This window comes from Buttiauxella izardii, assembly GCF_003601925.1.
Lineage (GTDB): Bacteria > Pseudomonadota > Gammaproteobacteria > Enterobacterales > Enterobacteriaceae > Buttiauxella > Buttiauxella izardii.
In genome coordinates, this window is record NZ_QZWH01000059.1 from 1 (window position 1) to 47,731 (window position 47,731).

The window sequence follows — 47,731 nt, forward strand, 5'->3', positions numbered from 1 at the left end:
CCTTGCTTACTACGACAGACGTAAGCAAAGTATCATCCGGATAGATTAGGCAGAATGTGTTACCTGTGTGACCGGTCTGATCTGTAACCTATGTGGCCGGTCGTACACTGCGCTTATCCGACCACCATAAGCGCAAGCGACATCCATTTTTTTGTTACTCGGGGTCAGGGATCCCCAACGTCGTATTCAACACGCCGCGTGATTTATTAAAAATCTTATTCCCGTTTTCACGGCCTGCACGGCGGCGGCGCTGCTCTTCGGGTGTAAGCGCCAGCTCATCACGGCAAATGTCACTACAGCATCCAGCAAACTTCTCAGCACAGCTCGGGCACTGAATAAACAGCAGATGGCAGCCGTCATTTTTGCAGTTGGTGTGGCTGTCGCAAGACGTGCCGCACTGGTGGCAATGGGCGATCACATCTTCGGAAATACGTTCGCCCATACGCTCGTCAAAGACAAAGTTTTTACCGACGAAGCGCACCGGGATCCCTTGCTCACGCGCACGACGGGCGTATTCAATAATCCCGCCTTCAATGTGGTAGACGTTCTTGAATCCGTTATGCATCATCCAGGCGCTGGCTTTTTCACAGCGAATCCCGCCGGTGCAATACATGACGATTTTTTTGTCTTTATCGTCCTGCAACATATCAACGGCTTTCGGTAACTGTTCGCGGAAAGTATCTGCGGGAATTTCCATCGCGTCCTGGAAATGGCCCACTTCGTATTCGTAATGGTTACGCATGTCGATAAACACAGCATCCGGGTCATCGAGCATCGCGTTAACGTCTGCGGCTTTCAGATAAGCGCCGACATTGCTGGCGTCGAATGACGGGTCATCAATCCCATCGGCCACGATACGGTCACGCACTTTCATGCGCAGAACCCAGAACGACTTTCCGTCATCTTCAAGAGCGATATTCAGGCGCACGCCGTTAAGCGCGGCATGGAAACCGTAAAGCGTTTCGCGGAAGGCATCGACACGGCTTTGCGGCACGCTAATTTGCGCGTTGATCCCTTCATGGGCGAGATACACGCGACCAAAAACATTCAGCGCGGTAAACGCCAGATACAGCGCATCACGCGTGGTCTGAGGTTCTTCAATATGGAAATATTTATAGAATGAGATTGTGGTGCGTGGCTCGGTTTCAGCCAACATGCGCACGCGCAATTCATCATTCGATATGCGGTTGTGTAACACTGGCATGGTGTTCGCTCGGCAATCGTTGAGAAAAAAGTGGGCTGCATCATAAAGCAATTAACGTTAATTTACATCCCTGCATTTTGCGCTACATTTCACTTATTACTTCGCATTTAATTCAACAAACGCTGAAATATCAAACACTCTACACCTGTTAATTTTGGAAGATTCTTAATTAATGTCACAATAGTCTGACTCAAGAAGATCCGGCATTTGCCGTCACTATAGGTTTTACATGACGAACTTACCGCAATTCTCGCGCGCATTACTCCATCCCCGCTATTGGGGAACCTGGTTTGGCATTGGATTGCTGTATGCAATTACCCTGCTCCCCTACCCAGTGATTTATCGGATTGGCTGCGGCCTTGGCCATTTAGCTATGCGGTTTATGAAACGCCGCGTCAGAATCACCCGCCGTAATATCGAACTCGCTTTTCCGCACGTCACGCCTGAAAAGCGTGAATATTATCTGGTTAAAAATTTCGAGTCCGTCGGCATGGGCCTGATGGAAACCGGCATGGCCTGGTTCTGGCCGACCTGGCGAATTCAGCGCTGGTGTGATGTCAGCGGCGTGGATCAAATCCATGCGGTGCAGGAAGCCAAACGCGGCGTGCTGTTAATCGGCATCCACTTCCTGACGCTGGAGTTAGGCGCACGCATGTTTGGGATGAACACCCCCGGCATCGGCGTTTATCGCCCCAACGACAACCCTCTTCTCGACTGGCTGCAAACCTGGGGCCGGATGCGCTCGAATAAAAGCATGATTGATCGCAAAGATCTCAAAGGGATGATTCGTGCGCTCAAACAGGGTGAAATTATTTGGTACGCGCCGGATCACGACTACGGCCCGCGCGGCAGCGTTTTCGTGCCATTCTTTGGCGTTGACGAAGCGGCCACCACAACCGGGACATACACACTTGCACGTATGTCAGGGGCGGCGATTGTGCCCATGGTTCCGCGCCGCAAGCCTGACGGCAAAGGCTACGAGCTGATTATTCTGCCCGCTGAATTTTCCCCTCCGCTGGAAACCCCGGAAGGCACCGCCATCTGGATGAATAAAATCATCGAGCAGTGCATCATGATGGCGCCTGAACAATATATGTGGCTGCATCGCCGCTTTAAGACACGCCCGGAGGGTGTGCCGTCGCGCTACTGATTCGCTATTCGATTAAGTCATAGGGCGGCGTAAAGTCGCCTTTAATCGTTCTAAAACTGCATTTCATAAACATTGCCACTCTCCATTCAACAGGCGCATAATTAGCAAGGTAATAATTCCCCCGCATATCTTCTCTGCACTAAACTGGAGCGTTATGACTCTCCCCGAGAGCAACATCAACTGGAAACGAAATCTCACCGTCGCCTGGCTTGGGTGTTTTCTGACCGGCGTCGCCTTTAGCCTGGTCATGCCTTTCCTGCCCTTGTACGTCGAAAGTCTTGGCGTGACAGGCCACAGCGCACTGAATATGTGGTCGGGTATCGTTTTCAGTATTACGTTCCTTTTCTCCGCGATAGCATCGCCTTTCTGGGGCGGCCTTGCCGACCGTAAAGGCCGCAAAATCATGCTGCTGCGTTCAGCGCTTGGCATGTCTATCGTGATGGTGTTGATGGGTTTTGCGAGCAATATCTGGCAATTCTTAGCACTGCGCGCCCTGCTCGGTTTGCTGGGTGGTTTTGTCCCCAATGCCAACGCGCTGATTGCGACCCAGGTTCCGCGCCATAAAAGCGGCTGGGCGCTCGGTACGTTATCTACCGGTGGCGTGAGCGGTGCGCTGCTCGGCCCGATGATCGGTGGTTTTCTGGCGGATACATACGGCTTACGCCCGGTGTTTTTCATCACCGCCGCCGTGTTGTTTACCTGTTTCGTTTTCACTCTTTTCTGCATCCGCGAGCAATTCACGCCGGTTAACAAGAAAGACATGCTGCACGCGCGCCAGGTTCTCTCCTCCCTGAAAAACCCCAAACTGGTGCTGAGCTTGTTCGTCACCACAATGATTATTCAGGTGGCGACGGGGTCGATTGCGCCGATTCTGACGCTCTATGTGCGCGAGCTGGCGGGGAATGTCAGCAATCTGGCATTTATCAGCGGCATGATTGCATCCGTTCCCGGCGTGGCTGCGTTGATTAGCGCACCGCGTCTTGGAAAGCTGGGTGACAGAATCGGGCCGGAGAGAATTTTAATCTGCGCGCTGGTGGTTTCAGTGCTGCTGTTAATCCCAATGTCGATGGTGCAAACGCCATGGCAGCTCGGCGTATTACGTTTTCTGCTCGGTGCCGCCGACGGTGCGCTGCTGCCAGCGGTGCAAACGTTGCTTATCTACAATTCCAGCAATCAAATTGCCGGGCGTATCTTTAGTTACAACCAGTCTTTCCGCGATATTGGTAACGTCACCGGCCCGCTGGTCGGTGCCGCCGTTTCGGCTAACTATGGCTTCCGCACGGTATTTTTAGTCACCGCCTGCGTCGTGCTTTTCAACGCACTTTACTCGTGGATTAGTTTGCGAAGCCCTACTGAACGCCCCCGTATTTTGGAAGAGTAACGCCGTAATCCTCTAAATAATTCTAGTTGTATCGCGGCGGCAAGTGAACGAATCCCCTGGAGCTTACTAAAGTAAGTGACAGAGGTGAGTGAACGCAGCCAACAAAGAGACAACTCGAAGTATGACGAGGATTAAATTTCATACTTGCAACTTTGCACACAGCGTCAACAATTAACTTGAAATTGCACCGGAGCGCGTGCTCCCTGACCTGTAACAAAAGGAGATGAGTATGAGTCTGTACGCAACGCTGGAAGAGGCCATTGATGCCGCACGCGAGCTTTTCCTTGTAGACAACCCTGAACTTGATGAAGAGAGTGCCAGTGTTCAGCAACTGAACATTCAGAAGTACATTCTTCAGGATGGCGACATCATGTGGCAGGCTGAATTCTTTGCCGATGACAGTGAAGATGGCGAATGTTTCCCGATGCTGAGCGGTGAAGCGGCACAAAGCGTGTTTGATGGTGACTTTGATGAAATCGAGTTACGTCAGGAATGGATTGAAGAAAACACGCTGCATGAATGGGACGAAGGTGAATTTCAACTTGAGCCGCCGTTAGATACCGAAGAAGGGCAAACTGCGGCTGATGAATGGGATGAGCGGTAACGCTTATTCGTACGGGCCGTGGCTGGCATCTATCGGCAGCAACAGAGTGTCGAAGACCAGCGAAAACGGTAAGTCTAAGACCGTGATATAGCGCCATGCACTATCACGCACGTCCCACTGCACACCGGGGTAATACTGATTACCATGTCCCTGCCCCGGTACAGCGCGGCTGATAATACTGCCGCAGCCGCTGAGCAAGCACGCAACCATTATCACAGCCATCATTCTTAACATTCTTTGACTCCAAAAAAATACCGGCCCGAAGGCCGGCATGGTGAGCGCGTTTGCCGGATTACTTAGTCGGCAACGCCTCAGGGTTCAGCTCAACCGTTTTGTAGCTATCAACCCACGAAGAGTAACGCTGCGGGTTGGACCACACACGGTAATGCAGACGAGACATGGTGACCGGGTCGCTTAACAACACCAGGCGACGATCGCGATTCAGCTTATCAGGCGTTTCGTTCAGTGCCTGTTCAACGTGACGATCGCGAGCGATTTCCAGCACCTGGCTTGCACGGTGACGCGCCGTCGCCATTGCTGTTGCCAGTGCGTTATACGACGGGTTAAACACCGCGTGCATAAAGCCATCGTCCAGCGTACGGCTGCGGTTCAGCTTCAGGTAATTGTCGGTATCCACCAGCACCTGCGGAGGAGAATACTCTTCCGGGATCAGGAACAGCTTCCAGCGCTTGGTACGCAAACCGAGTGTCGCGCGGCTCGACAGCACCGAAACAAACGGCGACAGGATCAGCGAGAATACGATTGGCGCAAGCCAGAACAGGAAGCGTAAATCCAGCCATGCCATACCCACTGCCCACACCAGCCCTAACAGAAGCTGGGAACCGTGGCGCATAAACGCTTCGCCCCAAGGGGTGGAATCGTCATCACGCTGCGGCGAATTCCAGACCACTTCCCAACCGAGGAACGCGCTGACCACAAATACGGTGTGGAACAGCATACGCACCGGAGCCAGCAGCACTGAGAACAGCACTTCGAGCAGCAGGGACGCGGTGACACGCAAGAAGCCACCAAACTCTTTCGAGCCTTTGCACCAAATCAAAATGATGCTCAGAAGCTTCGGCAGGAACAGCAACACCATGGTGGAAGCAAACAGTGCGATTGCCAACTCTGGACGCCACTGCGGCCACACCGGGAACAACTGGCGTGGTTGCAGGAAGTATTGCGGTTCCGTCAGCGCGTGTACCACCTGCAAAGCAGTCGATAACGCGAGGAACATAAACCACAACGGCGCGGATAAGTAAGACATTACGCCTGTCAGGAATACCGCACGGTGAACCGGGTGCATGCCTTTGACCAGGAACAGACGGAAGTTCATCAAGTTACCGTGGCACCAACGGCGGTCACGCTTGAGTTCATCCAGCAAGTTCGGCGGCAGTTCTTCATAAGAACCCGGCAAGTCATAGGCAATCCACACGCCCCAACCTGCACGGCGCATCAATGCCGCTTCCACGAAGTCGTGGGACAGGATTGAACCGGCGAATGAACCTTCACCCGGCAGCGGCGCAAGCGCACAGTGCTCGATGAATGGCTTCACGCGAATAATCGCATTGTGGCCCCAGTAGTGGGATTCACCCAACTGCCAGAAGTGCAGACCCGCGGTAAACAGCGGCCCGTAAACACGCGTCGCAAACTGCTGGCAACGTGCATACAGGGTGTCCATACCAGACGCTTTTGGTGAAGACTGAATGATGCCCGCATTCGGGTTAGCATTCATCAGGCGAACCAGGTTGGTCAGGCAGTCGCCGCTCATGACGGAGTCAGCATCCAACACCACCATGTAGCTGTACTGGTTGCCCCAACGACGGCAGAAGTCATCGATGTTGCCGCTTTTACGCTTCACACGACGACGACGACGACGGTAGAAAATCTGCCCTTCGCCCTGCACTTCGTTGATCAACTCCATCCACGCTTTTTGCTCGGCAACACAGATATCCGGGTTGTAGCTGTCGCTCAGGATGTAAACGTCGAAGTGCTGCTGTTGGCCCGTCGCTTTTACCGATTCCCACGTCGCACGCAGACCCGCAAAAACACGGTCAACGTCTTCGTTACAGATAGGCATAATCAACGCGGTGCGGTTCGCCGGGTCAATAGGTTCATCGCCCACCGTTGAAGCAGAGATACTGTATTTATCTTTGCCCATCAGCAGTTGCAGGAAGCCCATCAGCGCAGTCCAGAAACCGGCTGAAACCCAACAGAACAAGATAGCGAACAGAATCAGGATCCCGGTTTGCAGCACGTACGGTAGCAGTTGCATAAAGGAAACCCATAAATCCTGGCCGATCATGTCGGAAGGATTAATCAGCGCCCACCCCTGGTAAGGAAGAATGGTCTTCATATACCAGGTCGCTACGACAGTCTGAGCAATGGTCAACACCAGCAGAATGTAACGGCGGATAGTCCCGACGGTACGCCATTTCTGCTCGGCTTCGGCCTCTTCTTTCGACATGTAGCGAGGGTTAACTTCACGCCCGCGTAAACGATCCCAGAAACGACCAATCGGGTTGGTGCGCCACGGATCGGGGAACATCGAAGCGCGCGTTGCTTTTGGCATCGCCTGCAACTGAGTGCGCCCTTCTTCGTCCTCGATCAGTTGTTCACCGCCCAATGATCCAGGCCAACTCGCTTCGAGCCGGGCCTTTACCGAGGCTAAAGGAGAATCATCGGCTCTGTCATAATGGTGCCCTTTCGCGTCAAGCGCCTCATGCACCGCTTGTAGATCCGATGCAGGAAGAGCCGCCTTCTGCTCAGCAGAAAGCGGAAGAGCATCAATATAATCAGACGCAGTATCAGTAATCTTATTCATTGGCAGGTAGCTGGTAGCTCCAGGTTTCGCTCAACGTTTGGTCACCATTGACCAGCGCTGCACGCATTTCAGTCGGTTTCTTATCGTCTTTGACTTTCACACGTACCGTCAAACGCCAGCCTTTAGTGACCGGGTTGTAACGTACCTGGCTGTCTACGATTTCACCGTTGTCACCAATGCTGGTTTGCGCGGTAACTGGCGTATCCTGCGGCAGTTTTTTCATATCTGCGCCGACATAATCCAGCACAAACGCGATGGTGCCATCAGGCTGACGAATCAGATTAGACTGCTTCACATCACCGGTTGAACGGCGAGTCTGCGCGACGTATGCGTTATCAGGCGCATGCATTTTGTCTTCATCACGACTGAAGGTAATGGTGTACTTGAAGTTCATTTCTTTGCCTGGTTCCGGCAATTGATCCGGTGTCCAGTAAGCAACAATGTTGTCGTTAGTTTCGTCATTGGTTGGAATTTCAACCAACTCGACGCGACCTTTACCCCAATCACCTTGTGGTGCAACCCAGGCGCTTGGACGCTGATCGTAACGATCGTCTAAATCTTCAAAGCGAGAGAACTGACGGCCACGTTGCAGCAAGCCAAAACCAACTGGGTTTTCTGTCGCAAACGAGCTGACAGCCAGGTGTTTCGGGTTGTTCAGCGGACGCCAAATCCACTCACCGTTCCCCGCATGAATAGACAGACCGTTAGAGTCATGCAATTCAGGACGGAAATTGGTCGAAGGAGACGGCTGGTTTGGCCCAAACAAGAACATACTTGTCAGCGGTGCCACGCCCAGTTTGCCCACTTTATCGCGCAGATAAACCTTCGACTGCACGTTAACCACGGTGTCACGCCCAGGGGTAATCACAAAGCGATACGCACCCGTTGCACGTGGGGAATCGAGCAACGCATAAAGAGTCAGCGTTTTATCGCCAGCTTTAGGACGTTCAATCCAGTATTCACGGAAACGTGGGAACTCTTCGCCAGATGGCAAAGCGGTGTCGATTGCCAAACCACGAGCAGACAGGCCATAAACCTGACCTGAGCCAATCACACGGAAATAACTCGCCCCGAGCATGCTGACAATTTCGTCGTTCTTATCTTTGCTGTTGATCGGATAGAGCACTTTGAACCCGGCAAAGCCGAGATCTTTCACGGTGTCTTTATCGTGTTTAACATCACCGAAATTAAAGTAATCCGGGTTGTACTTGATCTTATGAACCGCAGTGGCTGTCACTTCGTTGATAGCAACCGGGGTGTCGAAGTACATACCCTGATGATAAAATTCAAGCTTAAATGGGGTCTTTAACTTGCTCCAGTAGGCTTTATCATGATTGAACTGGATCTGCTGGTAGTCCGCATATTTCATGTCGCGGAACTGCGATGGCAGATTAGTTTTAGGTGCTTCGTAGCTTTTGCCCGCTAATGTTTTCGCTTGTTTTGCGACATCATCGATGTTGAAAGCCCAAACCGAAGTGGTATAAAGCGACAGCATCACAGCAGCACCAAGCCCACACATTTTCATCATTTTTAGTTTATGTTTCATATTAACCAGCACATCCCCCTTTGTGTGCTTAAATCAATCCAATCCATTTTAATGGAAACTTCTGCTTTCCGACAACCAATTACCCGCATTGTTCAGCGCGCCGGCTCAGGCTTTAAGCAAAAAAAGACAACTGCTTACGCTTTCGGAGTGCATCCTGGAGACAGGATGTCACGGTTAGTGTAGGGTTGCCACGGAATTGATACCGTTCGGGACTTCAAGCCTATTGGGATATGTTCTTAAGGATAAGGCGATTCGTCCGATAATGTCTGGAGTATTATGAGTAAAGCACCACAGCAACGCGAGTTTTTCCTGGATTCTATCCGGGCCTGGTTAATGCTTTTAGGCATCCCGTTCCATATCTCGCTCATCTATTCAAGCCATACCTGGCATGTCAACAGCGTTGAATCTTCCTGGGGATTAACTCTCTTCAATGACTTCATTCACGCCTTCCGCATGCAGGTATTCTTTGTTATTTCAGGATATTTTTCCTACATGCTGTTTCTGCGTTACCCGCTAAAACGCTGGTGGAAAGTGCGTGTGGAGCGTGTCGGCATCCCTATGTTGACGGCCATTCCCCTGCTCACTTTGCCGCAATTTTTAATGTTGCAACACGTTAATGACAAAGCCAAAAATTGGCCGGGTCTGACGCCATACGAAAAATACAACACTCTGGTGTGGGAGCTGGTTTCTCACCTGTGGTTTTTATTAGTGATGGTGGTGCTGACGACCGTTGGTTTATTTTTGTTTCAACAAATGAAAAGCCGCCTTGCTGAGCCGTCAGAAAATAGCCAAACCAGTCTCACTTTAGGAAAGCTCTCAATCGCATTCCTGGGTTTCGGTATTTTATACGGCGCGATTCGCCGGACGATTTTTATTATTTATTCGCCAATTTTAAGCGATGGCTTATTTAATTTCGTGGTGATGCAAACGCTGTTCTACCTGCCATTCTTTATGCTCGGCGCGTTAGTGTTTGTGCGCCCCCAGTTGAAAGCGTTATTCACCACGCCGTCGCCAGGGTGCGCAGTGGGCGCGGCACTGGCGTTTTGCGCTTATCTCGCCAACCAGCGTTACGGCAGCGGCGATGCGTGGATGTATGAAACGGAAAGTGTGATCACCATGGTGATGGGCTTGTGGATGGTCAACGTCGTGTTCTCGCTGGGCCATAAGCTGCTGAACTTCCAGTCAAAACGCGTGACCTATTTCGTCAATGCGTCGCTGTTTATTTATCTGGTGCACCACCCGCTGACGCTGTTCTTTGGCGCTTATATCACTCCACATATTGCGTCTAACACGTTGGGCTTTATTACCGGACTGGTGTTTGTGGTGGGCATTGCGGTGATTCTTTATGAAATCCACCTGCGAATCCCGTTACTGCGCTTCCTGTTCTCCGGCAAGCCGCAGAATGTGGCAGTTAAAGTGACGCTATAAGAGCCATTCAATCGGCAAACGATAAACTAACCGCACCAACACCCGTTGCCAAAAACGGGTGTGCGGTTCTTTCTTCCAGACAATCTCTTTACCGTTATTATTCTCAACCCAATTCACTCGCCCCCAACGATCCAGACGCAGCGACCACGCCGCCTCTTTCTGGCTTTGGGTAAAACGCTGGTGAATATTTTGCGCCAGCGCTTCGCTCTCAATGACAAATCCCATCTCGGTATTCAGCATCGCCGAGCGCGGATCAAAATTGAATGAGCCGATAAACACCTTCTGCTTATCCACGCTAAATGTTTTGGCGTGCAGGCTGGAACCTGAATTACCGGTTAATCCGCGGTCATGCGGCCTGCGAACGCCCTCGTGCTCGGGCTTAAGTTCAAACAACTCCACACCATGACGCAGCAACTTTTTACGCCAGCGCGCATAACCCGCATGCACCACCGCCACATCATTAGCCGCCAGTGAATTAGTCAGAATGGCGATTTTCACCCCTTTGCGCACCAGCCCCAGAATCTGGGCAATTCCGGCACGCGTCGGTACGAAATAGGCGGAGATGATGTCAATTTCCTGTTTCGGCATGCCAATGACGTTGATCAGGCGCTGCGGCAATAGCGTGTGATTGCGCGCCCTGCCCTGCCCTTTGCGCGGGTCATCGCTCAACAGGCGCGTCTTCGCCCAATACATTTCCAGAGTGCGTGAAACCAGGTGCGTGGCGAACTGGCTGGTCGTCAGCCGATCAAGGTAACGCCGAGCCGTCGGATCATCGCGCCAGTCATCGGGAAGTTGCACACGGTTATGCAAAACATCCGGGTCAACATCCAACACCTTTTCCAGCGTCGATACGCACTGACTGTTCCAGTAGCGCTCAAAATCCTGGCTTACATCACTGACCACCGGGCCGATTGCCAACACGTCTAAATCTGAAAACAGCGGTTGTTTCCCGACGCCAAAATAGGCATCCCCCACATTGCGCCCACCAATAATCGTCGTTTCGCCATCCACGGTGAACGATTTGTTATGCATGCGACGGTTCAGGCGCGCAAAGTCGGTCAGATAGCCGATGGCGCGAAACAGTCGAAATGAAAAGGGATTAAACAGGCGAACTTCAATCTGCGGATGAGAATTGAGCAGTTGTAAAATATCATCAAGCCCATTGGTGTTGTTATCGTCCAGCAACAGGCGAACTTTCACCCCACGTTCAGCCGCCGCCAGCAGCGCACTGAACATCAAGCGTCCGGACATATCGTCCTGCCAGATGTAATACTGCACATCGAGGGTTTTCTCGGCCATACCGCACAGCAAATAACGCGCCGCAAAGGCGTCGAGGCTATCCGACAGTGGGTGGATCCCGCTAAAACCTGGATGCTCGGCAAGCGACGGAGTAATCGCCCTTCCCAGGCGTGTGGCGTGATGATTTTTCAAATTAGAGTTGAGCAACAAGTTGTTGATAGATTTGGGTATTTTCGTCATCAAAGCAGACAAAAACCACCTCTTCAGGTAACGGGCGTATGCCTATATAGCGGTAAACAGTATCAACGGCGATTTTCGCGGCCTCCTCTTTAGGATAACCATAAGCACCGGTGCTTATCGCCGGGAAAGCAATGGTGCGATAACCATTGGCAGCGGCTAAATCCAGGCAGTTGCGATAAGTTTGTTCGAGCAATTCGGCCTCGTGTTTTTCGCCACCATGCCACACCGGACCAACGGCGTGAATCACCGCTTTAACCGGAATATTCCCAGCTTCAGTAATCACCGCGTGTCCCGGTGCACATTCGCCTTGCTGGCGCACGATCACTTTACAGGCTTCCAGTAATGCAGGGCCCGCCGCACGATGAATCGCGCCATCAACACCGCCGCCTCCCATCAGGGATGAATTCGCCGCGTTGACAATAACGTCAACCTCGACGCGGGTGATATCACCTTGTATCACCGACATTCTTTCGCTCATTGGGAAATCTCCAGTTAGTCTTTGATAGTAGTCTAAACTTACCGAACAGCAGACGTATATCACTTCCTAAGGATTTATCACCACCACACCCCCAGCTTTTTTCTCGTTAACTCCAACAAAGTTTCTTCGTTTCAGGAGAGGTTCTATGGCTAGTGAAGCGCAAAAAGTCGGGCTGGTCCCGGTGATGTTAATGGTGGCTGGCAATATCATGGGTTCCGGGGTTTTCCTGCTCCCGGCAAACCTCGCCGCCACTGGCGGGATTGCCATCTTTGGCTGGATGGTGACGATTATCGGCGCGTTGTCGTTATCAATGGTTTACGCCAAAATGTCCTCGCTCGATGACAGCCCCGGCGGCTCTTACGCCTACGCCCGGCGGGCATTTGGCCCGTTCCTCGGTTATCAAACCAACCTGCTTTACTGGCTAGCCTGCTGGATTGGTAACGTCGCGATGGTGGTGATTGGCGTCGGGTATCTCAGCTACTTCTTCCCGATGTTAAACCAGCCGTGGCCGCTCACCGTCACCTGTATCGCGATTCTGTGGCTGTTTGTCGGGCTGAATATTGTTGGCCCGAAAATGATCACTCGCGTGCAGGCGGTCGCCACTATTCTGGCGCTCATTCCGATTGTTGCCGTGGCGGTTTTAGGCTGGTTCTGGTTTAAAAGCGACACTTACATGGAAGCGTGGAACGTCAGCGGCAAAGGCACTTTTGGCGCGATTCAGAGCACATTGAGCGTCACGCTGTGGTCGTTTATCGGCGTTGAAAGTGCGTCGGTGGCCGCAGCGGTGGTGAAAAACCCCAAACGTAACGTGCCGATTGCCACTATCGGCGGCGTATTAATCGCTGCGGTTTGTTACGTGCTTTCCAGCACCGCGATTATGGGCATGATCCCCAACGCCGACCTCAAAGTTTCCGCCTCACCATTCGGCGATGCCGCGCTCATGGCGATGGGGCCGACGGCGGGGGCGATTGTTTCATTCTGTGCCGCAGCCGGGTGTTTAGGTAGCCTCGGCGGCTGGACGTTACTCGCCGGGCAAACGGCGAAAGCCGCCGCCGACGACGGCCTGTTCCCGCCAATATTTGCCAAAGTGAACAAAGACCAAACTCCGGTCGCGGGCCTGATTATCGTCGGTGTGTTGATGACACTTTTCCAGCTCGCCAGTATTTCCCCGGACGCCACTTCGCAATTCGCCGTGGTTTCCTCGGTGTCGGTCATCTTCACGCTGGTGCCTTACATTTATACCTGTGCGGCGTTGATGCTGCTCGGCCAGGGGCATTTGGGCAACCAACGCCTGCCGTTCTTGTTTATCACGCTGATTGCCTTTGTTTACTGCATTTGGGCGGTGGTGGGAACGGGTGCGACAGAAGTGATGTGGTCGTTCGTCGCCATCATGGTGATTACCGCGATGTACACCGTTAACTATAACCGTCGCCATAAAAACCCCTACCCGCTGGATAAACCCGTGGTTAACGATTAAGACAGGAGTGGCTCATGCTTGATCTCGGCACGCATCAAAAGCGCAAAATTCTGGTGGTCGACAGCAGCATTCAGGACGTTAACACCGCCAACGGACGCGCAGTGGCGGAACTGATTGAAGCTCTGGAAGAAAACAACTTTGCGGTGATTTCCGCCGCTACCTTTGAAGATGGTATCGCCACGGTCACGTCCGATGCTTCGTTGTGCTGTATTTTCGTGGACTGGACTTCCGGCGGCAACGACGACGCCTCACACAGCCAGGCGTTCACGCTGCTGCAAACTATTCGTCGGCGCAATAAAAGCGTGCCGGTGCTGTTGATGGCAGAACACTCCTGCGTCGATACGCTAACGCTGGATTCGATGCGGCTGGTGAATGAGTTTGTCTGGATGCACGAGGACACCGCCGAATTTATTGCCGCGCGCGCCCGTTCGTTGATTCAGCGTTATTACCAACAATTGCTGCCGCCGTTTACCCGGGCGCTATTTAATTACACCCTCGAAAACCCGGAATACTCATGGGCGGCACCGGGCCATCAGGGCGGCGTAGCGTTTACCAAATCGGCAGTCGGGCGTGAGTTTCTGGATTTCTTCGGTGAGAATTTATTCCGCACCGATACCGGTATTGAACGCGCCGCAATGGGTTCTTTGCTTGATCACAGCGGGCCGATTAAAGCCTCGGAAACTTACGCCGCCGAAGTGTTTGGCGCACACAAAAGTTACTCGGTTTTAAACGGCACCTCCGGCTCCAACCGCGCGATTATGCAGGCGGTGGTCGGCGAGCTTGAAATCGCGCTTTGCGACCGCAACTGCCATAAATCCATTGAACAGGGCTTAGTGATGACCGGGGCGCTGCCGGTTTATTTTGTGCCGACGCGCAACCGTTTTGGCATCATCGGGCCAATCCCCAAACGCCAGTTCACCCCGGAAAGCATTCGTGCGGCCATTGACGCCAACCCGCTCAAGCATGAAGTGGTGAGCGATAAACCGGTGTACGCGGTAGTCACCAACTGTACTTATGACGGCATGTGTTATCACGCCGAAGCGGCGCAAGAATTGCTGGCGCAAAGTGTTGACCAGATTCATTTCGATGAAGCCTGGTACGCATATGCCCGCTTTAACCCGATGTACAAAGGCCGCTTTGCGATGCGCGGCGACCCGAAGGATTTCGACAGTAACGGGCCGACGATTTTTGCCACGCACTCCACGCACAAACTGCTGGCCGCCCTTTCGCAATCGTCTTACATCCATATTCGTAACGGTAAAAAGCCCGTCGAGCATTCACGTTTTAACGAGTCGTATATGCTGCAAGCCACCACTTCGCCGCTGTATGCGATTATCGCTTCCAACGAAATTGGTGCGGCAATGATGGACGGCGGCCAGGGCGAAGCGTTGACCCAGGAAGTGATTGTCGAAGCGGTGGATTTCCGTCTGGCGCTGGCAAAAGTGCATGCGGCGTTTGCTAAAAAAGGCGAGTGGTTCTTCTCGCCGTGGAACGCGCCGACGATTACCGACGCATCCGGCGCGGAGGTGCCATTTGCCAAAGCGTCGCGGGAACAGCTCACCACCGATCCTTCCTGCTGGACGCTAAAACCCGGCGACAAATGGCATGGATTTGAACAACTTGAGGACGAATGGTGTCTGCTCGACCCGATCAAAGCGGGGATTTTAGCCCCCGGCATGGGCGATGACGGCAACCTGCTGGAGGCCGGTATTCCGGCGGCGATGGTCACGGCGTATCTTGGCGAGCGCGGCATTGTGCCGTCGCGCACCACCGATTTTATGGTGTTATGCCTGTTCTCCATTGGCGTCACCAAAGGCAAATGGGGCACACTGATTAACGTGTTGCTGGAGTTCAAAACCGATTACGACAACAACACGCCGCTTAAACGTTGCCTGCCGGATTTGATCAGCGCCGACGCGGCACGTTATGCGGGAATGGGGCTGAAGGATCTGTGCGATGAAATGTTTAACTACATGAAAACCAGCCAGATGGACAAACTCCAGGCCGAGGCTTTTGGCAATATTCCCGTTCCGGTGACGCGCCCGCGCATTGCCTTCCAGCAGCATATGGCGGGTAAAGCCGACCATTTGCCTATCGACCAGTTACCGAACCGGATTTCCGCCGTCGGCGTGATCCCTTATCCGCCGGGGATTCCGATTGTGATGCCGGGCGAAAGTTTTGGTGACGCTGATGGGCCGTGGCTGAAATACATTCGCAGCATCGCGCAATGGGGCGAGAAATTCCCCGGTTTTGAGAAAGAACTGGAAGGCGCGGAGTTAATTGATGGGGTTTATCACATTTGGGCGTTGAATCAGTAAACGGGCTTCGCAAACCGTCGGATAAGCCGCAGGCATCATCCGACAAAATTACAAAATCACCCATTCCGCTGCAAAATCATCGGGAAATGGCTGTTCGCCGCAACAGGCGATCAGCCGGTCTTCAACGGTCACGTGATGCAAAAAACGGTCTGGCGGGCACAACGTCTGGAGCGGCAAATGCAGCTGATCCATTTGCCAGACCGTTCCTGCGCGCTGTTTCAGCACCGCTTCGTGGGCCGTCCACAATCGCCAGAACTGCGGGATGTGTTCCACTTCGGGCAATGATTCCAGCCAGTCGCACAAATCCGCAGCAAAGCTGTGGCGGGCAATAGCCATAAACCTCGCGCGCGGGCGAACTTGCTCAATATCGCAGCCGACTTCACCCACCCCAATCAACACCGCAACGCTGGATCCACTGTTGCTGATATTAAATTCAGGCAGCGCCGGATGATACGGTTTACCCTGTGCGGTGCGTTCGAGTTTAGGCAACGCGCCGTTATTAAGCAGCATCGCCAACAAGACTCGTGCGGCAATCCAGTCCAGGCGGCGATGCCCGGCTGGCGCGTCTTGCAGTAATTGCGCCGACAGCCAGCGATTGGCGAGCGCGTCATCAGACAAACGCGCCACTTCGCCCACCGCCAGCCGATAACCGTTTACTGCCAACGGCGCAGCACCAGCGACGTGTTAATGCCACCGAAAGCGAAGTTATTGCTTTGCACAAATTCGGTGTCGATTTTGCGCGCCGTACCCATGATGTAATCCAACTCGCCGCAGGCTTCGTCCGGGGAGGTTAAATTCAGCGTTTCGGCAAACCAGCCTTCGCGCATCATTTCGATACTCATCCACGCTTCCAGCGCACCGCAAGCCCCGAGCGTATGGCCAAAATAACTTTTCAGCGAAGAGATTGGCGTATTCGCCCCGAAAACTGCCGCCGTGGCGTGGCTTTCGGCAATATCGCCGCGATCGGTGGCGGTGCCGTGAGCATTGATATAGCCAATGTCGCTGGCTGCCAGCCCCGCCGATTGCAGGCCGCGCTCAATACAAATCTGCATGGTTTCTTTCTGCGGCTGGGTAATATGTGCCGCATCGCAGTTGGTGTGGAAGCCGACGATTTCAGCATAGATCGTCGCACCACGCGCCAGAGCGTGATCCAGATCTTCGAGGATCAACGTCCCCGCCCCTTCGCCGATCACCAGGCCGTCACGCTGTTTATCAAAAGGCGATGGCGTGGTTTTTGGCTGGTCATTGCGCTGGCTGGTGGCAAACAGTGTGTCAAACACCGCCGCTTCTGATGGACATAATTCTTCCGCACCGCCCGCCACCATTACGGTCTGGTAGCCATGGCGAATTGCTTCCCAGGCATAACCAATCGCCTGGCTGCCCGATGTACAGGCGCTTGAGGTTGGAATCACACGCCCGCGCAAACCAAAGAACAACCCGGCGTTCACCGCCGCAGTGTGCGGCATCATCTGCACATAAGTGGTGCCGGTGATATTACGGGTGTGTTTTTCGGTAAGCATGGTGGCAAATTCACTCACCGGCCCGGTGCTCCCGGTGGAAGACCCGTAGGCAATGCCGGTTTCACCGCTTGTGAGAATCGGGTCGCCGAGCAAACCGGATTTTATTAACGCCAGTTCAGTGGCGCGAGTGGCGAGTAGCGAAACGCGCCCCATCGCCCGAATGCGTTTGCGGGTGTAATGTTCAGGCAAAGTGAAATTATCCACCGGTGCGCCGAGCATAGTGTTGAGGCCGTCGTAAATTTGCCATTCCGGCATATTCCGCACCGCGTTTTGGCCAGACTTCAAACCCGCCGCCACAGCCTGCCAGTTTTCACCCAGTGCCGTTACGCCGCCCATTCCAGTGACTACTACGCGCTTAATCACAGCATGCCTCCATTGATGGAGATCACCTGGCGTGTGACATAACCCGCCACGGGCGACATCAAATAACGCGCAAGCCCAGCCACTTCTTCCGGCTGGCCCATTCGTTGCAACGGAATCAGGCGCATCGCTTCATTTAATGCGGCTTCTTCCATTTCAATCATGCCGGTATCGATTAAACCGGGTGCGATGCAGTTGACGGTGATTTTGCGTTTCGCCAGTTCAATAGCCAGTGCTTTAGTTGCACCGATAATTCCGGCTTTTGCGGCGCTGTAATTCACCTGCCCACGGTTGCCCATCAGGCCTGAAACCGAGGAAAGCGTGATAATTCGCCCGCCTTTGCGCAGGCCAATCATCGGCATCACACACGGCTGGATAACATTATAAAAACTGTCGAGATTGGTACGGATGACGCCGTCCCAGTCCTCGTCGGTAAGCGCCGGAAATGCGCCGTCGCGGGTCATTCCCGCATTGTTGACCACGCCCCAGTATGCGCCGTGCGTTTCAATATCGGCTTCAATCACGCTGCGGCATTGCTCGCGGTTGGCGCTATCAAATTGCATCACGCGCCCGGTTCCGCCCTGAGCTTTAATATCCTCAAGCGTTTGCTGTGCGCCTGCTTCGTCACGATGGTAATGCACCACCACGGCAAATCCGTCGGCGGCGAGGCCCAGAGCTATCGCCTTGCCAATTCCTTTGCTGGCTCCGGTTATGAGTACCGTTTGTTTCATCTTGCTGCTATCCCATTAAAATAATTATTCTAGTTTTTAATTATCAACGTCGTCGGGGGCGCTGCGCTTGCCCGAGCTAAAAAAGCTGTGCTAATTCATTATTATCGGGCTGATAGGTATTCACTCGCCCGCTCGCCAGTACGTTGCCGTCTGCGAGAATTTGTCCTTCAAAACTACCGATTTTGTCATCACGCATCAGCAGCGTGACGTAACAATCCAACACCAAACCGTTTGGCAGATTTCCCGCTGGGCAGCGCAAACCGCGCCCACCGAGCAACATCCCCACGCGGCTGGCTTCTTCGCCGTTATTCATCGAATGCCAGCCAGACCAGACACCGACAGTCTGCGCAATCAGCTCAACGGCAAACCACCCCGGCAGATTGCCATCCGCATCTAAAAACGGGGCCAGCACGCCATTTTGGCTCACCGTCACTCGGCAATGCGCATTTTCTTGTCCAACCGCCACCACCGTTTCGAGCAAGCACATCGGCGCTTCGTGCGGCAAATAGTGGTGAGGGGCAAGAAAATCAGTCATGAGAAACTCCTAAAATCAGGCAGGCATTATTGCCGCCAAAAGCGAACGAGCTCGACAGCATTGCAGGTTTAATGAGTGGTTTTGGCGCGGTGAGTAAACCACAAACCGCCAGGCTCGCGTCTTGATGCGCGTCAGTGAAATCCTGTGCGGGCAACGGCAAATTTTGCGACAACAATAAATAGCAAAGCGCGGCTTCACAGGCTCCAGCGGCCCCTAAAGTGTGGCCCGTCAGATGCTTAGTCGAGCTGGAAGGAATGCTGTCGCCAAAAAGTTGATTCACCACTTTGGCTTCGATTTCGTCATTCAGCCGCGTGGCGGTGCCGTGCATATTAATATAGCCAATATCATGCGGCTCAAGCTGAGCTTCCCGCAGCGCCATTTCTATTGCACGAATCGCCCCCGCGCCTTCAGGGTGTGGAGCCGACATATGCCACGCATCCGATGATTCGCCCACTCCTAACAAACGCACTTTCCCCGGCTCTTTGGTGAGCAAAATCAACACGCCCGCTTCGCCGATGGTGATCCCGTCGCGCTCGGCGCTGAATGGCTTGCAGCGCACGTCGCTTAAGGATTCCAGGCTGGCGAAGCCGTTAACCGGCATGCGACTTAAAGTATCCGCACCGCCAACAATCGCCGCATCCACCATGCCGGATTCAATCAGCCGTTTGCCGGTAATAATCGCCCGTGCGCTCGACGAGCAGGCGGTAGAAAGAGTTAATGCCGGGCCAAACAGTTGCAGATAATCGCTGAGAAAACGCGACGGATCGCCCAGTTCTTGCTGCCCGTAACGATAAGCGTCTGGCGGGTTTCCGGCGTGGCTGCCGCTGACCATGCGGTCGCCTTCATCCAGCCCGGAGGTGCTGGTGCCGAGGATCACCGCCACGCGAGAATCGCCGTATGTCGCTATCGCTTGATTAACCTGCGGGCGAATTTGTGCCAGCGCGGCCAGCAATAAACGGTTGTTGCGGCTGTTGTATCGCGCCATTTCCGGGGCAATCTCAGGCAACTCTGCGGTCACGCGTCCAACCCAACATTCACCTTGCTGCCGCCAGCCGTCAGTATCCGGCCCCATGCCTGGCGCAACGCCTGTCTGCAAATTTGCCGCGATCTCATCCAGGTTGTTGCCCAGCGCATTGACCATGCCCACGGCTGAAAATGTAATCATGATTAGCTGTCCAGATGCTGAATACGGATGACATAACCAAAACGAAGATGATGCACGATCACCGGCTGGCGGATTCCGTCGCGCATCAGATATTGAATGGTTTCAATCAACTCGCCCTGGTCGTCACGCAGCTCGCGCCGCGAATCGATATCTTTTAGCGTCCAGCCCTTTGGCAATTGCGGCTGCCAGGCGCTTATCGGCCAGTAGCTCAACATAATATCGGCAAGAACCTGGCTGGCTGGAGGCAATTCTGGCAGCGTGATGGATTGTTCGGTTTTAATCCCCGAGGGATCGTACGTCAAACGGAATAAACGAATCCCCAACGGCGACAAACCTGCCAGCATGATTTTCTGCTGGTCGGCATTCAGCAGCACCATCAGCGATTGTGTTTTGCCCTTCACTTCGGCGCTTAAAAGCTGTTGCTCGGTGATAGACGGCGAAATCCCCGGCGCGGGTAACGTCACTAAGGTGCCTGGTTTTAACCATGCTTGTGGGCGCGTGTCGTCTGGTTTTTTGCTACTGCACGCACTGAGTAATAAGGCGCTAAACAGTAAGGCGAGGGTCGGTAGTTTTTTCATTATTCTCTCTTTCCGTGAGGCGGTAAGGCTAAGGGAGCGGTTAAGAAGGCGCAGAAGATCCCGCAGCTCAACACAATGCCAAAACTGGCGATGGCTTGTGTCTGGCTAAAGACCAGCATTCCCAGCGTAAAAAGCGTGGTCAGTAAGGCAATGCAAATTGCCAGTAGCGAAGTCAACGGCGTGCCGCGAGGGTTACTAAAGAATAAGGTGTAGTTGATGCCGATGCCGAGCACCAGCACCAGGGCCAGCAAAGAAAACAGGTTCAACGCATGGCCGCTAAAGGCCAGTGCCGCAAGGCCGCCGCCGAGCGATAACAACGACGGCACCACACTCAGCAAGCCACGTTTCACGCCCAGACGCAGCACATAACTGGCGGCAATCGCCACCACTGCCGCCGCCAGCAGCGTTGCCAGCAAGCTGCGGAAATGGCTGAACAATTCGTTGAACATCACTTTGCGATCCACCCAACTGACACCCGGAATTTTTGCCGCAATCTGGCCGAGTTGTTGGCTGTCGTGAACGCCGCTAACGGGAACCAGCGCGCCGCTTTTGCCATCCGGCAACGTCAGCCACAGCAAACGCCAGCCGCTACTGATAACGCTTTTTTGCCAGAGATCCGGTGTCACCGCCATTTGTTGCAGGTTTGGCGCGCTAATCGTGATGCCACTTTCCGCGAGGCGTTTTTGCAAAATGGGAGCCGCTTCGCGCAGCAATTGCAAATCTGCCTGTTGCTGTTCAAGGGAGGCGAGCGGGATCAGGCGGTAGCTGTCGAGGAGTTTGTTGGCTTTCGCTTGCGACAAAACCGGTGCCAGTTTCTCAAGCCGTTGCAGGGTTTGCTCGGCGCTATCGCCGTAAACCACGAACCATTTTTGGTCCATGCCCTGCCCGGTTAATGCGGTTATCGCCTGCTCTTCACGCACTAAATCCTGCGGCAAGGCCTGGAAACTGGCGATATCGTCATTGATTTTTAGCGTAGAGATTCCAGCAACGCTAATCGCCAGCAGCGCCAGCGGCACGCCAAACCGCACCGCTTTGTTGTGTTGCCAGGCGTTCAGCCAGCCATTCAGAAAACCCCGCAAAGGCACGGGTCTGACGGGCAAACCGCGCACCGCAAAGGGATACCAGCACACCACCGTCAGGCAGGAGGCAATCAACCCGCTGGCGGCGAAAACCGCGAGCTGGCGAATACCGGGGAATGGCGCGAGGATCATAATCAAATAAGCGATGGCGGTGGTCGCCAGCGCCAGCAGCAAAGCGGGAAGCACTTTGCGCAAACTGGCGATTGGCGAATTTTCTGCGCCATGCACCATACGTTCGGTGAGGTAATAAAGAGTGTAATCCGCCGAAACGCCGACGATGCTCATGCTCATCACCAATGTCATCAGATGCAATTCGCCAAAACAGAGCAGCGTGATGGCGGTGCCCGCTAACGCCCCGATGGCAACGGAAGTGGCGCATAAAAATAACGGGCGAACCGAGCGGAAGACCAATAACACTAACAACAACACGCCAATCACCGTGGCGAGGCCGAGTGTTGAAACATCGTGTTTCGCCTGCTGGCTGGCGTAATCGCTATAAAACAGCGTACCGCGCGACATCACTTGCGCCTGCGGGAATTTTTGTTGCAGATTTTGCTGCAAGGCTCGCAACTGTTCGACCGCTGCGCGTCCTTGTTTCATATCAAATGAGGAACCTTTCAGCTCACCGTGCAGCAAATACCAGTAACGCCCCTGCTTATCGCGCGCCACCAGCCAGCCGTTGATAAGCCGCATCTGGCTGGCAGTTTGTTGCAACGCCAGTTGCGAACCGCGCACCAGCATCAACGGATCGTTAGTTAACTCTTTGCCGCTGACGCCGGAAAACGCCGAGTAGAGCTGCGCCAAAACCCACTGTGCCTGCGCTTCACCGCCATTTTGCAGGCGGCTACGGGTCTGGTTGTCCACCAGGCCATTGCGGTGTTCGAAGTAGAATTTCCCCCACTCCTGCTGGCCTTTGACATCCATCGGCCCTTGCACGTCTTGCAGGAACGGCTGCTGTTGTAGCTGCGCCTGCCACCATTTAGCCGCGTCGTCATTTGGCTTATCGCCGGGGCTGACCATCCACATCATTTGCCGGTCAAGACGTTGCAGAAAACCGTTCTCGATTTGCGGGGGAATATTCCCCAGGCTGCTGGCAGGCAGTAGCGAAAGCACGCTGCTGTCGAGCTTTGCCTTTGGCAGCAATGTGGCCAGCAACGCCACCAGCAACATGACGATCACCAGCCAACCCCATGCGAGGCGACGATGCACGTCAGAAAGCGAAGCGCTGTTGCTCTTCATGTGTCAGTTTTCGCGGTTCCAGTCGGTGGTCACTAAAGGTGATTTCGGTGAAATCGCCCTGCAAATCATTGAGCGCAATACGATTCAGATATTTATCGCCCTGCAACGTAATGGTGCTGAACAGCTTATCGAGCGGCGTGGTAATCGGCGTTAACACCAGTTGCCACTGGCCATTGCCCTGGTCGGTAAACTCGCTGGAAAAGTTTTCATCCAGCACTTTGCGGTCGGCCTGGAATAACGCTCGCAATAAATGATTGAACTGGAACATTTGCGGGTTGCTGTCGGCGGTGATGATTTGCGGAGCCTGATTGCCCATGATTTGCGCCATGTGGCTGTCATCGAGCACCAGCGTCATCGGGAATGGATGCTGCTGTTGCCACCATAAACCTTTGCTTTTGGCGATCAGCACTTCGCCGCTGGAGTGCAGCGGTTGCGCCATGCCGCTGATTTGGCGGTCTTGCTGGAATTTCGCCCGCACCACCGGTTGCGACGCAAAGCTGCGTTGCACGTCATCAAGCGTCACGGCACTCGCCGCACAGCTGATCAACAGCAAGGCCAAAAAAATGATTCTATTCATAACTCAAGCCCATGCGTTCAAAAAGGATCTGTGGGGAAACAAAGCACATTTCCCCCGTTGTTGCCTCAACGGCAACCTGAATGGTGTAACCCGTGGTGGTGCGTTTTCCGCTTTCGGCATCGACAATTTCATAGCCAATTTTCAGGCGGTTTTCATATTCCATCACCGTGGCGCGCACCAGAATTTGCTGTTCAAACTTCACCACATCGCGGTATTTAACCCGCGTATCGACCACCGGCCAGACGTAACCTGACTCCTGCATGGCGCGATAACCGTAATCAAACTGCCCGAGCAGCGCTTCACGCGCCACTTCAAAGTAGCGAAAATAGTTTCCGTGCCACACCACGCCCATCGCATCAACATCATGGAATGGGACTTTGATACTGATTTCCACGGAAAAACGCGGATCGCTTAACATCCGAACTCCTTTCCTGGTTCTGGCGGCAACTGCCAGAAATCATAAAAATTAAACCAATCGAGTGGCGAACGCAGCGCATAAAACTCAAGGCGCTGCGCGTAAAGATCGATATTTTCTTGCAACGCCTGCTGGCGCGTGGAGCGTGGCAGCAATAACGGGTCAGCAAAATGTTCCGCATGAATGCGCAGTTTGCCCTGTTCACGCAACACCATCATCAGAATGACCGGGCATCGTAATGCGGCGGCGAGAATAAACGGCCCTTGCGGGAATGGCGCCGGGCTGCCCATAAACTGGCTCCAGCATACACGCCGTTCGCCACCGCGCTGCGGGTTAACCGCAATGCGGTCACCAACAATCGCCACCCATTCGCCGGCTTCAAGTTTTTCTTGCAGCATCATGGCGGTTTCCGGGCCAATGTGACTCACCGGTAATAAATTCACGCCCGCTTGTGGGGCGATCTCTTCAATGATCTGGCGAAAACGCTGGGCGTTGTCGGTAAAGACTAGCGCATTAATGATTAACCCGGCCTCAACCTGCGCCAGTGCGCGGCTGGCTTCGATGTCACCCAAGTGTGCGGCAAGAATGAGTTTCCCCTGCCCCGCCTGCGGCTGTAAAACCTCACGGCTGCCTGGCGCAAATTCAATGTCACGGCCCCACAGAATATCACCACGCCAGGCGGCGATTTTGTTGAGCATTGCATCACCAAAACGTAAGAAATGGCGATAGCTGTTCAACCCTTTTGGCAACGAGATTTGCTGGATTTCCGCCTGCTGACGAACCCGCGCCAGCCAGTGTTGCGACGCTTTTCGCTGGGTGCTTCCCGTCAGCCACATCCACGCCACCACCGGGTAGAGCAGCGCGTTAAAGGCGCGACGCCCCAGGCGCTGATAAATGTTAAGCATCAGGCGCATTCCCGCCAGCCCTTTGCGTTCAGGCACTTGCGCCCAGTGGGCGGTTTTACGACGCCGGGCCAGCAGCGCCGGAATACGCGGCAACATGCTGAAAAACAGTCGCGTATGCATCCAGGAAATGCGCACGTTGTCGCGCAGCGCATCAAAATGCGAAATTCCATCCGGCGGGTAAATCACGCGGGTGCGCAAAAAACGGCTGTCGGTGCCTGCCCAGTACAAACGCACCATGATTTCCGTGTCGAAATCCATGCGTTTACCGGGGCGGTGCTCGGCAACCACCGCCAGCGTCGCCGCCAGCGGATAGACGCGAAAACCGCACATGCTGTCTTTTAATGACAGCGATAACGTTTCAATCCACACCCAAAAGTGCGTGATGTAGCGCCCGTAAAGGCGCGATTTCGGCACCGATTCGTCGTATTCTGGCATGCCGGAAACCAGGCTTTCAGGATGGGCGCGGGCTTCATCTAAAAAGCGCGGCACATCTTCGATGCAATGTTGCCCGTCCGCATCAAGCTGAATGGCGTGAGTAAACCCCGCCTGCGCAGCCGCTTTCAGCCCGGTTATCACCGCCTCGCCTTTGCCCTGATTGGTTTCAAGTTCAATCACGGTGACGCCGGTTAATTGCGCCAGATGCTGTTTGGTCGCCGATTCGCTGCCATCGTCAACAATAATGCAAGGCAGTTCATAGGGTTGCAGCCGCGCCAGCACTGCGGCCATCGTCGCGCCGTGGTTGTAACAAGGGATCACCACGCAGGGGTGAAAAGCCGAAGGCGCTACGGACATAGTTTAATCTTTCCGCTACTCGCTGGAATCTCGCCCTGGTCAGTCAGCAAGGTGTAAGAAAAACTCAATACGCTGCGCTGTGCGTCCCAGTTTAAAGTCAGATTCAGTGTGGTGTCAGGCACAATCGGGCGCTGGAATTTCACGCTGTCGATGGCGCTAAAACGCAGACCCGGTGCGAGTTGCGCGCCGTAAGCCATCACCCAATCCAGTTGCGCGACGCCGGGTAAAATCGGCTGCGTGGGGAAATGCCCCGCAAACCAGCCTAAAGTTGCCGGAATCGCCAGGCGCAAACAAAGTTTGTTTTCTTCGGGTTGTGAGCGCTGTAACTCAACGGGTTTCATCAAATAATTCCTGTAATTGCGTCCATGCGCGTTTGCTTTGGCTATTGAGCGGAATGCGCTCGACGATGCGCCAGTAACGCGGAATGGCGACCGGTTCAAGCCAGGCGCGAAGCGCTTCTCGCCACAGTTGCTTGTTGCCGTCTTGCCCGCAAGGGACAACGACCGCGCCCAGCACAATACGATTGCCGCGCAGTATTGGAACCACTGCCGCATCTTCAATGCCGGGTAACGCCTGCAAACGGCGTTCAATTTCAGTCAGTGAGATGCGCTTTTCTTCTATTTTTACGATGCGGTCACGACGCCCGGATAAACGAAAACTGCCCTGCGGCGTAAATTCGAGAATGTCATCCAGTTGCACAGGATTACTGCCAATTAATGGCGATTCAACCCACCAGCCATCTTCATGGGCAATAAAATTCACCAACGGGAATGGCAGCCATTTGGGCGCGGGTTGAACATGTTCTCGCCACGCTAGTACTCCGGTTTCGGTGGTGCCGTAGATTTCTGAAACCGGTGTGTTAAGCCAGGCGCGGGCGGTTTGCGCGGTGTCGTCATCGAGTTTTCCGGCAGCGGAAATGACTCTCTTAAAGTCAGGTGCCGCCAGATTTGCATCGAGACGCTTTAAAAATGCCGGGCTGCTGATAAACAGCAGCGGAGTGGATGTGTGGGCCGCGAGTTGTTCCGGGAAGTGAATCATCGCTGCATCGGTTGCTAAACCGAGCGCCATCGGCAGCATCACGCGGAAGGTGAAGCCATAAAGATGCTGATGGGAAACGGAACCGACCACGCGGCAATCACCTAAACTTTCGCCCCACAATGCGGCAAGCCACGCAATTTCTTCATCCAGTGCGGATAACGATTTAACGATTTGTGCCGGTTCGCCGGTGGAACCCGAGGTAAACAGCGCCACGCCTGCATTGGCAGGAATCGACTCAAACGGTTGAATCGCCGTGCAGGCTAAACCCTTCGGGTTGATGACCGGGCAAATGAGGTTCAGTGCCGCATCGCTCAACACGCCATAAAAATGGATTTGCTGCTCGCGCAGTTGTGCTTCACGGCTATGGCCGGGTATAACTGGCGTTTTTCCGGCGTGGAGCGTGGCTAATAGCGCGGCAATAAAATCGTAGCTGTTGTCAAAACAAAGCGCCCAACGCTCGCCGGGCTGAGTTTTAAGCCAGCTGTAAATACGATGAACGTCGTTGATTAAATCGGCCTGCGTCCAACGCGTCTGCCCTTCAAACGCCACAACATGCAGCGGATGACGGTGGGAATTTAGCCAGTTTGCGAGAGGTAAAGGTTTATTCATAGCGACGTTTCACCCGTTGCCTGACCAGCCATTCGCCAGCAAATAATAGCCCCATCAACACATAGCTCATCATGCCGTTCCACAGCGTCCACCAGTGAATATTGCCCGCAAGGCTTGTCCACAGCGCAATACTTCCGTTAACGATAAAGAACACGCACCAGACTTGCGTCACACGGCGGGTATAACGCACACCGGCGGGTGGGAGATCCCCTTCGCGCCAGCGGGCCAGCCGCTCCACTATCGACATGCGGCTAAACAGCGACGAACCAAATAACGCCAGCATCACGCCATTCACCACCACCGGATACCACAGCAAAAGTTGTGCTTCACGCATCCAGATGCTGGCAACGCATAATACCGCTCCTGCAATTGCCAGCCCTTTAAAGGCGCGGCTTAAGGCTCCGGTTTTGCCCCGTAAGGTACACAAACGCAGCACAAAGCACAGCGCCAGAATCGGCAGCAAAATGTGTAAATGGGGATATGCGATGACGAGCCAGACGGCAAAGGGCCAACCGATGACGGCCAGCCCTCCAGCAATACTCAGCGCTCGTTTTGCCAGCACGCGATTAAGACCCGCTATGCAGACGCTCTACCGCGTCCACGACATCCTGTACGGTGCGAACCGTTTTGAAATCTTCCGGTTTGATTTTTTTGCCGGTGCGTTTTTGCAGATGAACGACCATATCGACCGCATCAATGCTGTCGAGATCCAGGTCTTCGTATAAACGTGCCTGCGGGGTAATTTGTTCAGGAGACAGTTCAAATAACTTCACCAGTAACCCGGTGACTTCCTGATAAATATCTTCTTTATTCATAACGTACTCGTGGTTTTAATCAGGCGCTGTGCGCAGGGTTTTGGCTCGAAATAAATGCAGCGAGGTTGGCGACGGAATAAAAATGTTCGCGCATCGCTTCATTTTCAGCGGATAACACCACGCCGAAACGTTTTTTTACCGCAAGGCCTAATTCCAGTGCATCAATGGAATCAAGTCCGAGGCCATCGTTACCAAATAACGCGGCATCACTTTCAATCTCATCAACACCGATCTCTTCGAGATTCAAGGTGTCGATAATGAGTTGTTTAATATCAGTCTCTAAAGATTCCATATAACCATCCGAGTCTTAACGAGAATCAGGAACTAACTCCTGACACAAAAATTGGCTCAGACGACGCGCCGCAAGTGCGGGGGCTTCATCGTGATTTGCCATAAATTCCTGGCTGTCGATCCGTTGTTTAACACTCACGGTGATCATCGGTTTACGCTTGGGTATCTGATACCAGCGGCTGTGTTTATCCAGATAACGTTGGTCACAATAAATATGGACTAAACGTAGAGGACAGCCACTGCGCACGGCAATATTGGCCGCGCCACGCTGAATAACCAGCGGTTCGCCAGGTTTGGTGCGCGTCCCTTCAGGGAAAATCAGTATCGCCTCCCCTTCCGCCAGGCGTTTTTGGCTCTCCGGGAGTAATGTTTCGCCCTGGCTGTTGACCAGATAATCCGCTGCCTTTATCACACCCCGGAAACAGGGATTGTGTTTCAGGCTCGCTTTCACCAGGCACCCTATATGCGGCGCCTGGGAGGCGATAAATACGTAGTCCAGCAGCGTCGGATGGTTAGCCACAATCAAACATCCACGATCGTTTGTTAACTGTTCGCAACCTTCAAAACGGTAGTCGAACACGCCCAGCCCGCGCCCGATGCGTAAAAATAACCGGAAACTGGCGGCAATGCTACGGCGCGCAATCTCGCGGCGCTGGCGAGTATTACGCACGATCAGTATCAGTAAATTAAACCACACCAGTGAAAGAATCAGTCCGCCGCTGCCAAATAGCACAAACAAAAAGCCGGTCATTAGCACTCGCCAGTACCATTTAATGCGCGACCACATTAGTTGCGGCTCCAGCGCCAGGACATACGCTCGCCTGCCAGGGTAAACGCCGCTTGCTGGCCGAGCCAGCCGTGCAAAAACGTCAGACTTTGTGGTAAATCTTGCGATTCGCTGTTTTGACGAGGAGTCGTTTCACAACAAATTTGCGAGCCGGCTTCCAGTAATAACGCGACGGCGAACGGGATTTTGACGGCTTCACCAGCAAGATGCGAGTGGTAAAATTCTGGAATCAATCCATCGAAATCCACCAGCAAAACACGCTGATAACCCGCGTGATGCAAGGAAGTCACTTCGACTAATGCCTGAGCAAAGCTGTCGTATCCGGCTGAAACGGACGAGGAAACAAGCGCTTGTTGCGCAGCGATTGTCGTGTTGCCCACCGCTGAGTTATGTACCGACATCGCAAAATCTGTTGGCGAAAGACTTTCGTTTTCGGCAAGTGCAGTCAAAATTCGGAAATTTCGCTCCAGTTCGCCATGACGGCTGGAAAAGACCAGGGCGTCAACTTTATGGCGCGACAGGATGGCTAACGCGCAATCAACAGCGAGACGACTCCCGGAAGCCAGGCGACGCGCGGTCATCATCGGCAAATGGCGGCATTTAGCTATAGGGGCGCTCAACGCGATTTCAGCCGGGACCTGGCTCCACGCCTGCCACTGGTCGCTTTCGCATAAACCGGGTGCGCTCGCCTGCCAGTCGATAATGTTAAACGTTAACTTCATGCTCAGTACCATTTTCCATCTACGACGACCTGCCAGATTTATCTCGCGAGGGACGTTCAGACAACGATATTAGTCTTAATTTATAGAGATTTTTCTCAATACGCTTATATTTCGCGCGCCATTAATTCACAGGCGGCGGGAATAGTAACAAAATCGACGGTAAATTAAAAAATGATAAGATAATTCTAATGGCCCGCAATTCTCGGGCCATTAGATCTAGCGGTAAGTGACTTCCAGAATAGCCAGTTGGCGTTTCGCATCAAGATAATGAATCTTTGTGGAAACTGGGGCATCGCCAGCAGAGGAGAATTGATTAATTTTGTTGAAAGCCACCGTTTGCACGACAGGCTTTCCGTTTTGCGAGCAGGTGAATTCAACGCCTTTCTGCTGAGGTGACATACGACATCCGTCTTCTACTATTGCACCTCGAAAGTGAATAACACCCCCATCCGCATGGGCATTAAGTAAAGGGAAAGCGAGTATGACGAATGGCAACAGCATTGAACGTCTTAGGCTTGATGTTTTCACTCTTTGGACTCCTCAACTAATTGGTATGAGGGTTATCGGCAAGGAACACTCGGAACTACAGTTAAAACCTGGTATTTTTAATTAATAAAATCCACATTTTAACAACATTTATTTAACGAATGTTTTGCACGACTAAACACGTCCAGGCGGAGCCCATTGTTTTTCCAGATGAATATCTTTTCCATCCGTAACGGTGACGGTGATCGTCACATTGTCTCCGGGTGAAATATTGAGGCTTAAGCGCGATAATTTAGCGGGTTCATTGGCTTTGATAAAAACCTGGCTGCTTTGGCTACTGTTGCTTTGGCCATTCGAACCCGAACGTTTTGCGGTAAGTTTGTACTGGCACTGGCAGTCCTGAGTTAAAGTTGCCACCGGCACAATGGTGTAGATATCCCCCTGCTGCTGCGTATCAAAAGTGAGCTGATTACCGAGAGCCGCCAGCAATAATAAGGTGTGCATTTTATTTACCCTCCCGAATAAAAAGAAAAACAGGGCATAAGCCCTGTTTTTATAAAGTGCAGAATCTTGATTAATGCTGTTGAAGATTCGCACCGTTGCGGTAGCCAACCTGGGTCAACTCAATTGAAGAACCAGCCGCTGTTTGGTTAACAGTCGCACCGTTTCTTGAACCATATTGGCTAACATCAATGGTTGAGCCTTTCGCTTCCCATTGATCAATTGTTGCGTTGTTATTAGAACCTTTTTGCAGCAGGTCAATAGAGGCGTTATCAGCACCCTGGCCAACATCGGCACCGTTGCCAACACCATATTGTTTAATATCTACAGTAGATTTTTTCGCATCAGCTTGTAGTGCAGTGACGTTGTTATTTGCACCGTGTTGGTACACTTTCATTTCTGATTCTGGGCCGTTGTCATTACCGCCACCGTGACCTGGATTCCAAGGGAATTGAAGGCCTGATGCCATTGCACTGCTTGAAACCACCACTACTGCGATTGCTGCGATTTTGAAAAAGTTCATGGTGAAACCCCCATTGTATTGAGAATGTTAGTCCAAATAGTCATGTATTAGCGTTGAATTACGCGTACTGCCATTTGCGACTGTTTCTGTACAACAACTGCTGATTTTTGCGTGCCCTGTTGAATAATGCTTGCCCTATTAGCAGTACCTTTCTGAATAATAAGTGCGGCATTACCCGACGATTGTTGCTGAATATCCGCGTCATTGCCGTAGCCTGTTTGCGCGATATATGCAACGTTGTAACTCCCTGATTGATCGACGTTCGCGCGGTTTCCAGCACCTGTCTGATTGACCACCGCTAACTGCCGGGTTCCATTTTGATCAACATGTGAATTATTATTGTTCCCATATTGACCGACTATTGCTGCCTGATTGAATGAACTTTTGCTTAATTCATTTCTAGCAAAGTTATATTCTGATTTTGCGAGGTCAGGATTATTCGCAAATACATAACCAGGCGCACCCAGCAATGCTAACATCATAAATAACGATCTGTTTTTCATGTTGTCACCCTGAGTCTGGATGCAGCCATTGAAATATTTCTTCCAATTTAAACTGCTGCTTGCTTGTTAACGCTAACGATGAAAAGTTATTGCTGCGTTACGGAAATGAGTATGTCCTTCGAAACATTTAAAATATCTCACCCGCACGTTGTATTTTGATATTTCCACTCATTACAAAGCATGAGTTAAATAAAAAAATCCAAACACAACAAAGGCTTCCCTAATGAAAATTTTAATTAGCCTGCAAGCATTCAAAATAACCTCGTTAATCAAGCCTGACTTTGCCGTCTGGCTGAGTTTTTAGAGTCATCTTTGGCAATTTTTAGCCGCCTCTGTCACGAAGATGAGTTTTCTTAAGAGAGTCTTGAAAGGAGAGTGTAACCTTCACTATTTACATGTGTTAAGTTCCAGTAAGCAGAAAAACAAAATCAAATATTACTTTAAAATCAAAAAGATAAAATCATTTGTATGATTTTTAAAACTGTGCAATTTATAATATGTGTACAACTTTAGTATTAAAACTAAATAGCAAAAACATTGAGTTGCAACATTTTAATATCTACAGTTACATTCTGTAACAGCTTTAACACTTGCTTTAAGATTAGTAACCGCTAGATTGAAATCAGCAGTAACATTTTGTTTAACACAATAAGTCAGGGCGCAACTTAGCGTTATTTGACAGTGTTATATTAATTTCAAACACAGCAGTGCAGCACCAATCAGTACTTCTGGTGGATTAACTTTCTGTTAATCCAGCTGATCGATGCGCAAACTCGGATGGAGTTTCATCATGTTTAATGAAGTCCATACTATGAATAGTCAGGCGTTAAATGCTCAAACTTTATTGTTGATCACGAAACCCTCGCTACAAGCAACTGCGTTATTACAGCATCTAAAGTCTTCACTCTCTATTAATGGGAAACTTCATAACATTCAACGCTCTCTTGAAGATGTCGTCGGTAATGTTGTGGTGCTTTTCGATATGGTTGAAGCCGATAAAAAGCTGATTAACTACTGGCAAGATAACCTGGGTCGCAAACATAACAGCATTAAACTGTTGTTGTTAAACACCCCTGAAGAGTATCAATTCCGTGACATAGAAAATTGGCCGCATATAAATGGTGTGTTTTATATGTCCGAGGAAGAACCCCGTGTAGTAGAAGGGATTCGTGGCGTAATGGATGGAGAATGTTACTTCTCGCAAAAATTAGCCAGCTACCTTATTAATCACTCAGGGAACTATCGTTTCAATAATGTTGAGTCATCACTCCTGACTCACCGTGAAAAGGAAATACTTAATAAATTGCGTATTGGCGCTTCAAATATTGAAATTGCTCAGTCGTTATTTATAAGTGAAAACACGGTAAAAACGCATCTCTATAATCTTTTCAAGAAAATATCTGTAAAAAACCGCACTCAGGCGGTTTCCTGGGCAAACGACAACCTCAGGCGATAAAGCGATGAAATTTCCTGCTGCTTTACTGCTGGCGTCAGCTTTACTCAGCGCCGCCGGGGGCGCTCGCGCCGTGGAAGTTGAAGTCCCCGGATTATTAACGGATCACACCGTTTCTTCCGTGGGGCATGACTTTTATCGCGCCTTCAGCGACAGGTGGGAAAGCAGTTTTACCGGCAATTTAACGATAAATGAGCGACCCAGTGCCCGTTGGGGAAGCTGGATCACGATAACGGTCGATCAGGACGTTATTTTTCAGTCCTTTTTATTCCCCTCAAAACGTGATTTTGACCGTAACGTCAATATCGCACTGGTTCAAACCGAAGAAGCGATTAATCGCCGGCAAATTGACAAGACATTGTTGAGCACCGGCGATTTAACCACCGACGAATTTTAGGAGGCTGCCATGCGTATCACTCATGCAGTTTTGTCTTTACTGCTAATATCGCCCCTGTCGTGGGCGGGCAATATGACATTTCAGTTTACGAACCCGAACTTTGGCGGAAACCCCAATAACGGGTCTTTTTTACTTAATTCTGCACAAGCACAAAACTCATATAAAGACCCGAGCTTCGATGACAACTTTGGTATTGAAACTCCGTCCGCACTGGATAACTTTACTCAGGCCATTCAGTCACAGTTATTAGGCGGTTTGCTCAGCAATATTAATACCGGCAAACCAGGGCGCATGGTAACCAATGATTTTATCGTTGATATCGCCAACTCTGATGGGCAGCTGCAATTAAATGTGACTGACCGTAAAACAGGGAAGACATCAACTATCCAGGTTGCCGGCTTACAGAACTCATCTACTGATTTCTAGTGGCTCTTAAATAATCAAAAAGTATTTAAGGATAAACATCATGCAGCGTTTACTTCTCATCGTAGCGGTGTGTTTATTAAGTGGTTGTTTGACAGCGCCACCAAAAGAAGCTGCGAAACCTACACTTATGCCTCGGGCACAAAGTTATCGTGATTTGACCCATTTGCCGGAATCCAAAGGGAAACTGTTTGTCTCGGTTTATAATATTCAGGATGAAACCGGGCAATTTAAACCTTATCCAGCAAGTAACTTCTCAACGGCGGTTCCACAAAGTGCGACTTCTATGCTGGTAACAGCATTAAAAGATTCACGCTGGTTTGTTCCGTTAGAACGTCAGGGTCTGCAAAACCTGTTAAACGAACGTAAGATCATTCGTGCAGCACAGGAAAATGGCACGGTTGCCGAGAATAACCGTAGGCCGCTGGATTCGCTAATCGCCGCAAACGTGATGGTTGAAGGTTCGATTATCGGATATGAAAGCAATGTGAAATCAGGTGGTGTGGGAGCTCGCTACTTTGGCATCGGTGGCGAAACGCAATATCAGCTGGATCAAATTGCGGTGAACTTACGTGTGGTTAACGTCAGCACTGGCGAAGTTTTATCTTCAGTGAATACCAGTAAAACCATTTTGTCTTATGAAGTTCAGGCCGGGGTATTCCGCTTCGTGGATTATCAACGATTGCTGGAAGGTGAAATCGGTTATACGACGAACGAACCCGTCATGATGTGTTTGATGTCGGCCATTGAAACCGGCGTTATTTATCTGGTTAATGATGGTATTAACCGCGGCTTGTGGGATCTGCAAAATCCGCAGGATATTAATAACCCGATACTGGCGAAATACAGAGAGATGTCCGTCCCTCCTGAATCCTGATAATCATCAGATAATAAAAAACCTCGCGATGGCGAGGTTTTTTCATTTATAGGTGGCTGACTTTATTCGGCAATAACCTGAGATTCAGGTTTTGCTTTTCGCGCTGCTAACCACAAACCACTGTTCTTCATGGCGAAGCCGAATACCAATCCAAGCAGCAACGAAGGCACCACAATTCGCCATTCGCCCTGGTTTGCAAAGGTCGCGCAAGCCCCGATAAATGTGCCCGGCACAAACGACAACAACATGTGTTTCGCCTGCACGCACATCAGAAACGCCACCACGCCCGTCACCATATAGCCGATGATTTCCAGGTGCGGAGCCAGTGCGCTGCCGTGAATGATCACCTGCGCCCACAATACACCGCTACATAGCGTGCATGCAGAAATGAAAAGCCCCTTGATACCGCCCTGCGGACACGCAAAATATGCGGTACAACCGAGGAAGCCAGCCCAACTAAGAAGGCCGAGACTCACCGCAACCCAGCCCCAAAGGCCAGAGAGAATACCGGTGGTCAATGCCAGAGAAATAAGTATGTTCATGCGGCGTATCATAGCAGAGCCTTATAGCTCGACCACGATCTACCGCACATTTTTTGTAGATCTAAATTGATTGTTGCAGTTCAAATGTGATTTAAATCACAAAACACTACTCTTCGTTTTCTTCTTCCAGCTCATCGCGCATCGCCTGAATGGCTTCGCGGCTTAACAGTGCCAGAGTGCGATAGAACGGGGTTGTCGAGTGAGCTTCGACTTTACCGAGGAACGTCCCCGCCCACGGCAGCAGGTAGTCATCAAACAAGCGAACCTGCGCTTCAAACTCATCTTCTTGTGACTGATCTTCCAACCACGAGGCGGCTAATAACAAGGTGCCAAAATGATCGGCTGGAGTTTCGGCCAGTGGCATACCGCGTTGTTTAAGGAATTCACGCACTTCACCTTCGTTACTGCCCTCTTCCCACGCGGAACGGTACGGCGGCACGCTGCACTCTTCGCCTACAAACAGCGCGTTGTAATCGGCAGCCAACAGTTGAGGGTCGCAGCTTTGTTGCAGGCGAGCCAACAACTCATCCTGCTCCAGCGGCCAGTGCTCAGCCAGTTTGCCATCGCGGATCATTGTCAGCAGCGGAACCAATAATGGATCCTGAGGCTGGCGGTAATATAACGATCCCAAAATGCGGCAAATAATTGAAAACTCATTCATGTTAGCTATCCATATTATAGAAATTAAAGTGTGGCGAATTCGTCGATAGGCGACATGCCGCGGGATTCAAGGAATCCGAGCATCCGACGAACAGAAACATTCAGAATACGATCTTCCGGGAACTCAACTTCTGCCAGAATTTTGCGGCATTCATCGAAATCCCCGAGCGTAAAAGCGGTATGGGAGTCAGAACCTAACGATAACCAACCTCCGGCATCACGCACTGCGGCGGCAATCGCCCGGCAATTCGCCTCGCTGCCTTTACGTGAATGCGTAAATGAAGAGTTATTCAGTTCCAGCGCGACGTTGTACTTCGCCGCTGCTTGCGCGATGGCCGGAATATCAACCGGGAATTTTGGGTTACCAGGGTGGCTGATAATGTGGACATTGCCGCTCGCCATCGCCGCAATCATGGCTTCGGTGTGCGTAGCGCTGTCTTGTGGCGGGAAAACAGGCTCGTGGAAACCGGCGATAATCAGATCAAGCGAGTCCAGCATCGGGCCGGTGCAGTCGATTTCCCCGGCGGTATTTTTAATGTTGGCTTCGATGCCACGTAAAATACCGACGCCCTCCACCACTCGCGGCCAGATACGCATGTTCACGAAATGCCAATAATGCGGCGCATCGGCCATATCCGGGCCATGATCGGTAATCGCAAACAGTTTGATGCCTTTGCTTTTGGCAATCGCGATGTAGTCATGAAGGGTGCTGTAGGCGTGGGTGCTGGCGACGGTGTGCATATGCAGGTCAACGGGATACATGGCTCTCTCCTTTTATCTCTTTCCCGCAAGGATAGCAGTTATCGCCATTGTTTTTTAGCCCGGCCCAGCCGGGCATGATGTTAATAACCGTTATCTAAAGAAACCTGCCCGCCTGGTGATTCACCGTTTTCGATTTGGCGAATGGTTTTCGCAATGTAAACCATCGCTTCTTCGGGGCGTGTCACCGCTGCCAGATGTGGTGTTATCGCAACGCGAGGATGCTTCCACAATGGGCTGTTTTCAGGCAGTGGTTCTTTAGCAAACACATCGAGCATCGCGCTTTTTACTTTGCCGGAATCGAGAGCGGCCAGCAGATCGTCTTCAATCAAATGCACACCGCGCGCGAGGTTCATCACGTAAGCACCATCCGCAAGTTTGTTGAGCAACTGGCTATTAATGATACCCACCGTTTGCGGCGTGTTGGGCAGCAGGTTGATTAACACACGCGTGCCATTGAGGAATTCATCGAGCTGTTCAGCGCCCGCATAGCTGGTCACGCCATGGTAATCTTTTTTGCTGCGGCTCCAGCAGCGCACCGGGAAGCCCCATGCGGCAAGACTTTCTGCGACTTTCCCACCCAATACGCCTGCGCCTAACACACCGATGGTGAAGTTTTCATGATGATAGTCATCAAGTGGCTGCCACTTCGCCTGCTGTTTCAGCGCCTGATAATCATCGAAACGGCGGAACCAGTGCAGCACCTGGCTGACGGCATATTCCTGCATCTGGAGCGCCATACCGGTATCTTCAAGGCGAAACAGCGGCACACCTTTTGGCAGCATCTCAGGATGCGCCTGCAGTTTGCTCAGAATGGAGTCCACACCCGCACCCAATGCAAAGACCCCTTTCAGCTCCTGACGCCCACTGAGCATTTCCACCGGAGGATGCCAGACCAGCGCGTAATCCGCAGGCTGGTTATCACCGGGTTGCCACTGGCGAACCGATGCTTCTGGAAGTTTTTGTTGCATGCCTTCAATCCACTGTTGGGCATTAAAGGTCGGGTGATGAAAAATAATATCCATGCTTTCTCCATTTTTTCTTAGGCTTATCAGCAAGTACTCAACAATACATAAGATGAATATAATAAAAAACCGCCATCTGTTGCTGCTTTAAGAAACAAGTTGTTTGAAGTTTGGCTAAACGCACCAGAATGACTAAAAAGTGGATTGACGCAGACCAGCGTTTTCCCTACATTAGCGCCCGTTCCAGCAGTCAAGGAACAACAAAACGGTGAGGTGTCCGAGTGGCTGAAGGAGCACGCCTGGAAAGTGTGTATACGGCAACGTATCGAGGGTTCGAACCCCTCTCTCACCGCCACATTCCAAGAGAAAGTCTGAATTCACGTTCAGACTTTTTTTTGCCTAAAATTCGGCATCGTTCACACCTTGACCGAACGGTACAGAAACAGAAGATTAAACTTGACCGAATGCGGTTCAATCCCTATAGTAGCGCCCCGTTGCCCCCTGAAGTTGGCAACAAAAACAATACGGTGAGGTGTCCGAGTGGCTGAAGGAGCACGCCTGGAAAGTGTGTATACGGCAACGTATCGAGGGTTCGAACCCCTCTCTCACCGCCACATTATAAGAAGAGCCCGCATGAAAATGCGGGCTTTTTTTCGTCTGTAGTTTGTGTACTTCTTGTCGGATGACTCTATTGCTTTTCCGACCTACTCGCTGGACGTTGTCATCTGAAACACCAAAAAAAAACCCGAACCTAAGTTCGGGCTTGTGAGTTTTACTCTGGTCTGGATTTGCTAAATCGCGCTCGTATCACCACGAAGAACACCGGCACGAAGAATATCGCCAGCAAGGTCGCCGAGAGCATTCCGCCCATCACACCGGTTCCCACCGCGTTCTGTGCGCCACTTCCCGCGCCACGGCTTAATACCAACGGCATAACCCCGAGAATAAATGCCAACGATGTCATGAGGATCGGGCGCAAACGCATACGCACCGCGTCGAGCGTAGCTTCCATCAAGCCTTTGCCCTCTTTCTCCATCAAGTCTTTGGCAAATTCGACGATCAATATCGCGTTCTTTGCCGACAGGCCAATGGTGGTCAATAGCCCGACCTGGAAGTAAACGTCATTATTCATGCCGCGCATCGCCGCTGCTAATAGCGCACCGACCACACCGAGCGGCACTACCAGCATCACCGAGAACGGTATCGACCAGCTTTCGTATAACGCCGCCAGGCACAGGAACACCACCACCAAAGAGATGGCATAAAGTGCGGGCGCCTGGTTGCCAGAAAGCCTTTCCTGATATGACATCCCCGTCCAGTCGTAGCCAATCCCGGATGGCAGTTTTGATGCAAGCTGCTCCATTAACACCATCGCCTCGCCGGTACTTTTACCCGGCGTCGCCTCGCCCAACACTTCCATCGACGGCAATCCGTTGTAACGCTCAAGGCGCGGAGAACCGTACATCCAGTGTGACGAAGAAAATGCCGAAAGCGGTGCCATTTGCCCTTCACTGCCGCGCACGTACAGATTATCAATATCCTGTGGCAGCATGCGGAAACGCGCATCCGCCTGAACGTACACTTTCTTCACACGGCCATGGTCGATAAAGTCGTTCACATAAGTGCCGCCCAATGCGCTGGCGATAGTCTGGTTAATATCCGCCAGGCTAATTCCCAGTGACTGCGCTTTTTCCTGGTCGATTTCCAGTTTGTACTGCGGGGTATCTTCAAGCCCATTCGGGCGCACACGCGTCAACATATCAGGATGTTTGGCGACCATTTCCATCAATTGATTACGCGCCAGCGTCAGTTGCTGATGCCCAAGGTTTGCCTGGTCAATCAATTCAAAGTCGAAACCGGTTGCTGTACCCAACTCCATAATCGCCGGTAAGTTAAACGGGAACACCAGGCCATCACGAATTTTGCTAAAGGCTTTAGTGGCGCGTTCGACGATGGCACCGACCCCGTTCTCTTTGCCGGATCGTTCATCCCAGGGTTTCAAACTGATAAAAGCAATCCCGGAGTTTTGCCCCTGTCCGCTATAACTAAACCCGTTGACGGTAAACACCGATTCAACGTTGGATTTTTCAGTCTCGAGATAATAATGAGTTATCTCGTCGAGCACTTTTTGCGTTCGCTCCTGCGTGGCACCTGCGGGCAACTGCACCATCGTCATAAACACGCCCTGATCTTCTTCGGGCAGGAATGAGGTTGGCAAACGGAGGAATAACACCGCCATTCCGACCACAATAATCAGATACAGCAGCAGATAGCGCCCGGTGTTGCGTAAAATGTTGCTCACGCTATCGGTATAGTGATTCGCGCTTTGGTTGAATTTATGGTTAAACCAGCCAAAGAAACCGGTTTTTTCATGCGCCGCAGGATCAACCGGTTTTAGCAATGTCGCACACAATGCAGGTGTGAGGATCAACGCCACCAGCACCGAAAGTGCCATTGCCGACACAATCGTAATGGAGAACTGGCGGTAGATGGCCCCGGTCGAGCCGCCAAAGAAGGCCATCGGAATAAACACCGCCGACAGCACCATCGCGATCCCAACCAACGCACCCTGGATTTGCTCCATCGATTTTTTGGTGGCTTCTTTGGGTGAGAGATGATCTTCCACCATCACGCGCTCAACGTTTTCCACCACCACTATCGCATCATCAACCAGCAAGCCAATCGCCAGCACCATGCCAAACATGGTGAGCGTATTTATCGAGTACCCAAATGCGGAAAGAACGGCAAACGTCCCGAGCAAAACCACCGGGACTGCAATGGTGGGAATGAGTGTCGCACGGAAGTTTTGCAAGAAGAGGTACATCACCAGGAACACCAGGATGATGGCTTCAAACAGCGTTTTCACGACTTCATGAATGGAGATTTTCACAAACGGCGTGGTGTCGTACGGGTAAACGACTTTCATCCCTTGCGGGAAGTAGGGTTGCAGCGAGGCCAGTTTCGCCTTAATACCCGCTGCGGTATCCAGCGCATTCGCCCCGGTCGCAAGTTTAATCCCTAAGCCAGCAGCGGCCTGACCATTAATTTTCGCTACGGTATTGTAGTTTTCACCGCCTAACTCAATGCGTGCCACATCGCTTAAATGCACCACCGAGCCATCGGGATTCACTTTCAACGTCACTTTGCCAAATTCAGCCGGATCTTTTAAGCGCGTCTGAGCAATGATCGAGGCGTTAAGCTGCTGATTTTTGACTGCAGGCGTGCCACCGAGTTGCCCTGCAGCCACCTGGTCGTTCTGCATTTTCAGCTGCGTGACGACATCGCCCGGATTAAGTTGGTATTTGTTCAACGCATCGGCATTGAGCCAGATACGCATCGCGTACTGGGCCCCAAAGAGTTGAACATCCCCGACGCCGTTAGAACGGCTGATGGCATCTTTTATATTTGATGCCACGTAATCGGAAATATCATCCTGCGTCAGGTTGGGGTTATCAGAGATAAAGCCTGCCACCAGTAAGAAACTGCTGGAAGATTTTTCAACGCTAATCCCCTGCTGCTGCACTTCTTGCGGTAACAGCGGCATCGCCAGTTGCAGTTTGTTTTGCACCTGAACCTGAGCAATATCCGGGCTGGTGCCTGATTTAAACGTCAAGGTTATGGTCACGCCACCGGCAGAATCACTGGTGGATGACATGTACATCAGGTTATCGATACCGTTCATGTTCTGTTCGATAACCTGCGTCACCGTGTCCTGCACCGTCTGCGCATCCGCACCCGGATACGTTGCAGTCACCGCAACAGCCGGAGGTGCGATAGTGGGATACTGCGCGACAGGAAGTTGCAGAATCGCCAGTGTACCCGCAATCATCAGGATGATTGCCAGCACCCAGGCAAAGATGGGTCTTTCAATAAAAAACTTAGCCATTATCCAGAATACCTTAGCGTGTTTGAGCGGCAGCGCTATCCGGCACTATCTGTACAGCGACGCCAGGGCGAACCCGCTGAAGGCCGCTGACAATCACTTTGTCCCCTGGTTTAACGCCTTTAGTCACCAACCATTGATCGCCAATAGCCTGCGGCGCGGTTACTTCACGGACTTCGGCTTTATTGTTTTGATCAACCACCATCACCGTGGCATCGCCACGCGGATTACGCGTCACGCCTTGCTGTGGCACCAGAATCGCTTCAGGCTGAATGCCCTCATCAATTTTTGCGCGCACATACATGCCAGGCAATAACTGGTGTTGCGGGTTCGGGAACACGGCGCGTAAAGTGATCGATCCGGTGGTTTGATCAACCGTCACATCGGAAAATTCCAGCTCGCCGTTGATGGCATAAGGCTTGCCATCTTCCATCACCAGTTGCACCGCCGTTTTGCCATTCGCTTTTTGCAGGCTGCCCTGTTCAACGGACTGCTTGAGTCGCATAAAGTCATTGCTGGATTGGGTGACATCGACATAAATCGGGTCGAGCTGTTGGACGGTTGCCAATGATGACGCCTGGCCGTTAGTGACTAACGCCCCTTCGGTGACATTCGATTTGCCGACGCGCCCGTCAATTGGCGAGCTAACTTTGGTGTAAGCGAGATTAATCCGTGCGTTTTCGACTTCAGCCTTCGCTGCGGTGACTTCTGCATCCGCTTGCTGCGCATCGGCCACAGCCTGATCGTATTCCTGCTTGCTGATGTAGTTTGTACCAAGCAGCGGCACATAACGTTTAACGGTTAAGTGCGCGATATTCGCGGCGGCTTTCGCCTTGGCAAGTGAGCCTTGTGCGCTGTTCCAGGCGGCTTGATACGGTGCCGGGTCAATTTGATAAAGCGAACTTCCCGCTTTAATATCACTGCCTTCAACAAAATTGCGCTTCAGAATGATACCGCTGACCTGTGGGCGAACCTCTGCCACGCGAAAGGCGTCGGTACGCCCCGGAAGTTCAGTCGTCACCGCCAATGGCGCGGCTTTAACGGTATATACATTGACTTGCGGTGCGGGCAATTGCGCCTTTTCGTCGCTTTTATCATTACAACCCGTTAATACGCCAGCCGCTATCAACAGCACGGAAGGCAGCACCATGAACTCACCATATTTCTTCATTACTATTCCTTAAAGCTTGATTCTTAAAGTAAAGACTTGTCGACGATGGGCGATGACTGAGCCATCAGCGGCGTATTCCTGTTATTTCGACTTTCCAAAACGGCGGCTTATCACTACGAAGAACACCGGGACAAAAAACACTGCCAGCAAGGTGGCAGAAACCATTCCGCCCATCACGCCCGTTCCCACGGCATTTTGCGCACCACTCCCCGCTCCGCTGCTGATCACCAGCGGCATCACGCCAAGAATAAAGGCCAGTGAAGTCATCAGAATCGGACGCAGGCGCATACGCACCGCATCGAGCGTGGCCTCAATTAATCCTTTGCCTTCTTTATCCATCAGGTCTTTGGCGAACTCGACAATCAGAATGGCGTTTTTGGCCGACAGGCCGATGGTTGTCAGTAGCCCGACCTGGAAATAAACGTCGTTATTCAAGCCGCGCAATGTGGCGGCGAGTAGCGCGCCAATAACCCCAAGTGGCACCACCAGCATGACTGAGAAAGGAATGGACCAGCTTTCATAAAGCGCCGCGAGACACAGGAAAACGACCAGCAGCGAAATGGCGTAAAGTGCAGGAGCCTGGTTGCCTGATAAACGTTCCTGATAGGACATTCCCGTCCAGTCAAAACCAATGCCACTCGGCAATTTCGACGCCAGGCTTTCCATCAGCAGCATGGCTTCACCGGTACTTTTACCCGGCGTGGCTTCTCCAAGAATTTCCATGGATGGCAGGCCGTTGTAGCGCTCCAGACGTGGAGAACCAAATATCCAGCGCGCGCTGGCAAAAGAGGAAAACGGCACCATTTGCCCGCTGCTTCCCCGCACAAACCAGCTATTAATGTCCTGCGGCAGCATGCGGCTTGATGCGCGCCCTTGCAGGTAGACTTTTTTCACACGCCCGTGGTCGATGAAGTCATTGACGTAGGTGCTACCGAGGCCGGTAGCAATGGTTTGGTTAATGTCTGAAATGCTTACGCCGAGCGATTGCGCCTTTTCCTGGTCAACTTCCAGCTTGAATTGCGGCGTGTCTTCAAGGCCATTTGGACGCACACGCACCAACATTTCCGGGTGTTTGGAAATCATGCCCAATAGCTGGTTTCGCGCCTGTGTCAGCGCATTGTGCCCAAGACTTGCCTGGTCGATTAATTCGAAGTCAAAGCCCGTTGCCGTACCCAATTCGGTGATGGCTGGCAAGTTAAACGCGAAAACCATTCCGTCATGGATTTTGCTAAACGCACGAGTGGCGCGCCCGACAATCGCAGTTACTTCGTTTTCTTTACCTGGCCGTTTGTCCCAGTCTTTCAGCCGCACAAACGCCAGGCCATTGTTCTGCCCTTTGCCGCTGAAGCTAAAGCCGTTAACGGTAAATACGGATTCGACGTTTGCCGATTCATGGGTCAGATAGTAATCGGTGATCTGATCCATAATTTTTTCCGTTCTGGCCTGGGTCGCTCCCGCAGGCAGCGTGACCATGGTAAGGAATACGCCCTGATCTTCTTCCGGTAAAAATGAGGTAGGTAAATGAAGGAATAGCGCAACCATACCCGCCACAATCAACGTATAAAGCGCCATATAGCGGCCTGTGCGGCGCAAAATCTGCTTCACGCTGTCGGTGTAATGGTGAGTACTTTGCTCGAAACGGGCGTTAAACCAGCCGAACAGTCCGGTGGTTTTACCGTGGCTGCCTTTGGCGACCGGTTTGAGTAAAGTGGCGCACAGTGCAGGTGTCAGAATCAGCGCCACCAACACTGAAAGCGCCATGGCGGAAACGATAGTTATCGAGAATTGGCGATAGATAACGCCGGTGGAACCGCCGAAAAATGCCATCGGAATAAATACCGCTGACAACACCATCGCAATCCCGACAAGTGCGCCCTGGATTTGCCCCATCGATTTTTGCGTGGCTTCTTTGGGCGGCAACCCCTCTTCCACCATCACGCGTTCGACGTTTTCCACCACCACAATGGCATCGTCCACTAGCAAACCTATCGCCAGCACCATGCCGAACATCGTTAAGGTATTGATGGAATAGCCAAATGCGGCAAGTACAGCGAAAGTCCCGAGCAGTACCACTGGCACCGCAATAGTGGGAATCAGCGTGGCACGGAAGTTCTGTAAAAACAGATACATGACCAGAAACACCAGCACGATAGCTTCGAGCAGTGTTTTGAAGACTTCACGAATCGATATTTTGACAAACGGTGTGGTGTCGTAGGTGTAAACCACGGTTAAACCGTGTGGGAAATAGGGTTCGAGCTTCGCCATTTGTGCCTGCACCGCTTTCGCGGTATCCAACGCATTTGCCCCGGTGGCGAGTTTAATCCCCAATCCGGCGGCAGGTTTCCCGTTATAGCGTGCAATGACGTTGTAGTTTTCGCCACCCAACTCAATACGCCCCACATCGCGCAATTCTACTTTTGCACCGTCGGGCTGCACTTTCAGCAGAATGTGACCGAATTGCTCGGGGTCGCGCAAACGCGTCTGGGCAATAATAGAAGCGTTAAGTTGTTGCCCCGCAATGGCTGGTGTTCCGCCAAGTTGCCCTGCGGCCACCTGCGCGTTCTGGGTTTTTATCTGGTTAATCACATCCAGCGTGGTTAACTGATATTTATTGAGTTGGTTAGGATCAAGCCAGATACGCATCGCGTACTGTGCGCCGAACAACTGCACATCCCCGACACCTGCTGTGCGGCTGATAGGATCTTTGATGTTAGAGGAAATATAGTCAGCAATATCGTCCTGACTCATGCTGCCATCTTGCGAGATAAACCCGGCAACCATCAGGAAGCTGCTGGAAGATTTTTTAACGCTAATCCCCTGCTGCTGCACTTCCTGTGGCAACAAAGGCATGGCGAGCTGAAGTTTATTTTGTACCTGAACCTGAGCAATATCCGGATCGGTGCCGGACTTGAAGGTCAGCGTCACCGTCACGCTGCCCGACGCATCGCTCGTCGAAGACATATACATCAGATTATCCAGACCGTTCATATTCTGCTCGATAACCTGCGTCACCGTATCCTGAACGGTACTGGCATCCGCACCGGGATAGGTTGCATTAATAGCGACCGCTGGCGGGGCAATTGTTGGGTACTGCGCCACTGGCAAGTTGATGATGGACAGTACGCCTGCCAACATCAAAATGATGGCCAGCACCCAGGCAAATATGGGGCGCTCGATAAAAAACTTCGCCATGGAGAAATTTCCCTGTTAAAGGTCTAACTCTGTAATGGATATAGAGAAGACGAGCTTAACAGAGGCTTTATCGATTAATGATTCATGCTTGTATGTATAATCTTCTACGCCTGGACTGGACATCGAAAAATTTAAAGCACAGAATAATTCACAATCTTCTTAATCTCACCCAAAATAGAAAAATAATATTTAAACCTGTTAATTCTTGTAACTAATATCCACAAAGAGTTAATTATCTATGGCGCGAAAAACAAAAGCCGATGCGTTAAAAACGCGTCAGCACCTTATTGATGTTGCTATCACACTATTTGCTAAAAATGGCGTTTCCACCACAACCCTTGCCGACATTGCTGATGCTGCTGGCATGACCCGTGGTGCGATTTACTGGCACTTTGATAGCAAAACTTCGTTGTTTAACGAAATCTGGAATATCCAGTCTTGTATCTCATTGGAAATAAGGCGAAAACTCAGTCCCAAAATTCTGGATAATGATTTAAAGCTATTACGTGAAATCATGATTGAAACGTTGAGGTTCATTTCGTCTGATCGTCGGCAGTACGAATTATTGCAAATTCTTTACCATACCTGCGAATTCAACGGGGAAATGTATTCTGAGAGGGAAATAAGGGAGCGTTATTGGTTTAACCGGGAAAGAATGAAAAAAATATTGCGCAATTGTATTTCAAAAGGGCAAATTCCTGTTAATACCAATATCGAATTGACGATAACCATCATTCACGGTTATTTCAGTGGGATTATCAAAAACTGGCTGATGCAGCCGGAGAATCTCAATCTTTATGAGCAAGCGCCAGATGTGGTCGATAGCCTTATTTTGATGCTCACCAAATCGGCCTAAGTGTCGGATGACGCTGCGGTACAAACCGGACACATGGGTAACACTTTAGACCGGACACATGGGTAACAGTTATAAACGGCATAGCAGAGGAGACTCACTATGCCCTGGACTGAGACCCGCCCCATGCAACGTCTTGATTTCATCCGTGCCTGCCACGCAGGCACGGCTCCTGTTTCCGAACTGTGCCGTCACTTCGGCATCAGCCGTAAAACCGGGTATAAATGGCTGCAGCGTTTTAACCCCGACGACCCGGCCTCTCTTTTTGACCAGCCCCGCGCCCGCCTCACGCATGATGAACGCCTGCCTGCCGGGATTGTTCAGCAGCTTATCGATATGCGCGTACGGCACCCCGACTGGGGGCCGAAAAAAATCCGCGCCTGGCTGATGAATCATCAGGCGCCGTTTGATGTGCCGGCCGCCAGCACCATCGGCGATATCCTGAAGCGTGAAGGGCTCGTTATTTCCCGCCCTCATCGCCGTCGCACGCCCGGAA

46 protein-coding genes and 2 tRNA genes are annotated in these 47,731 nt (G+C 51.9%); 14 read left to right on the forward strand and 34 right to left on the reverse strand.

Features of this window, described 5'->3' with window-relative positions; genetic code table 11:
• Nucleotides 1–154 precede the first annotated feature (154 nt).
• Nucleotides 155–1,204 (reverse strand): oxygen-dependent tRNA uridine(34) hydroxylase TrhO, encoded by a 1,050-nt coding sequence (trhO, locus tag D6029_RS20385; RefSeq protein ID WP_120066514.1) that lies wholly within the window; start codon nucleotides 1,202–1,204, stop codon nucleotides 155–157.
• Between the two features lie 229 nt (nucleotides 1,205–1,433).
• On the opposite strand from trhO, the gene D6029_RS20390 reads away from it, so the two are divergent.
• From D6029_RS20390 to D6029_RS20400, 3 genes are all read left to right on the forward strand, one after another.
• Entirely contained in the window at nucleotides 1,434–2,354 is a 921-nt protein-coding gene (locus D6029_RS20390; RefSeq protein ID WP_120066515.1) for a Kdo(2)-lipid IV(A) acyltransferase, read from the forward strand.
• 154 nt (nucleotides 2,355–2,508) lie between these two features.
• Nucleotides 2,509–3,735 (forward strand): multidrug efflux MFS transporter MdtG, encoded by a 1,227-nt coding sequence (gene mdtG / locus D6029_RS20395; protein WP_120066516.1) that lies wholly within the window; start codon nucleotides 2,509–2,511, stop codon nucleotides 3,733–3,735.
• 229 nt (nucleotides 3,736–3,964) lie between these two features.
• On the forward strand, nucleotides 3,965–4,339 hold the full coding sequence (locus D6029_RS20400) for a MysB family protein (RefSeq protein WP_120066517.1): 375 nt from the start codon (nucleotides 3,965–3,967) through the stop codon (nucleotides 4,337–4,339).
• Nucleotides 4,340–4,342: 3 nt separating this feature from the next.
• Here D6029_RS20400 and D6029_RS20405 read toward each other — a convergent pair whose 3' ends face one another.
• From D6029_RS20405 to mdoG, 3 genes are all read right to left on the reverse strand, one after another.
• Nucleotides 4,343–4,564: a YceK/YidQ family lipoprotein gene (locus D6029_RS20405; RefSeq protein ID WP_418230281.1), complete on the reverse strand. Its 222-nt coding sequence runs from the start codon at nucleotides 4,562–4,564 to the stop codon at nucleotides 4,343–4,345.
• 67 nt (nucleotides 4,565–4,631) lie between these two features.
• Nucleotides 4,632–7,163 (reverse strand): glucans biosynthesis glucosyltransferase MdoH, encoded by a 2,532-nt coding sequence (gene mdoH / locus D6029_RS20410; protein ID WP_120066519.1) that lies wholly within the window; start codon nucleotides 7,161–7,163, stop codon nucleotides 4,632–4,634.
• Nucleotides 7,156–8,691 (reverse strand): glucans biosynthesis protein MdoG, encoded by a 1,536-nt coding sequence (gene mdoG / locus D6029_RS20415; RefSeq protein WP_120066553.1) that lies wholly within the window; start codon nucleotides 8,689–8,691, stop codon nucleotides 7,156–7,158. The genes mdoH and mdoG overlap by 8 nt, the downstream gene beginning before the upstream one ends.
• 294 nt (nucleotides 8,692–8,985) lie before the next feature.
• On the opposite strand from mdoG, the gene mdoC reads away from it, so the two are divergent.
• Nucleotides 8,986–10,137 (forward strand): glucans biosynthesis protein MdoC, encoded by a 1,152-nt coding sequence (mdoC, locus tag D6029_RS20420; protein ID WP_120066520.1) that lies wholly within the window; start codon nucleotides 8,986–8,988, stop codon nucleotides 10,135–10,137.
• Here the strand turns inward: mdoC and D6029_RS20425 are convergent.
• Nucleotides 10,132–11,619: a phospholipase D family protein gene (locus D6029_RS20425; RefSeq protein ID WP_244212436.1), complete on the reverse strand. Its 1,488-nt coding sequence runs from the start codon at nucleotides 11,617–11,619 to the stop codon at nucleotides 10,132–10,134. The two genes, mdoC and D6029_RS20425, sit on opposite strands and share 6 nt — an antisense overlap.
• Complete coding sequence (ymdB, locus tag D6029_RS20430; protein ID WP_120066521.1) at nucleotides 11,570–12,094, reverse strand: O-acetyl-ADP-ribose deacetylase; 525 nt, start codon at nucleotides 12,092–12,094, stop codon at nucleotides 11,570–11,572. The genes D6029_RS20425 and ymdB overlap by 50 nt, the downstream gene beginning before the upstream one ends.
• A gap of 145 nt (nucleotides 12,095–12,239) precedes the next feature.
• On the opposite strand from ymdB, the gene adiC reads away from it, so the two are divergent.
• Nucleotides 12,240–13,571, forward strand: a complete 1,332-nt coding sequence (adiC, locus tag D6029_RS20435; protein WP_120066522.1) for an arginine/agmatine antiporter — start codon at nucleotides 12,240–12,242, stop codon at nucleotides 13,569–13,571.
• A gap of 14 nt (nucleotides 13,572–13,585) precedes the next feature.
• Entirely contained in the window at nucleotides 13,586–15,889 is a 2,304-nt protein-coding gene (locus D6029_RS20440; RefSeq protein ID WP_120066523.1) for an Orn/Lys/Arg family decarboxylase, read from the forward strand.
• Nucleotides 15,890–15,937: 48 nt separating this feature from the next.
• Here D6029_RS20440 and D6029_RS20445 read toward each other — a convergent pair whose 3' ends face one another.
• The 21 genes from D6029_RS20445 to csgB form a co-directional block, all read right to left on the reverse strand.
• A complete protein-coding gene (locus tag D6029_RS20445) occupies nucleotides 15,938–16,552 on the reverse strand; it encodes a 4'-phosphopantetheinyl transferase superfamily protein (RefSeq protein ID WP_120066524.1) in 615 nt (204 codons plus the stop codon).
• On the reverse strand, nucleotides 16,543–17,772 hold the full coding sequence (locus D6029_RS20450; protein WP_120066525.1) for a beta-ketoacyl-ACP synthase: 1,230 nt from the start codon (nucleotides 17,770–17,772) through the stop codon (nucleotides 16,543–16,545). The genes D6029_RS20445 and D6029_RS20450 overlap by 10 nt, the downstream gene beginning before the upstream one ends.
• Nucleotides 17,769–18,500: a 3-ketoacyl-ACP reductase FabG2 gene (locus tag D6029_RS20455; protein ID WP_120066526.1), complete on the reverse strand. Its 732-nt coding sequence runs from the start codon at nucleotides 18,498–18,500 to the stop codon at nucleotides 17,769–17,771. The genes D6029_RS20450 and D6029_RS20455 overlap by 4 nt, the downstream gene beginning before the upstream one ends.
• Before the next feature lie 76 nt (nucleotides 18,501–18,576).
• Entirely contained in the window at nucleotides 18,577–19,035 is a 459-nt protein-coding gene (locus tag D6029_RS20460) for a hotdog family protein (protein ID WP_120066527.1), read from the reverse strand.
• A complete protein-coding gene (locus D6029_RS20465) occupies nucleotides 19,028–20,200 on the reverse strand; it encodes a beta-ketoacyl-[acyl-carrier-protein] synthase family protein (protein ID WP_120066528.1) in 1,173 nt (390 codons plus the stop codon). The genes D6029_RS20460 and D6029_RS20465 overlap by 8 nt, the downstream gene beginning before the upstream one ends.
• 2 nt (nucleotides 20,201–20,202) lie before the next feature.
• Complete coding sequence (locus tag D6029_RS20470) at nucleotides 20,203–20,778, reverse strand: DUF3261 domain-containing protein (RefSeq protein WP_120066529.1); 576 nt, start codon at nucleotides 20,776–20,778, stop codon at nucleotides 20,203–20,205.
• A complete protein-coding gene (locus tag D6029_RS20475) occupies nucleotides 20,778–23,096 on the reverse strand; it encodes an MMPL family transporter (RefSeq protein WP_120066530.1) in 2,319 nt (772 codons plus the stop codon). The genes D6029_RS20470 and D6029_RS20475 overlap by 1 nt, the downstream gene beginning before the upstream one ends.
• Nucleotides 23,068–23,673 (reverse strand): LolA family protein, encoded by a 606-nt coding sequence (locus D6029_RS20480; protein ID WP_120066531.1) that lies wholly within the window; start codon nucleotides 23,671–23,673, stop codon nucleotides 23,068–23,070. Before D6029_RS20480 ends, D6029_RS20475 begins: the two co-directional genes overlap by 29 nt.
• The gene (locus tag D6029_RS20485; RefSeq protein ID WP_120066532.1) at nucleotides 23,666–24,091 is read right to left on the reverse strand and encodes an acyl-CoA thioesterase; all 426 of its coding nucleotides are present in this window, start codon (nucleotides 24,089–24,091) and stop codon (nucleotides 23,666–23,668) included. The genes D6029_RS20480 and D6029_RS20485 overlap by 8 nt, the downstream gene beginning before the upstream one ends.
• Nucleotides 24,085–25,785 (reverse strand): glycosyltransferase family 2 protein, encoded by a 1,701-nt coding sequence (locus tag D6029_RS20490; protein ID WP_120066533.1) that lies wholly within the window; start codon nucleotides 25,783–25,785, stop codon nucleotides 24,085–24,087. Before D6029_RS20490 ends, D6029_RS20485 begins: the two co-directional genes overlap by 7 nt.
• Nucleotides 25,776–26,126 (reverse strand): ApeI family dehydratase, encoded by a 351-nt coding sequence (locus tag D6029_RS20495; RefSeq protein ID WP_120066534.1) that lies wholly within the window; start codon nucleotides 26,124–26,126, stop codon nucleotides 25,776–25,778. Before D6029_RS20495 ends, D6029_RS20490 begins: the two co-directional genes overlap by 10 nt.
• Complete coding sequence (locus tag D6029_RS20500; RefSeq protein WP_120066535.1) at nucleotides 26,113–27,432, reverse strand: AMP-binding protein; 1,320 nt, start codon at nucleotides 27,430–27,432, stop codon at nucleotides 26,113–26,115. The genes D6029_RS20495 and D6029_RS20500 overlap by 14 nt, the downstream gene beginning before the upstream one ends.
• The gene (locus D6029_RS20505; RefSeq protein WP_147365254.1) at nucleotides 27,425–27,994 is read right to left on the reverse strand and encodes a COG4648 family protein; all 570 of its coding nucleotides are present in this window, start codon (nucleotides 27,992–27,994) and stop codon (nucleotides 27,425–27,427) included. The genes D6029_RS20500 and D6029_RS20505 overlap by 8 nt, the downstream gene beginning before the upstream one ends.
• A 4-nt stretch (nucleotides 27,995–27,998) precedes the next feature.
• On the reverse strand, nucleotides 27,999–28,247 hold the full coding sequence (locus tag D6029_RS20510; RefSeq protein WP_120066536.1) for an acyl carrier protein: 249 nt from the start codon (nucleotides 28,245–28,247) through the stop codon (nucleotides 27,999–28,001).
• A 19-nt stretch (nucleotides 28,248–28,266) separates the two neighbouring features.
• Nucleotides 28,267–28,539, reverse strand: coding sequence for a phosphopantetheine-binding protein (locus tag D6029_RS20515; protein WP_120066537.1), 273 nt, complete (start codon nucleotides 28,537–28,539; stop codon nucleotides 28,267–28,269).
• Nucleotides 28,540–28,554: 15 nt separating this feature from the next.
• Nucleotides 28,555–29,325 carry a lysophospholipid acyltransferase family protein gene (locus D6029_RS20520; RefSeq protein WP_120066538.1) on the reverse strand — a complete coding sequence of 257 codons (771 nt, stop codon included), beginning with the start codon at nucleotides 29,323–29,325 and terminating at the stop codon, nucleotides 28,555–28,557.
• Nucleotides 29,325–30,047 carry a beta-ketoacyl synthase chain length factor gene (locus D6029_RS20525; RefSeq protein ID WP_120066539.1) on the reverse strand — a complete coding sequence of 241 codons (723 nt, stop codon included), beginning with the start codon at nucleotides 30,045–30,047 and terminating at the stop codon, nucleotides 29,325–29,327. The genes D6029_RS20520 and D6029_RS20525 overlap by 1 nt, the downstream gene beginning before the upstream one ends.
• A 216-nt stretch (nucleotides 30,048–30,263) precedes the next feature.
• Nucleotides 30,264–30,446, reverse strand: coding sequence for a hypothetical protein (locus D6029_RS22720; protein WP_244212437.1), 183 nt, complete (start codon nucleotides 30,444–30,446; stop codon nucleotides 30,264–30,266).
• Nucleotides 30,447–30,707: 261 nt separating this feature from the next.
• Nucleotides 30,708–31,037: a curli assembly chaperone CsgC gene (gene csgC / locus D6029_RS20535; protein ID WP_120066541.1), complete on the reverse strand. Its 330-nt coding sequence runs from the start codon at nucleotides 31,035–31,037 to the stop codon at nucleotides 30,708–30,710.
• Between the two features lie 70 nt (nucleotides 31,038–31,107).
• Nucleotides 31,108–31,557, reverse strand: a complete 450-nt coding sequence (csgA, locus tag D6029_RS20540; RefSeq protein ID WP_034494435.1) for a curli major subunit CsgA — start codon at nucleotides 31,555–31,557, stop codon at nucleotides 31,108–31,110.
• A gap of 47 nt (nucleotides 31,558–31,604) precedes the next feature.
• Complete coding sequence (gene csgB / locus D6029_RS20545; RefSeq protein ID WP_034494432.1) at nucleotides 31,605–32,060, reverse strand: curli minor subunit CsgB; 456 nt, start codon at nucleotides 32,058–32,060, stop codon at nucleotides 31,605–31,607.
• A 790-nt stretch (nucleotides 32,061–32,850) separates the two neighbouring features.
• On the opposite strand from csgB, the gene csgD reads away from it, so the two are divergent.
• From csgD to csgG, 4 genes are read left to right on the forward strand one after another with little or no spacing between them, the layout of a single operon-like run.
• Nucleotides 32,851–33,516, forward strand: coding sequence for a biofilm master transcriptional regulator CsgD (gene csgD / locus D6029_RS20550; protein WP_120066542.1), 666 nt, complete (start codon nucleotides 32,851–32,853; stop codon nucleotides 33,514–33,516).
• A 4-nt stretch (nucleotides 33,517–33,520) separates the two neighbouring features.
• The gene (gene csgE, locus D6029_RS20555) at nucleotides 33,521–33,910 is read left to right on the forward strand and encodes a curli production assembly/transport protein CsgE (RefSeq protein ID WP_120066543.1); all 390 of its coding nucleotides are present in this window, start codon (nucleotides 33,521–33,523) and stop codon (nucleotides 33,908–33,910) included.
• Between the two features lie 9 nt (nucleotides 33,911–33,919).
• Nucleotides 33,920–34,336, forward strand: a complete 417-nt coding sequence (gene csgF / locus D6029_RS20560) for a curli production assembly/transport protein CsgF (protein ID WP_120066544.1) — start codon at nucleotides 33,920–33,922, stop codon at nucleotides 34,334–34,336.
• A gap of 40 nt (nucleotides 34,337–34,376) precedes the next feature.
• Nucleotides 34,377–35,210: a curli production assembly/transport protein CsgG gene (csgG, locus tag D6029_RS20565; RefSeq protein ID WP_034494424.1), complete on the forward strand. Its 834-nt coding sequence runs from the start codon at nucleotides 34,377–34,379 to the stop codon at nucleotides 35,208–35,210.
• Nucleotides 35,211–35,272: 62 nt separating this feature from the next.
• Here the strand turns inward: csgG and D6029_RS20570 are convergent, their stop codons facing one another.
• The 4 genes from D6029_RS20570 to ghrA form a co-directional block, all read right to left on the reverse strand.
• A complete protein-coding gene (locus D6029_RS20570) occupies nucleotides 35,273–35,761 on the reverse strand; it encodes a DUF1097 domain-containing protein (RefSeq protein ID WP_208642702.1) in 489 nt (162 codons plus the stop codon).
• Between the two features lie 97 nt (nucleotides 35,762–35,858).
• The gene (locus tag D6029_RS20575; RefSeq protein WP_120066546.1) at nucleotides 35,859–36,413 is read right to left on the reverse strand and encodes a TorD/DmsD family molecular chaperone; all 555 of its coding nucleotides are present in this window, start codon (nucleotides 36,411–36,413) and stop codon (nucleotides 35,859–35,861) included.
• A 23-nt stretch (nucleotides 36,414–36,436) separates the two neighbouring features.
• The gene (locus tag D6029_RS20580; protein WP_120066547.1) at nucleotides 36,437–37,174 is read right to left on the reverse strand and encodes a phosphatase; all 738 of its coding nucleotides are present in this window, start codon (nucleotides 37,172–37,174) and stop codon (nucleotides 36,437–36,439) included.
• 80 nt (nucleotides 37,175–37,254) lie between these two features.
• Entirely contained in the window at nucleotides 37,255–38,196 is a 942-nt protein-coding gene (gene ghrA / locus D6029_RS20585) for a glyoxylate/hydroxypyruvate reductase GhrA (RefSeq protein ID WP_120066548.1), read from the reverse strand.
• A 207-nt stretch (nucleotides 38,197–38,403) separates the two neighbouring features.
• Here ghrA and D6029_RS20590 point away from each other — a divergent pair.
• Nucleotides 38,404–38,491 (forward strand) — tRNA-Ser (locus tag D6029_RS20590).
• A gap of 171 nt (nucleotides 38,492–38,662) precedes the next feature.
• Nucleotides 38,663–38,750 (forward strand) — tRNA-Ser (locus tag D6029_RS20595).
• Between the two features lie 158 nt (nucleotides 38,751–38,908).
• Here D6029_RS20595 and D6029_RS20600 read toward each other — a convergent pair.
• The 3 genes from D6029_RS20600 to D6029_RS20610 form a co-directional block, all read right to left on the reverse strand.
• Entirely contained in the window at nucleotides 38,909–42,022 is a 3,114-nt protein-coding gene (locus D6029_RS20600; protein ID WP_120066549.1) for an efflux RND transporter permease subunit, read from the reverse strand.
• A gap of 13 nt (nucleotides 42,023–42,035) precedes the next feature.
• Nucleotides 42,036–43,190 carry an efflux RND transporter periplasmic adaptor subunit gene (locus tag D6029_RS20605; protein ID WP_120066550.1) on the reverse strand — a complete coding sequence of 385 codons (1,155 nt, stop codon included), beginning with the start codon at nucleotides 43,188–43,190 and terminating at the stop codon, nucleotides 42,036–42,038.
• An 81-nt stretch (nucleotides 43,191–43,271) separates the two neighbouring features.
• Nucleotides 43,272–46,382: an efflux RND transporter permease subunit gene (locus D6029_RS20610; protein ID WP_120066551.1), complete on the reverse strand. Its 3,111-nt coding sequence runs from the start codon at nucleotides 46,380–46,382 to the stop codon at nucleotides 43,272–43,274.
• A 238-nt stretch (nucleotides 46,383–46,620) separates the two neighbouring features.
• On the opposite strand from D6029_RS20610, the gene D6029_RS20615 reads away from it, so the two are divergent.
• Together D6029_RS20615 and D6029_RS20620 are read left to right on the forward strand one after the other, a co-directional pair.
• On the forward strand, nucleotides 46,621–47,238 hold the full coding sequence (locus tag D6029_RS20615) for a TetR family transcriptional regulator (RefSeq protein WP_120066552.1): 618 nt from the start codon (nucleotides 46,621–46,623) through the stop codon (nucleotides 47,236–47,238).
• Between the two features lie 99 nt (nucleotides 47,239–47,337).
• Nucleotides 47,338–47,731: helix-turn-helix domain-containing protein (locus tag D6029_RS20620; protein WP_147365255.1), on the forward strand; the 394-nt coding region annotated here is incomplete at its 3' end.

Coding starts and splice junctions, on each gene's coding strand:
- trhO (WP_120066514.1), bottom strand. CDS start 1,204: ATGCCAGTGTTACACAACCGCATATCGAATGATGAATTGCGCGTGCGC.
- D6029_RS20390 (WP_120066515.1), top strand. CDS start 1,434: ATGACGAACTTACCGCAATTCTCGCGCGCATTACTCCATCCCCGCTAT.
- mdtG (WP_120066516.1), top strand. CDS start 2,509: ATGACTCTCCCCGAGAGCAACATCAACTGGAAACGAAATCTCACCGTC.
- D6029_RS20400 (WP_120066517.1), top strand. CDS start 3,965: ATGAGTCTGTACGCAACGCTGGAAGAGGCCATTGATGCCGCACGCGAG.
- D6029_RS20405 (WP_418230281.1), bottom strand. CDS start 4,564: ATGATGGCTGTGATAATGGTTGCGTGCTTGCTCAGCGGCTGCGGCAGT.
- mdoH (WP_120066519.1), bottom strand. CDS start 7,163: ATGAATAAGATTACTGATACTGCGTCTGATTATATTGATGCTCTTCCG.
- mdoG (WP_120066553.1), bottom strand. CDS start 8,691: ATGATGAAAATGTGTGGGCTTGGTGCTGCTGTGATGCTGTCGCTTTAT.
- mdoC (WP_120066520.1), top strand. CDS start 8,986: ATGAGTAAAGCACCACAGCAACGCGAGTTTTTCCTGGATTCTATCCGG.
- ymdB (WP_120066521.1), bottom strand. CDS start 12,094: ATGAGCGAAAGAATGTCGGTGATACAAGGTGATATCACCCGCGTCGAG.
- adiC (WP_120066522.1), top strand. CDS start 12,240: ATGGCTAGTGAAGCGCAAAAAGTCGGGCTGGTCCCGGTGATGTTAATG.
- D6029_RS20440 (WP_120066523.1), top strand. CDS start 13,586: ATGCTTGATCTCGGCACGCATCAAAAGCGCAAAATTCTGGTGGTCGAC.
- D6029_RS20455 (WP_120066526.1), bottom strand. CDS start 18,500: ATGAAACAAACGGTACTCATAACCGGAGCCAGCAAAGGAATTGGCAAG.
- D6029_RS20460 (WP_120066527.1), bottom strand. CDS start 19,035: ATGACTGATTTTCTTGCCCCTCACCACTATTTGCCGCACGAAGCGCCG.
- D6029_RS20465 (WP_120066528.1), bottom strand. CDS start 20,200: ATGATTACATTTTCAGCCGTGGGCATGGTCAATGCGCTGGGCAACAAC.
- D6029_RS20470 (WP_120066529.1), bottom strand. CDS start 20,778: ATGAAAAAACTACCGACCCTCGCCTTACTGTTTAGCGCCTTATTACTC.
- D6029_RS20475 (WP_120066530.1), bottom strand. CDS start 23,096: ATGAAGAGCAACAGCGCTTCGCTTTCTGACGTGCATCGTCGCCTCGCA.
- D6029_RS20480 (WP_120066531.1), bottom strand. CDS start 23,673: ATGAATAGAATCATTTTTTTGGCCTTGCTGTTGATCAGCTGTGCGGCG.
- D6029_RS20485 (WP_120066532.1), bottom strand. CDS start 24,091: ATGTTAAGCGATCCGCGTTTTTCCGTGGAAATCAGTATCAAAGTCCCA.
- D6029_RS20490 (WP_120066533.1), bottom strand. CDS start 25,785: ATGTCCGTAGCGCCTTCGGCTTTTCACCCCTGCGTGGTGATCCCTTGT.
- D6029_RS20495 (WP_120066534.1), bottom strand. CDS start 26,126: ATGAAACCCGTTGAGTTACAGCGCTCACAACCCGAAGAAAACAAACTT.
- D6029_RS20500 (WP_120066535.1), bottom strand. CDS start 27,432: ATGAATAAACCTTTACCTCTCGCAAACTGGCTAAATTCCCACCGTCAT.
- D6029_RS20510 (WP_120066536.1), bottom strand. CDS start 28,247: ATGAATAAAGAAGATATTTATCAGGAAGTCACCGGGTTACTGGTGAAG.
- D6029_RS20515 (WP_120066537.1), bottom strand. CDS start 28,539: ATGGAATCTTTAGAGACTGATATTAAACAACTCATTATCGACACCTTG.
- D6029_RS20520 (WP_120066538.1), bottom strand. CDS start 29,325: ATGTGGTCGCGCATTAAATGGTACTGGCGAGTGCTAATGACCGGCTTT.
- D6029_RS20525 (WP_120066539.1), bottom strand. CDS start 30,047: ATGAAGTTAACGTTTAACATTATCGACTGGCAGGCGAGCGCACCCGGT.
- D6029_RS22720 (WP_244212437.1), bottom strand. CDS start 30,446: ATGTCACCTCAGCAGAAAGGCGTTGAATTCACCTGCTCGCAAAACGGA.
- csgC (WP_120066541.1), bottom strand. CDS start 31,037: ATGCACACCTTATTATTGCTGGCGGCTCTCGGTAATCAGCTCACTTTT.
- csgA (WP_034494435.1), bottom strand. CDS start 31,557: ATGAACTTTTTCAAAATCGCAGCAATCGCAGTAGTGGTGGTTTCAAGC.
- csgB (WP_034494432.1), bottom strand. CDS start 32,060: ATGAAAAACAGATCGTTATTTATGATGTTAGCATTGCTGGGTGCGCCT.
- csgD (WP_120066542.1), top strand. CDS start 32,851: ATGTTTAATGAAGTCCATACTATGAATAGTCAGGCGTTAAATGCTCAA.
- csgE (WP_120066543.1), top strand. CDS start 33,521: ATGAAATTTCCTGCTGCTTTACTGCTGGCGTCAGCTTTACTCAGCGCC.
- csgF (WP_120066544.1), top strand. CDS start 33,920: ATGCGTATCACTCATGCAGTTTTGTCTTTACTGCTAATATCGCCCCTG.
- csgG (WP_034494424.1), top strand. CDS start 34,377: ATGCAGCGTTTACTTCTCATCGTAGCGGTGTGTTTATTAAGTGGTTGT.
- D6029_RS20575 (WP_120066546.1), bottom strand. CDS start 36,413: ATGAATGAGTTTTCAATTATTTGCCGCATTTTGGGATCGTTATATTAC.
- D6029_RS20580 (WP_120066547.1), bottom strand. CDS start 37,174: ATGTATCCCGTTGACCTGCATATGCACACCGTCGCCAGCACCCACGCC.
- ghrA (WP_120066548.1), bottom strand. CDS start 38,196: ATGGATATTATTTTTCATCACCCGACCTTTAATGCCCAACAGTGGATT.
- D6029_RS20600 (WP_120066549.1), bottom strand. CDS start 42,022: ATGGCTAAGTTTTTTATTGAAAGACCCATCTTTGCCTGGGTGCTGGCA.
- D6029_RS20605 (WP_120066550.1), bottom strand. CDS start 43,190: ATGAAGAAATATGGTGAGTTCATGGTGCTGCCTTCCGTGCTGTTGATA.
- D6029_RS20610 (WP_120066551.1), bottom strand. CDS start 46,382: ATGGCGAAGTTTTTTATCGAGCGCCCCATATTTGCCTGGGTGCTGGCC.
- D6029_RS20615 (WP_120066552.1), top strand. CDS start 46,621: ATGGCGCGAAAAACAAAAGCCGATGCGTTAAAAACGCGTCAGCACCTT.